The sequence below is a fragment of the Nicoliella sp. ESL1106 genome, assembly GCF_058509965.1.
On record NZ_CP196340.1, the window covers coordinates 1441786 to 1499456 of the forward strand.

Genomic DNA, 57671 nt, shown 5'->3' on the forward strand with positions numbered 1-57671 from the left:
TGGTTTGGGTTTCTAGCAGTCGCAGGATTAGTCAACATGGCTCAATACCCAGCAATTATTAAGGCCATAAATCCATACTATGCTTTCGAAGTCCTTTTCAGTCCTGGTAATAAGGCTGGAATCTTTATTTTAGGAAGTATCTTCTTGGCTACGACCGGGGCTGAAGCACTCTATTCAGACATGGGCCACGTTGGGAAGAAAAACATCTACTTTACTTGGCCATTAGTTTATTTATCATTGATTTTGAACTACTTTGGCCAAGGAGCATGGGTAATTACCCATGCTAAGGATCCCGTATTCAGTGCCATGGGCAGTATCAACCCATTTTATTCAATGTTATCTAGTGAAGTGCGTCCATTTGCGATCATCATCGCTACGTTAGCTGCGATCATTGCTTCACAAGCGTTGATTACTGGATCATACACGTTAGTCGATGAAGCCATTGGGTTGCGCTTCCTTCCCCGTTTTATCATCAAACACCCTAGTAATGTGAGAAGTCAGATCTACATTTCCACTATTAACTGGATCTTATGTGGAATCACGCTCTTTGTCGTTTGGTTCTTCGGTAGTTCTGAAAAAATGGAAGCTGCCTATGGTCTAGCAATTACGATCACGATGCTATCGACGACCATCTTGTTGTTCGAGTTCTTGTCTAGTCACATGAATCGGGTCCTCGCATATAGCATTGCATCGTTCTTTGCAATCATCGAATCGATCTTCTTCCTAGCAAGTCTAGTTAAGTTCGTTAAGGGTGGTTACGTTACCTTCTTCATCATGATGGGAATCCTATATGTAATGATCATCTGGTTCTTTGGTAACAAGCGGCGTGACCACTATGAAAGAGAAAGTGAATACGTTTCACTTGAAGACTATAAGCATCAGTTAAGCGCCCTCAGTAAGGATAGCTCAATTCCTTACTTCACCTCTAATTTAGTTTACATGACTAAAATTAAAAAAGATTATCAAATCAAACGAAACACCATGTACTCGATCTTGGATAAGGAACCCAAGCGGGCTAAAGTGTACTGGTTCGTGACCGTGAACGAAACTAGTTCGCCATACGAAAGTAACTACACCGTTGACCTATTAGACACTGATAACGTGGTTGACGTGCAGCTCTATCTAGGGTTCAGAAAACCACAAACGGTTAGTGTCTACTTGCACCAAATCGTTAATAACTTGATCGAACAAGGGGTTATCGAAAAGCAAGTCCAACACTACTCAACGATTAAAAATCGGACCGTCGGGGACTTCAAATTCATTTTGATCAACGAACGGCCATCCGATTTAGCCTTAAATACAGAGGTTAGTCAATTGGACAAACAATTGATTTCAGGACGGATTTTTCTACAAAATATCACTGCTTCTCCAGTTAGTTGGTATGGATTGGAATTTAGCAATACCGTTCAAGAAATTTCACCACTATTCTTTAATATGCAACATGATCAATACCTAGTTCAAAAACGGATTCTCCACCCAATCCACTCCAGGGAAACAAGAAATCCTAAGAACTAATAAAAAGCCCTCGCTGAGGGCTTTTTTATTTGGCTATTTTATTAATTTAAAGCTCAGTTTTAAAATAAATGGAGAAATAATGGTCGAGGCAATTATCGCTCCAATAATCGTAGAATACTGATCAACTGATAGTAAATGATTTACATATACAATCTGCGCAATGATCAACGCGACCTCACCACGTGAAACCATCCCCGCACCCACCACGAAACTACTCGACCACTTAAATCCCATTAAATGACTCCCGAGCCCAGCTCCGATTAACTTCGTGATAGCTGCTAGAAAAGTAAGGGCAATAAATAAGGCCCATTGATCAATAATCCCAGACCACTTCATTTCCAATCCAATGCTAACAAAAAACGTCGGTATCAACAGTAAATACCCCAATGAACTAATTTGATTATCAACTAATCTTTTAACGGGGTGTTGTCCAATTATCAAACCAGCAAAAAATGAGCCAGTAATTGCGCTCAAACCAATCAATTCCGCCCCTTCGGCGAATAATAAACCAATTATTAAAGCCATGATTGAAACAGCATGTGGAAATGATATCCGTTGAAAGATTTTTAAAAGCGGCTTAATGCAATACTTTGCAATTATAAAAATCACAACAAAAAACAGGATTTGAAGACCAATTATTAACCCACTGTTCATCCCAGCCGTAATTTGCCCTCTTAACCGCTCTCCAGTGAACGCTACTGTGATTCCGAGTAGAACCACCGTTAATACATCATCTGCCACAGCAGCCCCTAAAATCGTGATTCCTTCACGACTATTCAGCTTACGCATTTCGCGAAGCACCTCAACAGTAATTGAGACAGATGTCGCACTAAAAATAACCCCTAAGAACAAAGCATCCTTAGTTGGCCAACTAATTAAAATCCCAAAAATGCTTGTAATGATCATTGGAAATAAAATACCCACCAATGCCACAATTAAGCTAGGCTTAAGATACTTTTTCAATAATTGAACGTCACTATTTAAGCCTGCTAAAAACATTAATATAATTACTCCTAAATCGGCTAAATTTTTTAACGATCCGTTTAGCTGAATCAAATTCAATAATCCAGGGCCGATAATTAAACCTGCCAGCAATTGTCCTACTACAATCGGGATTTTAAGCCATTCGGCAATTTTCCCCATTGCAAAAGCACTAACTAATATCAAAATTATATTGAATAAAAACGCCATTAAAAAACCTCCTAAAAACAAAAAACGCCCGCTTTAAAGAATTCTGCCAACCCAAAACAGAAGAATTCTTGAAAGCGTGCGCTCCAACCAATTAATATTTATTTATATTAATTATATCTTGATAATTTTATGAAAGTCAAATTAACTTTTTTTATTATCAAAAAAATATTAGCCATTTTTACATTATTATCATTGCTATTTATGGGACAATTTGTTAATATATATTTTGTAAAGAATAAGTTTATGTTAAGAACTTTAATTTTATTAAATAATACATAATTCCGATTCCCTGATGATTGGTATATCTATTTCTCTTTCGCACCTACTAATTTATCAGACACATATCCAAAAAACAGCCTACTTAAATGGCTGTTTTTTTTGACTAAAAAATCAGGCCCCCTTAAGCAAGAAGAGCCTGATTTTTATTTTAACCAACATGATTTTCTTTTAAGATGGCTTCAATTTCTGATTGCATCGCAGGGGTCTTCTTCCACTCATCAAAGTGGTCAAACTGTTCCCCTGGCATCGTGTAATTCTGATTAATATATTTTTCATAATTAATAACGTGAATTGAATGGGGAATGTTTAATTGAATAATTCTTACTTCCTTAATCAAACCACGCTCAGCTGCCAATTCAGCACGTCCATTCTGGACCATATCGCTAATTTCAATATACTTAGAACCATCTAAACGGGTAATTTCCTCGATTAAAGTCAGTGTTTCGTGACTTTTATATTCATCAGCCATATGCTCGCTCCCCTATTAATTATTTTTTGTGATGCGTCTTTTTATAAACAATTTTAGTGGTATGTGTCCGATTATTAGGGACCTCTAAGACCTTAGTAGGCTTTAATAGGCTAGCTGGCTTAGCCATCACATGACTAATCCGATGACCAGAAACATTAACTAAACAAAAGAAGATAACACCCACTGCAACCAAAAACGTAGCCAATTTAGATGTAAATGACATCTTTTCACTAATTACTGACCCGTAAAAGCGGTGATTAATTTCGCTTGAAACGTTTTTAGCGCTAGGATCTGCGGCCTCTGTTTCATTAATAACTTCTTTTTCGTAGGCATTGATATCGAAGTTCTTTTGTATGTCCTTTTGTTGCTTTTCAAATTGCTTCTTTTCTTTTTTAGAAAGCTTTTTAAACCAAGCGGTGAACTTACGATATTCAGCAATTACTTCAGCAGTTGGTCCAATTTGTTTTAACTTTCCATAATTAATCCAAGCAACCCGATCACAAAGTAATTCAACCTGCTTCAAAGCATGACTAACGAAAACGATCGTCTTCCCCTCTTTACGAAAGTCAGAAATCTTATCCACACACTTTTGATAGAAGGTATCATCACCCACTGATAGGGCTTCATCAATGATCAAAATATCGGGCTTAATATGAACAGCGATTGCAAATCCAAGACGCGATTTCATCCCACTTGAATAACTTTTAACTGGTTGATCAACAAAATCACCAATATCTGCAAATGAAATAATATCATCCATCATTTCATCGATTTCTTGATTGGTTAATCCCTGCATCAATGACTTTAACCGAATATTTTCTCGACCGGTCAAATTCTTTTTCAATCCTGAGTTAATTGCAACGATTGAAGTATCACCCTTAACATCGACTTGGCCAGTTGTTTGTGGAATAATTCCAGAAATAATGTTAGAAATTGTAGATTTTCCTGACCCATTTACCCCAATGATTCCAAGTGCTTCCCCTGGCTTAACGGTAAATGAAACCCCCATTAGTGACCAGAAGTGCGGAATATTTTTATTATTAATTGAGAAGAATGATTTTAACTTATCAGTTTGGGTCTTAAATAAGTCATACTCCTTAGTTACATTTTGTACTTTAATTTTGTATTGTTCTTCTGCCATTTTTAATACTTCCTAAATTTGATTTCGTTAACTAGATATACAACAAAATAACATTATAACAAACATAATAATAATCCGAAAGGAAAATTAGTACAAAGCTGAATTGTTGATCCAATACTTTTGGTTGCCAATTTTAATTTGAGCCCAAATTAATTTAGAATTAGTATCGACTGATAGCGAATCGACCTTAACGTTTGAGATTGATGATTCTGAAACGGTATTCCAGCTCTGCTCTTGGGCCTTTCCAGTCCCTGGAACAATGTTATAAAGGGCATACTTACCATATTGAGAACTCAGCCGCTTAGTAAGGCTGACTGGTAAGTATTGAATTCCATTCACATGTTTAATTTGAATCCAGGCGTTATTGCCGTTGCTCATCTTATAACGAATCCAAATCTGCGCATTCCCCTTACTACCTGAAATTCCAATCATATTCGCATTATACTTAACCCGATTAGCGATTTCTGAATCTGTAATTTTGCTGGCGAGCGTATCAGAACCATAAATATGACTATAAGCAATTTTACTAGTAATTAAATTCGAGCTAACACTGGTTGATAACTTAAAATACTTAACCGATGGAAAGTTTAAAGCTTGGGCCTTTACCCAGTACTTCTTAGAATTAGTATTCTTTGTAAGCCGAATTCGATACCAAGTTTGATTCCCAGAAGTTCCCGTAGCATAGCCAACGTTGTCAGCATAAACTAGCGATCCTGACTTTAGACTCGCCTTCCACTTATAACTCTTAACATTACTGCTAGTGCCCTCGATTTTATTATAAAGCGCTTGTTTTTTAAATTGACTAGATAGTGGAACCGATTCATTAGAATCACCAAGTGAATAACTAACCTTTACATCACTAGTATTCGTTGAATTATTAGTATTGCTGGTTGATGTAGTAGCATTGGTTGATGCAGTAGTCGAGCTACTGTTGTCAGCAACCGAATTACTTTGTTCAGTAATTCCGCCATCTAACGTAGTTAAATTATATTGATTAATAATACTAATTAACTTATTAGCATAGTTTGGATCGGTAGCGTACTTACCAACCAAAGCGGTCGCAGCATCATTAACAGACTTGGCGTTTTCCTTCCAGGTGCCAGAATAAAAGCTAGAAGCCCCCACTAAACCATTTCGAATCATTTGAGCGTAATCTTCTAATGAGCTTTGCGCATTGGGGTACTTTCTAAAACTAGAATTAACGTAGTAAATAGCACCACTACTATTATATTCAGCGGTCTTTAAAGTATCGGATTGTCCATTATAAGAACCCTTAATCCCAAAGTAATTATAATCTTTGGTAGCAAGCGTACTTTGTCCATAGCTACTTTCCAACGCAGCTTGAGCTAACATCAACGATGGATAAAGATTATATTTTGCGGCAACCGTTTTTACAACTGGTGACAACTTACTAATAAAATCAGAAGCTGTGTCAGCTTTAGCACTATGTACTCCAAGTAAACTAATACTAAGCATCATGGTCATTAGACCAATAAATGCAGTTCTGAACTTCCTATTCATTTTTAAATTCCCCTCTTTATTTTTATTATTGTTAGAATAACATAATCTTTTTAAGAAAATGTAAAAAAAATCCTTAAAATTAAGATTAATTTTAAGGATTTTAAATCTATTGATTTATTTTTGTTTAACGCCCCGACGATCGGCATTTAATTTATTTTGTTGATTTTTAAACTTTTCCCATGTCGCCTGTTTGCGCTGATCATTTTTACTAGCTTTTCGTTTTTTAGTAAATTTCATTATGCCACCACCTCTTTAATTGATGAATAATTAAGTCCAGTTTAGCACAAATCAAATCAAAAAACGCTAACTTTAATTATTCCACAGTAACACTCTTTGCTAAATTCCGTGGCCGATCAACATTCAAGCCCTTGTTCAAACTAGTGTAATAAGCAAGTAATTGGGCTGGAACAACGCTTAATAATGGAGTGAGCATTTCGTCAACATCTTGTAAAACAAGATCATCATCATCCTCAGCTAATGCTTCGGTTGAAATCGTAAAGGTCTTAGCACCCCGTGACTTAGTCTCTTCGAGGTTATTTCTAGTTAACCCAGCAGTCTTTGCTTGCGTAACGATTGCAATTACCGGAGTTCCCTCCTCAATCAAAGCGATGGTTCCATGCTTCAATTCACCAGAAGCAAACCCTTCAGCAATAATATAGGAAATTTCCTTTAACTTCAACGCTGCTTCCAATGAAACATAGTAATCAATTCCCCGTCCAATGTAGAACGCCTTGGTAGCTTCAACAAAGTAGTTCTTAGAAATGGAATCGATTTGTTCCTTTTCGTCGATTACCGCCTGCATCCCAGTAGCTACGACACCAAGTTGTTGTCTAAGGTTAAAGTCAATCGCCCGCTTTAAGCCGAGTGATTCGCCCAATGACTTCGCTAAAATGGCTTCTAGCGTAATTTGAGCTGTATAGGCCTTCGTAGAAGCAACTGAAATTTCTGGACCAGCATCAAGCAACAATGTAAAGTCTGCTTCACGTGAAAGGGTGGAATTTTCAACGTTAGTAATTGTTAAAGTTGGGAAGTTTTTCTTCGTAACGTTTTGTAATACGACCCGACTATCAGCAGTTTCACCACTTTGACTCAAGAAAATAAAGAATGGTTTTTCAGAATACAATGGATCATCATAGGCAAATTCTGAAGCAACTTCCACTTGGGTTGGAATCCCCACTAATTTTTCAAACAGATTTTTCCCAACTAACCCAGCGTGATAACTAGTCCCTGCTCCCACGATGTAGAGCCGATCGGCCGTTTTCATTGAATCTAAAATTTTAGGATCAATCTTAGAAGCGCCATCTTCTGAAAGATACTTTTGGGATAATTTTCTTAATACATTTGGTTGTTCGTTGATTTCCTTAAGCATGTAATAAGGGTAAATGCCCTTGTCTGCTTCTGAAGCATCAGTATCAACATGGAATGGTTCTCTTTCGATGTGATTACCTTGCCGATCTTGAATATCAACTGAATTTGGCTTAACAGTTACCACTTCACCATCTTTAAGTTCCAAGAATTCATGGGTAACATTTAACATTGCAACTGAATCAGAACAAACAACGTTAAAACCATCAGCAAGTCCAATTAATAATGGGCTCTTGTTCTTAGCAACATACAAAGTATCTGGTTGTTCACGATCCATTAATAAGAATGCGTATGAAGCTCCATCCTTAAGTAATGAGATTGTCTTTAAGAATGCCTCTTTCGTAGTCATTCCTTCCTTAACTGCAAAATGATCAACTAATTGAACAACCACTTCAGTATCGGTTTGACTAGTGAAATCAACATCTGAAAGGTATTGCTTCTTTAATTCCTTGTAATTTTCGATCACACCGTTGTGAACAAGGTAAAAACGGTCATCTTGCGAAAATTGTGGATGTGCATTTTCAACCGTTACTCCACCATGAGTGGCCCAACGAGTATGCCCAATTCCAGTACTACCATGTACTTCGGGTGTAATCGCCGCCTTTAATTCGGCAATTGCTCCCTTCCGCTTTACAAGATAGTCCTTTCCATCTTGATCATTAACATAAATTCCGGCAGAATCATAACCCCGATATTCTAGTTTTTCAAGTCCATGAATTAGAAGCTTTACGGCATTATCATTACCGGTTACTCCAACAATTCCACACATATTTTTAATCCCCTTTTGTTTTTAATCATATTATTTTTAAATTGGTATAGACAATAATTAAGCTCATATTTAATCGTTCAAGTAGATACTTTACAACGGTCTGTGCAATATGTCAACTATTAAAATATTAAATTGGTATATCTAAATTAGAGAAAAATGGCAAAATAAAAAGGCCTAACTAACCGACCTCTTAATTTATATTTTTATTCAATTCCACATTCTTTTTCAACCACTTTGGCAATTTTTTCAGCATTTTCTTGACACGTATCTTGATCTGGGGCTTCAACCATTACTCTTAATAATGGTTCAGTTCCACTTGGTCTTACCAATACCCGACCATCACCATTCATTTCGTGTTCAACATTTTCAATTACATTCTTAACAGAAGGGTTATCTAATGCTGAATTTTTGTCAGCTACCTTAACGTTGATCAAGCTCTGTGGGTACGTCTTCATTTCAGCCGCTAATTCTGATAGTTTCTTACCAGTATCCTTCATTACGTGGAGAAGCTGAAGACTAGTTAACATTCCATCACCAGTCGTATTGAAATCTAAAAATACGATATGGCCAGATTGTTCACCACCAAGGTTATAACCACCAGCGTTCATTTCTTCAACGACATACCGATCGCCAACCTTAGTCTGCTTACTATTCATCCCATTTGCTTCCATGGCCTTATACATCCCTAAATTACTCATAACCGTGGTAACAATGGTATCTTGTTTCAAGCGACCATGCTCTGCCATGTATTTGCCGCAGATAAACATAATCTTATCACCATTGACTAAGTTTCCTTCTTCATCAACGGCCAAGCAACGATCTCCGTCACCATCGAACGCAAATCCGACCTCTGCACCCTTTTCAACGACCATTTTTTGAAGTTGTTCTGGATGGGTCGAACCAACGTTATCATTAATATTAAGCCCGTTTGGTTGGGTAGCCATCGTGTCAAATTCCACTCCAGCATCAGCATAAAGACGCGAAACCAAGTTACTAGTGGCACCATTAGCAGCATCGACACAAATATGCATTCCAGCAATATCATCAGAAACAGTCTGATTCAAGAATCGAATGTATTTTTGAGCACCTTCAGAAAAATCATCTTCAGTTCCCAATCCTTCTGCTGATGGACGTGGTAATTCATCCTTATCAGCTTCTAGAATTGCTTCGATTTCTTCTTCCATTTCATCAGAAAGTTTGTAACCATCTGAACCAAAAAACTTAATTCCATTATATTCTGCTGGATTATGAGAAGCGGTAATCATTACCCCAGCAGCTGCATCCTGAGTTCGGACTAAATATGCAACACCAGGAGTCGTAATGACTCCCAATCTTAAAACCTCAATTCCAGTTGATAACAATCCAGCAATCAGTGCTTCTTCAAGCATTTGACCAGAAATTCGGGTATCACGAGCAACTAGTACTTGGGGGATTTTACTATCAGAGTGCTTGGTCAGAATATAACCACCAGCACGACCACATTTAAAAGCCAGCTCTGGGCTTAAATCACGATTTGCAACTCCTCTAACTCCATCGGTTCCGAAATATTTCATTATTAACTCCTCATTTCTTACTTATCTTTAACTTTTATATTCACTTTAATTTTTTCTGGATCAAAGCCACTAACCTTGTTGAGTGACTTATCAAGCTGAATCGTTTTGGTTTCATTAGCAGTAATTCGACTAACATCAATATTAACAGTAACGTTTTTCAAATTGTCCAACTCACTAGAAGTACCAAATGCCTTAACCTTTTCAGTGTTAGAAGTCACTGAATAGGTCTTATTAGATGCCTTATTATCAATCTGATATTTAATTGGTAACTCCTTGAAATTACCACTGCTAATTGGCAAATAAACATTCGTAGTTGAAGGGGTTAAAATTACGTTCACGGTGTTGCCCTTCCGATCAACAGCTTCTAATATCGCCTGTGAATTAACGGTCTTATTAGTATTTTGAGATAGGTTCAACTTGGCAATCACCCGCACAGCCTTACTAATTTCACTAGAAGCCCCAGTGGCCTTAACTTTAGCATCAGACACAACCGCACTTCCAACATGGTAACCAGATGAAATCATGCTCTTATCATAGCTTGCGGTTACTGGAAGCGTTACCGTCTGACGAGGCTGAATATTAACGGTGATATAAGATGGATTAATTTTATATTTTAACTCTGAATTTAAACCATCCTGAGATAATCTAACCCGATGCTTTCCAACCCCTAATTTACTTAAATCAGCATAGATATGGAAATTTTGGGTATTAGTCGTTGTGGTAACCAATGCGGTTGGCCCACTTAGCGATACGCTAACTTTATCAGGATATCCAGTAACAAAATACTTACTACTATTAACGTTTAACTGTAAATTAGCGGAAACGCTAGCATTTTTAGTAGATGCTAATTGCGTGATATTGCTATTCTTATTACTAGTAAAGTTAAGTTTATCCTGATTAGCGTATGCATATAGTAATATCGAAAATATTAAAGATAGAATTAGGTAGAAAAAAGTGCTGTTGAAGAATTTACGCATGTCTAATTCCCCTTTCCACTTTTACTAAGATTACTGATCCAACTCCCAATCATCGTAAAGATATTATGGCTAATTTGTTGTTTTTTGATCAGTTGATCCCGTAAAAATTTAAGGTAATCTTGTTGGGTCATCCCGCGCAGCAATTCATTATCCTTTGTAATTGAAACTTCACCAGTTTCTTCTGAAATCACGATCGTAAGGGCATCGGTAACTTCAGAAATCCCAACCGCAGCACGATGCCTAGTCCCTAACTCTTTTGGAATCATCGTACTTTGTGAAAGGGGCAGATATGCTGCCGCAACAGCAATTCGATGGTTTCTAATAATTACTGCTCCATCATGAAGTGGAGTATTCGGAATGAACGTATTAATTAACAATGCCCCTGTGATATGAGCATCTAATTCAATTCCTGTTTCAATATAATCCTCAAGGCCAGTTTCCATTTGAATCGTGATCAAGGCCCCAATTCTTCGTTTGGACATGTACTGAATTGCGCTATCAAGTCCCTCAATCATCTGTTCAGTTTCTTCATTCTGATTTTTAGTATGCCACAACAAAGAACCGCGTCCTAAATGTTCAAGGCCCCGTCTAATTTCTGGTTGAAAAATAACGATAATTGCAATAAATCCCCAGTTAATGACCTGATCAACCATCCAAGAAACAGTTCCCAGCCCGAACAAAACACTAAGGATTTTAATTATCGCAATTACGATAATTCCTCTAAACAATTGAACTGCTTTAGTTCCACGTAGCAAAATAATCAATTCGTATGTAATGAACCAAACCACTAGAATATCAATTAAGCTACTAAAATGGCTAAGAGTAAACAGATTACTCCAAAAGTTACTCATCATATAACCTCCAAATATTAACGCTAGCTTTATTATATCACGATATTAAGAACTTATTTTTAAACAGCGTTCTAAAATTAACACATTTTTGTTAGAATTAATTAAAATAGACTTTAATTAAAATAAGGGGAGGTTTTCTAGTGCATCTTTCAAAAAGTTGGCAGGTTCGCATTTTTTTTGCGATTTGGTTTATAATTACCGGTTTTTTTGTCAAACAACCCTTCAATTTCTTATTACTAAATACGTTTTTAGCCTATATTCCAATTGAAATTAGTTTCCACTTGAACCATGAAATAATTAATGCAAGTATCCTTTACTGGCCGCTACTAATCATCTGGATACTATTTTATCCAAATGCACCCTACATTCTTACGGATTTATTTCATTTATCGCTATTAAACCCTTATGATAATTTAACCGGCCTTTTGAAACTATCTGATCAAATTTGGATTAATTTTATGATGCTAGTCATCAGTGCCATTGTTTGTGCGTTTGTTGGCACTTGGTCATTAGCACTTACAGTTAAATCACTGATGAATAAATTCAGATTAAAATCACAAGTCATTTACTGGATAATCGTTCTTATTTTTACATTTACCTCTTCAGTGGGGGTTTTTATCGGACGGTTTTTAAGGTTGCATACGCTTTACTTATTTTTAAGCCCCAGGTTATTTATTATGCCACTGATTAAAATGTGGACACCAGATATGATGATATTCACAGCCACCATGATGGCAATCCAAATTACGATTTATTGGGTCATTTCAATTAATCAAAACCAGCATAAATAAAAATGTGTCCATAATTAAAAATTACGGACACATTTTTTAGTTATTCACTTTCGTTTAATGGACTCATCATCACATTTTCCAAATAATTGATGTGTTGTCTAAGCTCATTGGAAGTTTCCCAGTCAATTTGATTAGTATCTAATAAACGTTGAATTTCGAGGCGTTGGGCTCCAAAACCACGAACCTGCAAATTATTTAATTGTTGTTGATAATCATCTTGATGGACTGAATTAATGCGGTTGATTCGATTTCGATAAAAAACAATGATGTGATCAACCATTTGATTTTCAAAGGAACTAGAATCAATATCCGGCCTGTTAAGGTAGTTTTTAACCTCTTGAATGGCAGCCTGACTTAATGTTTCAATTATCAAGCCCCAATGTTTTCTCAACATTTCGTCACGGTGATTAAAACGACGTCCCGCAATGAAAAAACTACGAATTCCAGACAGGAAAGTGGAAATATCACTTATAAAACTAGAACGAGAGGTATTCATTCCGACTGAATCTAACATTGCCGTTTCGCGTCGATTAATCATTTTAACCGTTGCAAAATACTCATCCCGTTTAATCACACCATCATCGTATAACCCTTGAGCGGCTTTCCGCTCACCACTAAACGCGATCCTACGCAGTGCTAATTCATTATTGAAACTAAAATCATTAAATTGATTAGATCTTAAATCATGTTTTAACTTTCTAAGCATTAATTGATATTGAAATATTAAATCGAACGCTGCTTGTTGATTGTATTCATTTTGGCTTTTTTGGACCTTATTAATTGCAGATTGCACTAATTTAATCTGTGCCTTATCGTTAGAAATATAATTATTGTCATCAATCTGTTCTTGTTGATTTTCAGTCAATAATGGAATGAAGATAATGGCACTAAGTAAGCTTAAAATAATTACACTAGCAGATATAAACAACACCATGGGCCGTTCTGGGAAATTTCTCCCCGTAGCAGTGAGCACTGGAATCGATAGGACCCCCACCATCGTAACTGCTCCCCGCACTCCGGATAGCCCAGATAGCAATGCCACCCTTAAATTGACCTTTTTATAATTCCAACGATTAGCCACGAATTGATATCCTACGATCCAGACGAACCGAATCGCAAGTAGTAATAGCCACGTAACCACAGCATAAATGATCGGATCAATCGTTCCCAACTGAATCGTTTGAATACTCTTGCCCATTGCTTGCGGTAATGAAAAACCAAGCAGTAAGAAAATAATTCCGTTTAAAATATAGATGACCACGTTCCAGGTCTTCTCAGTAACTAACGTTAATTCAGGATTAACATTTGCAATCTTACGATCCTTAACATGCATGGTGATTCCAGCACTAACTACCGCAATCACTCCAGAAGCATGAAACCATTCTTCACTGATAAAGTAAATCACAAACGGCGTGACTAAGTAAGCGACCGTATAAAAAATAATGTTGTTAATCCCACTATCATATAAATAATCACGTGCCTTTAACAGCAAATACATAATTACGATTCCAATAATTAATCCCACAATACTGATGTAGAAAAAATCACCAACTGCACTGGTTAACAAAAATTTTCCAGTCATTGCAGCTGCTAGCGCATACTTAAAGCAAATTAGCCCGCTAGCGTCATTGATCAAGCTTTCACCACTAACCAAGTGTAAAATGCCACTCGGTAAATTAGAACGTTTCGCAATTGATTGAACAGCAACTGGATCCGTAGGAGAAAGAATTGCTGCTAACGCAAAACAAACTGCAAACGGCATCTCTGGAATCATCCAATTGATTATTACGCCCCCAACTAACATTGTAATCACAACTAAAGCGATGGCATTAATAAAAATTGGTAATTTTAACTGCCAAAGCTCTCGTTTGGGAAACCGTTTCCCGTCATTAAAAAGCAAGGGGGCAATAAATAGTAATAAAAACCATTCAGTTTCAAAATTAATTTGAAATTTTGTAAAAACAGATAACAACAGCCCTAGTCCAATCTGAATCAAGCTACCTGGAATCATGGGTAGGTAGTGACTAATGACTGTCGAGATTAATAGTAATACAACTAGTAAAATAATTAACTCAATAATCACCATTTATATCATCTCAACTCCAATTCCATTTTTTATAATTACCGATCACCAATAATTCTAACCTCAGTTTCTAAGTGAATCCCACTATTTTGATAAACCGCATCTTGGACGTGGTGGATCACCGTGATGTAATCAGTTGCAGTGGCTCCGCCAACGTTAACGATAAATCCGGCGTGCTTAGTAGATACTTGCGCTCCGCCGAATCGGTAGCCCTGCAATCCAGAATCATGAATTAGCTTACCAGCAAAATGATTCTTAGGCCTTTTAAAGACACTCCCACATGATGGCAGGTCAAGTGGCTGCTTTGATGCCCGTAAAGCATTAAAATGGTCCATTTTAGCTAAAATTTGACTTTGATTACCAGGTTGCAACTCAAATTCAGCAGCTATAATTGCATTATGACCATTTTGAATAATACTATGGCGATAATCAAACTCTAATTCGGCATTATTTAATTTACGCACACTACCATCAAATCCAACGATTGTTGCGTAATTAACTACATCAGCGGTTTGACCACCATACGCTCCGGCATTCATATAAACAGCACCACCAACGCTACCAGGAATCCCAGCAGCAAATTCCATTCCTGATAATCCATGCTTTTGAGCAGCAATTGCGACATCGATTAGTGCAGCACCAGCTTCAGCAACGATTTTATTTCCATTGACGCTAATCTTGGTCAAATGAGTTAAAATGATTGTAATCCCACGAATTCCATTATCGCTTACAATTAAGTTACTAGAATTACCCAATACTGTAATTGGTAGGCCAAATTCATTCGCACTCTTTAATAGTTGACTTAACTGCTCTTCATTATCTGGTAACGCCAAATAATCTGCATTCCCACCAGTTTTAGTAAAAGTATATTTTGATAGCGGTTCATTAGTTTTAATTTTTAAATTTTTTATTTTTGGATTAAAATTATGCATACAAATCGTCCCTCTTAAATCGATATACTATAATTTTACCATGAATTAACGCCCCAATTATGAATAAACTAATTATTAAAAAGGATAGAAAGGAAAATAATTACATGAATTTTATTGCAATTGATTTTGAAACGGCAGCTCTTAAACGTGCTAGCGCTTGTTCACTAGCATTAACAGTGGTTAGAAATAACGAGATTGCAAGTGAATTTTACACGTTAATTAACCCAGAGGTGCCATTCTTTTGGCGAAACGTTGAAGTGCACGGTATCCATGAATCAGACGTAATTAATGCGCCAACATTTCCTGAGGTATGGGAAAAAATTAAAATGTTTTTTAGCCCTAATCATTTGGTTATTGCTCATAACGCTAACTTTGATAATAGCGTTTTAAAAAAGAGTTTAGAACGCTATCAATTGGTCCAACCACAATACTTAACCTTAGATACAGTGGCCGTGACCCGAAAGCTATTCCCTAATTTCACGAACTTCAAACTAAACACCGTTTGTGAAAATTTGAACATCGAGTTAAATCATCATCACAATGCCTTAGATGACAGTCTTGCATGTGCCAACATCTTAAGGTATGAACAACAACAATTTGGCGATGAAGCAATCAAACAATTTGTAAAAATCATCAAATAAAAAGATGTTAATGGTAATCTCCATTAACATCTTTTTATTTTAAATGACAAATCATTTCAGTAGTCGATTTTTCATTGCCAGGCACATTAATCACTCGTGAGCCAAAATTATCGATGAAACCTAGTTTATGGTAAACATGAATTGCAGCTTGATTTTGATTTTCAACCGTCAAGACAAACCGCTGTAAATTACTAAACGAACTGCCCCAATTCAAGGCTTCATCCACCAGCGCACTGCCAATCCCATTATTCCAAAATCGCTTCAACACGGCCACGCCTAGTTCACCATCTTTTGAATCAAGCAGTTGTTGCACTGTAACGATTCCAATAATCAAGTCGCCAAAATGAGCCACTAAAATAACGTTACTCCTGGTCTGATTAATTAGCATGATTTGACGTTGCTCTTGCTCAATTGATAAATCAGCTAGTCCCGGATCAACTGTGAAAGTATCAGATTCAGTGACTAATTGTTTCATTAATTTTAAAATTGCGTTAGCATCATTCCAATCTGCTAATTCAATTGAAATCTGATTATCATTGCTTGCCATCTTTATCCAAGCTTTCTTTTAAAATGGTTTGAAAATGACTTCCGTGGGGCTCAAAAGAAAGGGTCCTAGATTCAGGGCCTAATTCATCATTACGTCTGAAAATAATTTTTAAATAATTATCAGGTAGCTCATCAGCAACGAAATTAGCCCACTCCACAACGTTTATTCCATCACCATTAAAATATTCTTCTAATCCTAATTCATCCCCACTACCATCATCCAAACGATAGGCATCCATATGATAAAGTGGTAAGCGACCATCTTGATACTCACGAATGATGGTAAAAGTCGGGCTTTTAACATTTCTTTTAATTCCTAATCCTGCAGCAAGCCCCTTGGTAAAAGTTGTTTTCCCTGCACCGAGGTCGCCATCTAATAGCAGTAAATCCTCTGCTTGTAAGAAAGGAGCAATTTTTTTACCAATTTGCATGGTTGCTTCAGGGGTATTAACGGTTATTTTTTTCAAGCTATTAACCCCTTATAATTAATCGATTGATTGAAGTGCATTAATGATGGCAACCTTGTAAACATCCTCAGCATTACAGCCCCTAGATAAATCAGAGACCGGCTTGTTGAGTCCTTGTAAGATTGGTCCGAGGGCCTCAAAGCCACCCAAACGTTGTGCAATCTTATATCCAATGTTCCCAGATTGTAATTCAGGAAATACAAAGACGTTTGCGCGACCCGCTACTTTAGATCCTGGAGCCTTCTTAGCACCGACTTCAGGAACAAACGCAGCATCAAATTGTAATTCACCATCAACTGCTAAATCAGGTTGCTTTTCATGAACCAATTCAGTCGCTTCTTGGACCTTCTTAACCATTGGACCACGTGCGGACCCCTTAGTTGAAAAGCTCAACATCGCAACAGCAGGATCAATTCCAAATTGTTTTGCAGTCGCAGCACTAGCAATCGCTACGTCAGCCATTCCATTCGCATCTAACTCTAAGTTGATCGCACAATCAGCAAATACATAACGTTGATCACCCTTGAGCATGATAAAACTACCACTTACCAACTTAATTCCTGGCTTGGTCTTAATAATTTGTAAGGCGGGACGAACGGTATCACCAGTTGGATGTGCAGCTCCAGAAACCATTCCATCGGCTTTATCTAAATAAACCATCATGGTCCCAAAGTAATTGGGATCAGTTAGCCATTGCTTAGCAGTTGCTTCATCGGTCTTCCCATTACGACGTTCAACCAGTGCAGTCACGTATTCCGCTAATTCATCCTCTGGTAAATTTAAATAATCAAAAATCGTCAATTGACTTAAATCAACTTCGTATTCATCAGCAACCCGCTTAATCGTTGATGGTTTCCCTAGTAGAATTGGCTTAACAACTCCATCTGTGGCTAATCGACTAGTCGCCTCAATAATTCGAATATCTTCACCTTCAGGGAAAACAATCGTTTTTTGAGCTTGGCTTACCTTGTTCTTTAAACTTTCAAATAGATCCATCTTGTAATCCTCCATTACTGTGCATTTAAATCCGCTAGTGCTTGTTGAAAATCAACATGTTCAGGAAGTTGCCAATCAATCGGCCGTTCACCCATTGCCACTAAGGCCTCATTGGTCTTAGAAAATGGACGCGAGCCAAAGAACCCCCGATTAGCAGAGAGCGGACTAGGGTGGGCAGACTCCAAAACAATATTACTTTGTGTATTGATAAATTTAACCTTATCGCGCGCTGCTCGACCCCATAATATAAAAATAACTGGTTGCGGCCGTTCAGACAGTTTCTGAATCGCAGCATCCGTGAGTTCTTCCCAGCCCTTCCCCTTGTGGGAAAAGGCAACCCCGTTTCTGACGGTTAGAACCGAGTTCAAAAGTAACACCCCTTGTTTGGCCCACTTTTCAAGAAAACCGTGGTTAACAGGCTTAATTCCCAAATCGCTATATAGTTCCTTATAAATGTTTCTAAGCGATGGTGGCACAGGTACCCCAGGCATTACAGAAAAACTCAACCCGACTGCTTGATTTGGTTCATGGTATGGGTCTTGGCCTAAGATGACGACTTTAACCTTACTAAAGGGGGTCCACTGAAACGCTTCAAAAATTTGGTTCATCGCTGGATGAATCTGATAGTGACTATATTCATCCACTAAAAAATGTCTTAAATTTTGATAATAGGTTTTTTCAAACTCTGGTTTTAAAACATCCCACCAATCATTATGAATAAACTGCTTCATTTACAAACACCCCTAATTAATTTTATCATCATTAAACATTCCAGTAACCACAAAAAGCGGTTCTCAAACAAATTAAGAATCGCTTTTAATAATGCTTCAAGACGCGATCAATTTGACGGTTTTGATCCCGTTTCTTTAATGTTTCACGCTTATCATATTCATGTTTCCCCTTAGCAACACCAATTAAAACCTTAGCAAAACCATTTTTAATATAAATTTTAAGTGGAACGATTGTAATTCCCTTTGCTTTAGTGTCATTTAATAAGCGGGTAATTTCTTTTTTATGGAGCAATAATTTCCGATTGCGCAACGGGTCATGATTAAATTGATTCCCCTCAGCGTACTCACTAATGTGTACGTTTTCCAAGTAGGCTTCATGATTCCTAATTCTTACGAAACCGTCCTTTAGATTCACCCGCCGATCGCGAATTGATTTAATCTCGGTTCCTCTTAAGACCATGCCTGCTTCCATCGTACTTTCAATCGTATAGTCATGACGCGCCTTTCGGTTTTGCGCCATCAAATTATCATCATTTGGTTGTCGCTTTTTTTTAGCCATAGAATTTCACCTCACCTTAAGTTAATTGATTAATGGGAGCGGTGATTATTATTGTTGTGACCATTACCATGATGGTTATTATTAGAGTGACTCCGTTTTTGACCGCCGCCATGATTACTATTACGATTGCCACCACCGTTGCGATGATTGCGATTACCGTTCCGATTGTTGTTAGAACGACGATTGCCGCCACCGTGACCGTGACTTTGTTTTGGCAACAAGTCGCTAGTTGGCGTTTTTTCTGGATTAACAATGTCAAAATCAACCGTACTTTGTGCAGGATCTGCACCTACTACCTTGACGCGTACGGTTTGGCCAATCTTATAGGTCCGCTTCGTCCGCCGTCCCACTAACGCTAGGAACTTTTCAACGTATTCGTAATAATCATCCTTCATCCGACTAATGTGAACAAGCCCTTCAACGGTGTTAGGTAGTTCAATGAACATCCCAAATTTAAGCACGGAACTAACCGTAGCATCAAATTCTTCGCCGATGTGATCAGCCATGTATTCAGCCTTCTTCATCGAATCGGTATCACGTTCAGCATCAACCGAACGCCGTTCACACTTAGATGAATGATCAGCAACTTCTTCTAATAAGCCGCCACCAAACTTGGCCTTACTTTCCTTATTAATTCCGTTATCTTCATAGTAATGAATCAAACGATGAACAGTAGTATCAGGGTAACGCCGAATTGGCGAAGTAAAGTGGGTGTAGAATTCAGCCCCTAACCCAAAGTGACCAAGTGATTGATCAGCATAACGAGCTTGTTTTAAACTTCTTAACATCATTACTGAAACAACGGCTTCTTCAGGCTTACCAGCAACCTTTTTGAGCACGTTTTGTAACATCTTTGGCTTTAATTTAGCGGGATCGCCCTTCACATCGATTCCAAACGCAGTTAAAAATTCAAAGAACTTTTTAACCCGTTCTGCATCAGGCGTTTCATGGACCCGATAAATAAATGGCGCATGCTTTTCACTATAGTGTTGGGCAACGGTTTCATTAGCTGCTAACATGAATGATTCAATCATCTTTTCAGCAGTGCCCCGCACCCGTAACTTAATGTCGATGGGGTGCCCTTTTTCATCCACGATGATTTCAGCTTCGCGATCATCAAAGTCAATTGCACCACGTTGTTTCCGATGCTTGTATAGGATTTTGTGTAATTCACCCATTGTTTCAAACATTGGCACTAGTTCAGAATACTCTTCCATCGTTTGGGGATCTTTAGATTCTAAGATCTTATTAACGGCAGTATACGTCATCCGTGCCTTAGAACGCATAAAACTAGGGTGGATTCGATGCTTAACAACGTTTCCAGCTGGGGTGATTTCCATCTCACAACTCATACATAACCGAATTACCCCTTCGTTCAATGAACAAATTCCATTGGATAATCGCCGTGGCAACATTGGAATTACCCGATCGGTCAAATAAACGGAAGTCCCCCGCTTATAGGCTTCTTCATCCAATAAACTTCCTGGCTTAACGTAGTGACTAACATCGGCAATATGAACTCCAAGGTGATAATTACCATTTGGTAGTTTCCAAGCGGTAACGGCATCATCTAAATCCTTTGAAGCTTCCCCATCGATCGTCACCAAGTTTTGGTCAGTAACGTCTTCACGACCAACTAACTCAGAATCTAATACGTGATCTGGGATTGCGTCAGCTTCTTGTAAAACATCTTCAGGAAATTGAGATGGGATATCATGAGCGTAAACAATTTGAAGAATATCGATTCCTGGATCGTCAACACTCCCAATTACTTGCTTGGCAATTCCCACCATCGCTTCTGGATGTTCATCATTTGGGTATTCAGTGATTTCAGCAGTCACCACTTCCCCTGCTGTTGGTTTCAAGCCCACTTCTGTAACAAAGAACTTAAATTTAAGTAGCTTCTTATCTTTTAATTCAATTTGGCCGTAATAACCATCATCATCACCAGTTTGAACAAAATTACCCACTACCTGGGTATAATTATGTTCTAAAATCTTAGTAACCTTAGCCTTTGGACCCCTGTCTGAGTCTGGTTCACCAGGTGCTACGATTTCAATTTCAACAGTATCACCATTCATTGCATGCATCGTAAATTCAGGAGCGATAAATGCATCGGATTCATTTTCATCAAAGTCCACAAACCCAAATCCCTTTTGATTTGAATGGAAAATCCCCTGTGGCTTCATTGCTTTAGGGTTTACTGTAAACTTGCCATCTTGGGTAACTAGGGCTTTTTCTTCGCGCTCTAAGCGTGCTAATTCTTGAACAATTAACTTAAAGGCTTCTGAACCATGGTAACCTAATTCATCAGATAGCTCGCTTACTTCAAAGCTAGTCTTTGCATTTTGCTTAAGAACAGCCTCAATTTCGTCTTTTAATTTATTATCTTCCAAAATAGTTTCCTCATTATTTCTAGATTTCGATTTTAATCGATTTTATTTTCGTAATTTAACTACTTATATTTTAACATTATTTAATTTTAAAGTAATTCAATAGCGCCAATAATATATAATAAAAAACCTTCCGCCGTAAAACAGAAGGTTTCTTAATTAATGTGATGAGATCCAAACTAGCGCAAGTGCATCCACAAAGAATAAAATCCCAAGAACCGTTGTTACTCTTTGCATAAATGCTTCAAATCCCCGTGGCTTAGACTTAGAGAATAAGTCGTCAGCACCACCGGTCAAAGATGACATTGCATCGTTAGTTTTAGCTGGTTGCATTAGTACTGCAATAATAATCAAAATACTAATGATCCAAAATATCGTCATTAAAAAGTTATACAAAATAATGCCTCCTATTTTCTTCAAGGCTCAATCTACTATTCAACATTTTACCATATCTAACTGGTGGTTTCCAATGTAGTAAAAATCAATCACGGCGCTTCAATAAATTGGTCAACATTTGGCTGTAAATCGGTTGCCCATGCAATAAGTCTACTACGGCGTATGCAACCAACGAAACGACCGCGAGCGACATCAAATGGGTCACGGTCCCGACCATTTCTGTAATTAACAGGACTGCTGTAAATGGTGATTTAGTAATGCAGGCAAAATACGCTGCCATCGAAATTATGATTAAATTAATTACTAATCCAGCAGCAATCAAGTGCCAACTAACTAGTACCTGACCATATAGTGCGCCTAAAATTGCCCCTAGCGTTAAGATCGGTAGAAAGATCCCCCCAGGAACCCCCGAGCCATATGAAAGGGTTGCAAAAACAAAACGAACTACTAAGTACACTAATAGCATTAAAATTCCGGGCACCGCATTCGCAATTGCTAAAATCAGTCCATTCCCACCCCCAAGCGTAATCGGGAGGAAGTAACCAATCGGAATCACCAGCACTAACGGAATCATTACGAAGTAGTTACTAGCCATAAATTGAAACGGACGGTAGAACCACTGGGCATTTAAAGTTACCTGTTGGTAAACAATGCCGCCCAGCCCCAATAAGATTCCTAAAATAATTAGCAACCAGTATTGATCAAGCGGGAATGAATGTGCATATTCAATATGAAGCACCGGCGTTTGGCCAAATACCTCCGTTGAAACAAAGTTGGCGGCAATGGAGGCACAAATGGTAGTCGGCCAGACCCTCATTGGAAATTCATGGTAAATTTCTTCCAGGACAAATAACGCACTGGCAATCGGGGCGTTAAAGGCAGCCGATAACCCCGCTGCCGCCCCAGCGGCAATTGCCACCCGTCGGGCACTGCCGGTTAACCCTTGCCACTTAGCAATGCCCTGGGCAGTCGTCGAACCCAGTTGAATCGATGGTCCCTCGCGACCTAAGAACAATCCACTCCCGATCGCAAGCACCCCGCCAACGAATTTTTTCCATAGGATCGGCCAAAAGGGATAATCAAGACGGTTGGCAAGCTGGCCCTCGACCTGTGGGATTCCAGAACCCTTGATGTCTGGCGATTTTTTAATGCACCACCCCACGAACAAACAGATTAAAATGTTGATCAACAGCATTAAAAGCAACCAGAGATGATTCACATGGGCCGCTTGATAAAGCTGCTTGACCCAGTCTAAGTCCATTTCAATCAACCACCGAAAGAGGCTCACCACCGCACCAACGGCAAGACCAACTAACGCTCCATCCCATAAATACGCAATTTGTTTCCAATTTAACTTCTGCATCCCTTAATTCAGCTCCCGAATCATATTAATTATTATCATAACACAACAAAAAAGCTTTGGAACCAAGTTCCAAAGCTTTTGAGCAGCAAATAAATTTAATTACTTGTTGATAATGTTTTCACGAGCTTGTTCACTCAAGTTGTAGAATGAGTGAATTCCCTTGTATTGAGAAACCTTGCCTAATTGGTCTTCGATTCTCATTAATTGGTTGTACTTAGCGATCCGTTCGCCACGACTCATTGAACCAGTCTTGATTTGACCAGCGTTAAGAGCAACAACTAAGTCTGAGATAGTAGTATCTTCAGTTTCACCAGAACGGTGTGAGATGATAGCAGTGTATCCAGCTTCCTTAGCCATTTCAACGGCACGAACAGTTTCAGTTAAGGTACCGATTTGGTTAAGCTTGATTAAGATTGAGTTAGCAACACCCATCTTAATTCCCTTAGCTAGGTAATCAGTGTTAGTAACGAATAAATCATCACCAACGATTTGAACCTTCTTACCTAAGCGACGGGTAGCCATTTGCCAGTCTTCCCATTCGTTTTCATCCAAAGGATCTTCGATTGAAACGATTGGGTACTTGTCTACTAAGCTTTCAAGTAAAGTAACGAATTCATCAGCTGAGTATGACTTACCATCACCAACTAAGTTGTACTTCTTAGTCTTTGGATCGTAGAATTCTGATGAAGCACAGTCAAAGGCAATTGAAATGTCCTTACCTGGCTTGTAACCAGCCTTAGTAATTGCTTCTACTAAGATTTCGAATGGTTCTTCGTTGTTTTGTAAGTCAGGAGCAAATCCACCTTCATCACCAACGGCAGTGGAGTAACCACGGTCGTTTAAGATGCTCTTTAAGTTATGGAAGGTTTCTGAACCCATCCGAATAGCTTCCTTAACACTCTTAGCACCAACGGGCATAATCATGAATTCTTGGAAGTCAACCTTGTTGTTAGCATGCTTACCACCATTGATAACGTTCATCATAGGTGTTGGAAGTAAGTGTGCATTGAAACCACCAAAGTAGTTGTATAATGGAACACCTAATTCGTCAGCAGCAGCACGAGCAGCAGCTAGAGAAACACCTAAAATAGCGTTAGCACCTAACTTACCCTTATTAGGAGTACCGTCAAGCTTGATCATAGCTTCGTCAATAGCTAATTGGTCAGTTACATCGTAACCAACGATTTCCTTTGCAATGATGTTGTTAACATTGTCAACGGCTTTAAGAACACCCTTACCCATGTAACGGTTCTTGTCGCCATCACGTAATTCAACAGCTTCATGTTCACCAGTTGAGGCACCAGATGGAACGATTCCACGGCCAAAAGCACCGGCTTCAGTATATAATTCTACTTCAACAGTAGGGTTACCACGTGAGTCTAGGACTTCGCGAGCAAAAATATCGGAAATAATTGACATTGTATTCTCTCCTTAAGTGAAAGTTAATTACCCATTGGGTACAAAACCAATGAGCCGTAGTATGAACAACCTTGCAAAACAAAGTTTACGACAAAATATGAAACATTTTATCAGGGACTGTCCAACACCCCTTTAAAACTGAATAAATATATCATTTATTCATCATCTACATTGTTATGATACCATTTTTTGATTTTTAAAACCAATAAATCAACTATAATTATCGGAAAAATTAATAATGAATTAAATTTAGGAATTCTTTGGGATCAAGACTTGCACTTCCGACTAAAACACCATCAATGTCAGGTTGTGCCATTAGTGCCTTTACATTTTTGGGATTAACACTTCCACCGTATAAAACTCGAATGGAATCGGCAATTTCTGATGAATAAAGCCGACTGATCGTTTGCCTGATCAATGCACACCCCTCTTCAGCTTCAGCTGAACTAGCGGTAATTCCAGTTCCAATTGCCCACCGCGGTTCATAGGCAATCATCATATGCAACGCATCTGATTCTGAAACGTTTTTAAATGCTGCGATCACCTGGCTAACCACCCAATGCACCCCGTCTGAAGTCTCGGTCCTAACTAACGTCTCATCACAACAAACAATCGGATTGATATGATTCCGCAGCAATGCATGAACCTTTTTATTAACGACTTCATCATCTTCATCAAAATAATGGCGGCGTTCAGAATGACCAGCAATCGAATAGGTAACACCAGCCTCAGCCAACGCCTTCGGGCTAACCTCACCAGTGTAAGCCCCGGTATCATGATAATCACAATTTTCAGCGCCAATAATGACATCGGTCCCACTAGCATGTTCTAATAGCGGCCATAGGTACAGTGGTGAAGCCGCAATCATCACCTGGACTTCAGCTGGCCGCGGAATTTGATTTTTAATCGTTTCGATGTATGGAATCACTTGATCTGGCATCAAGTACATCTTCCAGTTAGCTCCAATAAATGGAACCCGTTTTTGGGCACTCATTAATAAGCTCCCCCTTATCAGGATATTAGCACGATTGAGTGTCTTCGTACCCAATCATTTTACTATAAATATTTTTCCTTAAGCAATTCGGATTGGAAACTTAAGGAAAATATATGTAAACAAAAAAGCCGTGCAATCAGCACGACTTTTAATAAATAATCAAAATTATTTATCGGAAATTGCAGCAATTCCTGGAAGGGTCTTACCTTCAAGATAAGTAAGTGAAGCTCCACCACCAGTAGAAACGTGAGTTAACTTGTCAGCGATTCCTAATTGCTTAACAGCAGCAGTAGAGTCACCACCACCAACAATCGTAGTAGCATCTTGTAAGTTAGCTAAGAAATCACCAACTGCTAAAGTTCCCTTAGCGAAGTTGCTCATTTCGAACACACCCATAGGTCCGTTCCAAACAACAGTCTTAGCATCTCTTAAGACGTTTTCAAATTCTTGAATTGACTTAGGACCGATATCTAAAGCCATCATTCCATCAGGAATGTCACCTTCAACGATTTCAGTCTTAGCATCGTTAGCAAATTTATCAGCAACAACGTTGTCAACAGGTAATACTAACTTGTCGCCAGCCTTGTCTAAAATTTGCTTAGCTAAATCGATTTTGTCTTGTTCAACTAATGAATTACCAATCTTGATTCCCTTGGCAGCGTAGAAAGTATAAGTCATTCCACCACCAATGATAACCTTATCAGCTTTATCTAATAAGTTATCGATAACGGTAATCTTATCAGAAACCTTAGCACCACCTAAAATGGCAACAAATGGACGCTTAGGATCATTAACGGCATTGCCAAGATACTTGATTTCCTTTTCCATTAAGAAACCAACCGCAGCTGGCTTACCAGCAGCTTCCATTGCCTTAGCAATTCCAACGTTTGAGGCATGAGAACGGTGAGCAGTACCAAATGCATCGTTTACGAATACATCACCAAGTGAAGCCCAGTATTCACCAAGTTTTGGATCATTACCAGATTCGCGCTTTACATATTCACCGTTAACAACATCTTCGTAACGAGTGTTTTCAACTAATAAAACATCACCGTCGTTCATCTTATTGATAGCATCTTCTAATTGAGGACCTTCAGTAGTAGGAACGAAAGTTACTGGCTTATTTAATAAGTTTGAAAGCCGTTCAGCAACTGGGCGTAGTGATAATTCTTTTTTATCGTCTTCACTCTTGATTCTGCCAAGGTGAGAGAAGATAATTGCTTTACCACCATGATCAACAACATAGTTGATCGTAGGAAGTGCTGCTACGATACGGTTATCATCACCGATTACACCATTCTTAATTGGAACGTTGAAATCAAGACGCATTAATACTTTTTTATCTTTTAAATCTAAATCAGAAACAGTTAATTTAGCCAATTTAGATACCTCCTAAATAAATATTAACTTAACACTTTTAATAATACAGCATTTAGAACCTAATCTCAAAGCAAAAGGTCAGCCATATTAAAATGTTAAATATAATAAAAAGGTGGAAGAGTAACCTCCCCCACCTTTTTTAGATTTTAATTATTTAATTTAATTAAAACTGCTTTTTATAGTTGAGCAAACTTCAATAAAGTACGAACCATGTTACAAGTGAAGCCCCATTCGTTATCGTACCAAGTCCAAACCTTAACTAATTGGTCATCACCAACAGTAGTTACGTCAGTTTGGGTAGGATCAAATACTGATCCGTGGGTATCACCAATGATATCACTTGATACAATTGGATCTTCAGCGTAACCGAAAGCTTCGTTACCTTCAGTATGCTTCTTGATTGCTGCATTAACTTCGTCAGCAGTAACCTTCTTGTCCAAAATAGCAGTTAATTCAGTTAATGAACCGTCAACTAATGGAACACGTTGAGCAACACCGTTTAACTTACCTTGTAATTCTGGAACAACTAAACCAAGCGCCTTAGCAGCACCAGTTGAATGAGGAATCGTATTTGCGCTAGCAGTACGGTTATTTCTCATCTTCTTACCTCTAGGACCATCCAAGATAGCTTGAGTGGAAGTGAAGGCATGGATAGTAGTCATAGTACCAACCTTGATACCGAATTCCTTGTTCAAGAAGTAAGCTGATGGTGCAATACTACTAGTAGTACATGAACCAGCAGAAACGATCTTGTCGTCAGCGTTAAGAGTGTCCAAGTTAACACCAGGAACAACAGTCTTGATTTGACCAGCAGGTGCTGAGATCAAGACACGCTTTGCGCCAGCGTCCAAGTGAGCTTGTGACTTTTCAGCTGAAGTGTAGAAACCTGTACATTCAAGAACATAGTCAACACCATTGTTCTTTACCCAAGGAATTTGTGAAGCATCCTTTTCTGCGTATACAGGGTATTCCTTACCGTCAACCACGATACCAGTGTCAGTTGAAGAAACCTTACCTGGGAACTTACCGTGAGTTGAGTCGTACTTCAATAAGTAAGCTAACATTGATGGAGTAGTTAAATCGTTGATAGCTACCACTTCGATGTCGCTTGAGTTAAGTTCGTGGATCCGCTTGAAAGCTAAACGTCCAATGCGTCCAAAACCATTAATACCAATTTTTACAGTCATACTGAATTTTCCTCCTTTAGGAAATAATAAGATAAATATTATTTTAAAGCAGTACAACAGTATACTACCACTTTTTACTGCTAGTGTCAGCCCCATTGCTCAATAAAATTTTTGAACAAAAACAACTGTCAAAGCAATTTACTAGGTAATAATTATCTTTATATTGCAGTATATCAACCGCTTTCATAATTTGCAAAACATAGGCCTTACTGTTTAAATTTCTAATAACGCCCCTTGCAATTTCATCATTTTTACGATATAGTTTTATATTGTTCGATTGAAAAATATAATCATATGCGCCTGTAGTGTAATGGATAGCACGTAAGATTCCGGTTCTTGAGATGAGGGTTCGATTCCCCCCAGGCGCACTCAGATAAAAAACGTTAGCAGCTTTACTGCTAACGTTTTTTTTATTGATTCGTTTGTTGGCGCTTGATAACTGCCATTACTAAATTCTTGGGCAAAATCGGGAGAAATCGCACTAATGGTCGTTGCCACCATTGCAATCCAGCAAAAACATTTAGCTTCCCCTTCATCATTCCACGATAGCCCCGTTTAGCAACCTTACTAGCATTGGCACCGTGGGCAAATAGCTTGGTGCTAGTTAAGTTTCCAGCCGTAGCAAAGCCTGTTTCAGTTACGCTAGGCAACAGGGTGGTCACGGTTACTTGTGTATCTGATAATTCAGAGCTGACGGCGTTGCCAAGCGAAGCCAAGTATGCCTTAGTGGCAAAATATTCGGCCTGCATCGGACCAGGCACCAACGCTGCCACCGAAGCGACGTTCAACACCCGTCCAGCGTTGCGCTTAACAAACTGGGGGAGAAATAATTTTAATAACCGCGTGGGGGCTTCAGCATTAACATGTAGCATGTTAATATCTTGTGAACCCGTACGATCCATGAATGTCCCCTGGCCACCAAATCCCGCATTGTTGATCAAATAATCAACAGTCAGGCCAGCTGATTGAACCTGGTCAAAGATGGTTTGGGCAGCTGATAGATCTTTAAAATCAACGGTAATCGTGTTAATCGGCACGTTAAATCGTTGCGCTAATTTACTTTGCAGGTGGGTTAACTTATCAGCGTTACGGCCCACTAAAATCAGTTGATGGCCATCATTAGCAGCCAATTGAGCAAATTCAATTCCAAGTCCTCCAGTTGCCCCAGTAATCAATACGGTTTCCATGTTGTTTCCCCCACCAATCGTGATATCATTATTTAAAATAATAACATAGCCGATGTATAATGGTGTCAATCGGAGCAGATAATTCAATTATTTGCAGTGATTTTATACATCGCTTTGTGGGCAAATGTTTTGACCTTCATTGACTATTAAGATAGAATTTAAATAGTCTAATTTTCAAATTAAATCAAAATTTAGGGGGACATTTAAAATGAACTTAATCCCAACTGTAATCGAGCAATCCGCTAACGGCGAAAGAGCTTATGACATTTACTCTCGGTTATTAAAGGATCGGATTATCATGTTATCCGGCCCAATCGAAGACGATATGGCAAACTCAATTATTGCTCAATTATTATTCTTGGATGCACAAGATTCTGATAAAGATATTTACCTATACATTAACTCACCAGGTGGGGTCATCACTTCTGGAATGGCGATTTACGATACAATGAACTTCGTTAAGTCAGATATCCAAGTGATTGTAATGGGGATGGCTGCTTCAATGGCCAGTGTACTTGCTTCATCAGGTACTAAGGGCAAACGTTTCGCATTACCACACGCCCAAGTTATGATTCACCAACCATCTGGTGGTGCTCAAGGAAAGCAAAGCGATATTGAAATCGCAGCAGAATCCATCTTGAGCGCTAGAAAGATGTTAAACAAGATCTTATCCGAAAACTCTGGCCAAACGGTTGCTAAGGTTAACCGTGATACCGATCGTGATAACTACTTAACTGCTGAAGAAGCCGTTAAGTATGGATTACTAGATGGAATTATGACCAGCAAGAATGAACAAGATAAAGATACTAAAAAATAATTAATCCCTTATAATTGGGATAATTAATTTAAAAGCAGTAGTCAATTAATTGGCTACTGCTTTTTTGTTTATAAAAATTGGGGCTTAGAAAATAAGACACGTTAAAACATTGATTTGGCAAGCTTTCAATCGAATTTGTAACCATAAATCCGCCCAGTAATTCACCCTTAGAAATAGGGATAAGCTACCATTTTTATCAATGCTTTGATACTATACTCATAATAAATTGTACAATAACTAATTTAATATTTAACAAGGAGGAACAATGGAAAACATAATCGATAAAATCATCTTAAATCTAAGGGTGACTCGTTCTACAATTAAATGGTGGGCAATTATAGCCGTTCTATTATTTATAGCTAACCTAATCATCAGTGCTTTAAATGCTGATGATTTAAGCACCCTAATAGCAGTGCCAACCGTTTATACTTTAATAGCGGCTTTAACATATTTAATCAGGATTCTGATTATTTACGTAATCCTTTCATTAATCCCAATTGCTTGGATAACTAAAGCACTATGCTTCATTAGTACGGCGGTAGTTTTTGGTGGAATTGGTTCGATCATTAGCAACTTTTCATTAAACAATATTGGTGGATCACTAATCAAAATTATTTTCAATATCAGCTATATTGTTTTAATCTATATGTTTGCTACCGTTTCAATTCAAACCATTCATGGCATTAAATTCCAATCCGATCGTAATTATCTTGCAAAGTGGTCTAATGCTTTTAAAATTACGTTGCACGCCCATTGGCATCAATTAATAATTGCAATGATCATTTATTTTGTATTGCTGACTATCATCCAAGTTCCATTAACTAATTTTTAAATTAACATCTAATAAAAACACACCTTCAAACCGTCAATAAGACCGTTCTAAGGTGTGTTTTTAATTGATATTAAAAATTAATTTTTTCCCCTGACTTCTTTAAACGTAAATATAATTAAAACACCATAGTCAAGGACAATTGCCCTAAAAAGAGCACCGACATACGTAAAAGTAGCAATTTCAAATCCTAATCGAGCTAGCTTTTCGATTTGTAAGGTAAAAAATAGTGCTGTCATCACTAATAAAAATAACCATGAAAATGGCATTTTATTTCTAATTGTAACTTTATTATTAAAATAATAAACGTGGATTGAAAAGAATAGAATTATAGCAATTATTTCAACGAAAAAAGAAAAATCTAGAAATCCCGTAAATAAATTAAATAAATTCAGCCCCATTGCTAACAAATTAAAATACCAAGCTATTAAGGCATAATTAATTTGATGACCCTTGTTAGTACTGTGCTCCTTAGCTTTTGGATGATCCAAAACTGCAATCAAATCCGTATTATATAATTCTGAAAGCTGTTTAATCGTGTAAATATCAGGAACGCTCCTATCATTTTCCCATCCAGACACCGTTTTTCTAGAAACGTGCAGATGATCAGCAACGTCGTTTTGGGTTAAATTAACTTTATTCCTTGATTTTTTTAATTTTTGACCTAATTTCATTTCAATCCCTTTTATTAACTATTCGTTTTCCATTGCCGCAATCCGTTCCTCAGTTTGCATGCGCAGATTTTCAGCAAAGTCATTAATCTTTTTCAAGCGATGGTTAATTCCTGACTTAGAAATTACCCCACTGGGCACCAATTCACCAAGTTCCTTTAGGGTCACTTCTTTATTCTCTAAGCGAATCTCGGCTACTTCGCGTAACTTATCTGGAAGCTGGTCTAAACCAACCGTTTCGGCAATAAAGTTAATGCTTGCGATCTGCTTCGTTGCGGCATTGGCCACCTTATTCATGTTGGCGTTCTCACAATTGACCAAGCGATTGACGGAGTTACGCATATCACGGACAATTCGAATATCTTCAAAGTGTAACATCGAGTTGGTGGCGCCAATCAACTGCAAGAAATCAGCAATTTTTTCAGCACCCTTTAAATAGGTAATAAACCCACTGCGTCGACTAGTGGTCTTGGCTTCTAGGTGATAACGATTCATCATCTCAGTAATCATTTCGTTGTGGGTTTCGTATAACGAATAAATTTCCAAGTGATATCGCGATGTTTCTGGATTATTAACAGAGCCACCAGCTAAAAAAGCTCCCCGCAAATAAGAACGAACTTGGGAATCACTTTCCAGTAGTGCAAGCGGCACCGTTTCAACTAATTCATACCCCTTTAAAATCCCCAAATCATCTAAAATCTTTTTGGTATTGGTAGTAATTCGTACTACATATACATTATTTTTCTTCAATTTCATTCGTTTGCGAACGATTAAATTACTCTCAACATCATAAAATTCTAATAATAAACGATAGATTCGCCTAGCAATCGCAGGGTTTTCGGTTTGAACATTTAAAATTAATTCATGGTTAACGATCGTTAAAGAACCATTCATTCTAATCAATGCCATTAACTCTGGTTTAGCGTTCTCTCTATGAACCTTAAGCGTCGTTAGCTCCTTTTTGACTTGACTAGCATACGACATTTATCTCACTCCATTCCGTCACCCATTTATTTATTATCAATCAGCTTCAAAAGCTCATTTGATACCGCTTCACCGTTATGGTAAGCACCATGGTCATGAAGTTTTAAGAAATCAGAAGTAATTACCTTACAATTTTGATTTAAAAGCCCTGATTGATCATGGGTAACTTGAATTGAACTTTCATCTTCATTGCGGTGAATATAGTTTACTGGGACCTTTTTATTATTCACCATTACCGCATCAATAATATTATGGTTAAAATGACGATTCAAAACCGCAACGTGATCTGAATCAGTAAAGCCATTCGTTTCGCCACTTTGGGTCATAATATTACAGATATAAACAATTTCTGCACTTGTATGAAGGACCGCATCATGTACCTCTGGAATCATTAAATTCGGTAAAATACTAGTAAACAAACTACCTGGTCCTAAGACGATTTGATCAGCGTTTAAAATCGCATCAACTACCGGTTGAACAGCCTTAGGAGCCCCCATTTGATCATCACGATCGACCCAAACTCGTTCAATCATCTTATGGGCCTTAGTAATTTCGGATTCTCCAGCTAATTGCGTTCCATCAGTAAATTCAGCGTGCAAGGTAATTAGATCATCACTAGCTGGATAGATGTGTCCCTTAACCTGCATAATCCGAGTTAAATCTTGAACCCCTTGAAAAATATTACCCTTCATCTCAGATAAAGCGGTAATCAACAAATTACCAATTGCATGTCCAGCTAAAAATTTATCGCTTCCCTTGAAACGATATTGAAACAGCTTCAAAAATTCAGGATCAGCATCTGATAATGCCACGATTACGTTTCGAATATCACCAGGTGGCACCACGTTAATGTAGTTTCTAAGCACCCCGGATGATCCCCCATCATCAGCAACAGTAACAATTGCAGTGATGTCGACGTCTTTATCCTTAAGTGCCCGTAGAATCACTGGGACCCCGGTTCCACCGCCAATCACAACGATTCGAGGTTGATGTGATTTAATTTGTGGCATTCCGATTCCCCTCCTTATTATTGAAATGGTTTTAATGTAATTAATTTTATTTTTAGATGGCCTAAATCACCATAACTTTTAGTATAACATACCTGGTGTTTCTTTTTGATCATAAAACAAAAAAAGACGAACATTCGTCTTTTTCTTATCATTTATTTAATTTTTCAGTTCTTTCAGTATCAGTCTCCAAAACCGGTTTTAGATACTGGCCAGTATAACTAGCTTTAACCTGACAAACTTCTTCTGGGGTACCAGTCGCAACGATTTGGCCACCACCATCCCCACCTTCGGGACCTAAGTCAATCAAGTAATCAGCTGTTTTGATCACATCCAAGCTATGCTCAATGACCAATACCGTATTGCCCTTATCAACTAACTCGTGCAAAATTTTCAAGAGTCGTCCAATGTCATCGGTATGCAACCCAATCGTTGGTTCATCAAGGATGTAGAAATTCTTTCCGTTTGATTTTTTGTACAGTTCAGCTGACAGCTTCATCCGTTGGGCTTCCCCACCGGAAAGCGTGGTGGCGGATTGACCTAGTTTAACATAGCCAAGCCCGACTTCATCAATCGTCTTCAATTTCCGAGTGATTTTAGGAATTGCCTTAAAGAACTTCAGGGCTTCGCTAACCGTCATGTCTAAAACATCTGAAATATTCTTGCCCTTATATTCAACCTCCAAGGTTTCAGCGTTATAACGCTTTCCATGACAAACCTCACAGGGAACGTAGACATCGGGGAGGAAGTTCATTTCAATCTTTAAAATTCCATCCCCATGACAAGTCTCACATCGGCCACCCTTCACATTGAAACTGAAACGACCCTTCTTATACCCGCGTAGCTTAGCCTCGTTGGTTTCCGCAAAGAGATCGCGAATATCATCAAAAACACCGGTATAAGTGGCTGGATTACTCCTTGGGGTCCTGCCGATTGGGCTTTGATCGATACTAACTAGCTTTTCGATGTTCTTGTAGCCACGAATTGACTTGTATTTTCCGGGCCGTGCTGAATTATGATTCAGTTTCTGAGCGAGAGCCCGCTTTAAAATCGTGTTCACTAACGTTGATTTACCGGAACCAGATACGCCAGAAACAACTACAAATTCGCCAAGGGGGAAACTAACCGTTACATCCTTTAGGTTATTTTCCTGTGCTCCAGTAATTGTAATTTTTTTACCATTGCCATTTCGCCGTTTTAAAGGAACTGGAATAAACTTCTTACCAGAAAGATATTGACCCGTCAATGATTTAGGGTTCTTAGCGATCTGTGCTGGGGTCCCAGCAGCCATCACCTGCCCACCATTTTGCCCAGCTCCAGGGCCGATATCAACAATGTAATCCGCATCCTCCATGGTATCCTTATCGTGTTCAACCACGACCAACGTATTCCCCAAATCACGCATTGATTGCAGCGATTTGATCAAACGATTGTTGTCCCTTTGGTGCAACCCGATTGAAGGTTCATCTAGAACATAAAGCACTCCTGAAAGATTAGAACCGATTTGTGTTGCCAAGCGAATCCGTTGCGATTCGCCCCCAGAAAGGGTACCAGCAGTTCTGGCCAGGGTAAGATAATCCAACCCAACGTTTTTCAAAAAGGTTAAGCGGTCAATAATTTCTTTAATAATCGGTTTAGCGATCACGGAATCCTTTTCACCAAAATGAAGTTGGTGAAAGTAATTCAATTCTTTTTCAACGTCAATTGCTGATACTTGACTAATGTTTTGATCGGCCACTTTCACACACAATGCCCGTTCGTTCAACCGATAGCCATGACAAGTCTGACAGGTCAATTCAGTCATGTATTCACGCATTGTTTTGCGCGTGAACTCACTATTGGTGCTATGGAACCTTCGATCGATATTATTCATGACCCCTTCAAATGGCATATCGAGATCACGCGTCCCACCAAAATTGCTTTCAAAATTAAAATGGAACTGCTTCTTTCCTGAACCATAAAGCACTAGATCACGTTGCTTTTTCGGCAATTTATTGAACGGAGTATTCATATCGATACCGAATTGCTCACACGCCTGTTTTAACATGTTCGGGTAGTATTCTGAACTAATTGGGTTCCAAGGTGCTAATGCCCCCTGTGCCAAGGTCTTAGTCCGATCAGGAATCACTAAATCCTGATCTACTTCAAGTTTGACCCCTAACCCATCACAGTCAGGACAAGCCCCTAATGGTGAGTTAAAAGAGAACAAGCGGGGTTCTAACTTACCAACCGTAAAACCGCAAAATGGACATGAATAGTGTTCTGAAAAGACCATGTTATCACGTTTACCCATGAAATCGGCAATTGCATACCCATCACTTAACCGTAACGCCGCTTCCAATGAATCCGATAACCGCGATTTAATTCCATCTTTAATAATGATTCGATCGATCACGACATTGATGGTATGCCGTTTATTTTTATCTAATTCAATCGAATCATCCAAGTCCATTACTTCACCATCAACTTGAATGCGGACAAACCCTTCACGTTTAATTTTTTTGAGCAGTTCCTTATGTTGCCCCTTTTTATCACGAACAACGGGAGCTAAGATCTGGAGCCGTGTGCGTTCTGGCAAGTTGATTAACTCACCCATCATTTGATCGACCGATTGACTAGTAATCTTGGTTCCATCATTAGGGCAGATCGGCGTCCCGACCCGTGCCCATAACAATCTAAAGTAGTCATTAATTTCGGTAACGGTCCCCACTGTTGAACGGGGATTATGAGAGGTTGTTTTTTGATCGATCGAAATGGCTGGACTCAACCCTTCAATCGAATCAACATCGGGCTTATCCATCTGGCCTAAAAATTGCCGAGCGTAGGAAGACAGACTTTCTACGTAGCGACGTTGTCCCTCTGCATATAGCGTATCAAAGGCCAATGAACTTTTTCCAGAGCCCGATAAACCAGTCATCACCGTTAATTGATTCTTAGGAATTGTAACGTTAATGTCCTTGAGGTTATGTTCACGCGCCCCACGAATAATAATTTTATCGTTTAACACTTAGCACCATCCTTACATTTTTGCTTGTAGTTCAATAATCGTATCCCGAAGGTTCGCAGCATGTTCAAAATCAAGCCGCTTCGATGCATCTTGCATTTCATCTTCCAGCCGCCCAATCATTGCTTGTTTTTCTGGTTTCGTCATCTTCTTAAAATCAGTTTCAATAATTTCGTTATTCGACTCGGCATTTTCAGCCTCAATTTTATCCCCACTGACCGAGATAACTGGGGAGATCGCTTTTTTAATCGTGTGTGGCGTAATTCCATGTTCATGATTGTATTTTTCTTGAATTTCACGCCGCCGTTGCGTTTCATCAATTGCTTTTTTCATTGAATCGGTCATCGAATCAGCGTACATGATTACTTCACCGTTTTCATTTCTGGCTGCCCGTCCGATGGTTTGAATCAGTGAACGCTCATTTCTCAAGAAACCTTCCTTATCAGCATCTAGAATTGCTACTAATGAAACTTCAGGGACGTCAATTCCCTCCCGCAAGAGGTTAATGCCGACCAACACATCGAATTTACCAGCACGGAGGTCGTGGATGATTTTGGTCCGCTCTAAAGTCTTGATATCACTATGCAAGTAGCGTACCTTGATTCCTAGATCCTTGAGATAATCAGTCAAATCTTCTGACATCTTCTTGGTCAACGTTGTCACGAAAACCCGTTCGTTGCGTTCGATTCTTTGGTTGATTTCACCCACTAAATCATCCATCTGCCCCATAATTGGCCGCACCTTTACGATTGGATCCAATAATCCGGTTGGTCGAATAATTTGTTGAACCACCTGGTCAGCATGCTTTAATTCATAAGGTCCCGGAGTTGCAGACATGTAAATGACTTGGTTGATGTGATCCTCAAATTCAGGCATTTTTAATGGTCGGTTGTCAAGGGCACTCGGCAATCTAAACCCATATTCGATCAAACGCTCTTTTCTGGCCTTATCACCATTATACATCCCCCCAACCTGGGGAATCGTTTGGTGAGATTCATCAATGACCATTAAAAAGTCCTTCGGAAAGAAGTCCATCAACGTGTAAGGGGGTTCGCCTGGTTTACGGCCATCCATGAATCGAGAATAATTTTCAATCCCGTTGGTATAACCCATTTCACGCATCATTTCAATATCGTATGTGGTCCGCTGTTTCAGTCGTTGGGCCTCTAATAGTTTACCCTCTGACTCTAACTTAGCGTGTTGCGTCTTTAATTCCTTTTGAATCCCATCCAAAGCGTGATCCATAATCTGATCATCAGCTAAAAAGTGGGTTGCTGGGAAGATTACGATTTTATCTTTATCACTGATAATTTCGCCAGTTAAAGTATCAACTTCTCTGATTCGATCAATTTCATCGCCAAAGAATTCAATCCGATAGGCATACTTACTCCCAGAAGCGGGAAAGACTTCAACCACATCGCCACGGACTCTGAACCGGCCACGTTGAAAATCAATGTCATTACGGTCAAATTGAATGTTGACCAACTCCCGTAGCAACGTATTTCGATCAATTTGTTGCCCGACTTTTAGCGGAATCGTGTGGTCAAAGTACTCCTTAGGACTCCCTAACCCGAAAATTGCAGAAACAGATGCCACGACAATTACATCGTTACGTTCTAGCAACGCACTGGTAGCCGCATGCCGCAATTGATCAATTTCATCATTGATCGAAGAATCCTTTTCAATATAGGTATCACTGGAAGGCACATATGCTTCTGGTTGATAGTAATCATAATAACTAACGAAATATTCAACCGCATTATGGGGAAAAAAGCGCTTCAGTTCACTATAAAGCTGTCCTGCAAGCGTCTTATTATGGGACAGGACCAACGTGGGTTTGTTCAAATTCTTAATCACATTAGAAATAGTAAACGTCTTCCCGGTTCCAGTTGCTCCCAATAGGATTTGTTCCCTATCACCCTTTTTTACTCCATCAGTCAACTCTTGAATGGCTTTAGGTTGGTCCCCCGTTGGCTGGTAATCTGAAACCAAGTCGAATTTATTATCCGTAATTCGATTAATCTCTGCCATCTAATTTATCCCCCTTCAATTCTTTCAATATTAATTAATTAATATTTTAGCGTAATAAAAAGTGGGGAAGATTCCTCCCCCACTCGTTTACTTTATTTTAACACCGTTGTCTATTTTTGAAAGAATAAGCACCTTACATATTTTGAATGTAATGGAAAGCATTCTGTCCCGCGATACCACCGTCACCTACGGCCGTCACTACTTGTCTTAATTCCTTTGCTCGAACATCACCAATTGCAAAGATACCAGGCTTAGCAGTTTCCATCCGATCATTAGTCTTGATCCAACCATTATCATCAGTAATGTTTAGATCTTTGAAAGCCCCCGTAATTGGGAGGTTTCCAACGTAGATGAACACTCCACTTGCGAGCACTTCACCGGTTTCTTGAGTTTCGTTATTAACGGTTTTCACACCAGTCACCTTAGCGTCGTCACCAACCACTTCAGTCACGTTAGTATTCCAAATGAAGTTGATTTTATCATTTGCGAACGCTTGGTCTTGGAGCACCTTTTGGGCTCTTAGTTCACCACGTCGATGAATGATGGTAATCTTAGAAACTAGTTGGGCTAGGTAGAGGGCTTCTTGAATGGCAGAATCACCACCACCAACAACTACGACTTCCTTGTTCTTAAAGAACGCCCCATCACAGACCGCACAATAAGAAACTCCACGACCACCGTATTCATCTTCACCTGGCACCCCAAGCTTCCGATATTGTGACCCAGTTCCAATAATCACAGTCTTGGCTTCATAGTCACCATTATCGGTGTGAACGATCTTAGTCTTTCCCTGGTCTTCAATTGATTCTACCGTTCCATAACCATACTTAGCACCAAAGTTAATCGATCCCTCGTACATGTTCTTAGCCAAATCAGGCCCTAAGATTGATTTGAACCCAGGGTAATTTTCAATTTCAGCGGTATTATTCATTTGACCACCGTAAATTCCACGGTCAATCATTAACACTGATAAATTAGCTCTTGAAGCATATAGGGCACTTGTCATTCCACTAGGTCCTGCTCCAATCACAATTACATCATAACTTTCCATTGCACAACTCTCCTCACATAAATAATCAATGTACTCAGCTTACTATTAATAAGTATCTTTGTCTAATAGTTTGCACCCAACTGATTATTTTTGATCTTCTTCAGCTAATTGCTTGCCAAGATCTTTAATGTATTGACGAAGGTCATCCTTAACTTCTGGATGTTCCAAACCGTATTCGATATTGGTCTTTAACCATCCAAATTTATTTCCAGTATCATATCTGGAGCCAACTAGTTCATGAGCATAAACCTTATGGCTCTTATTCAAAGTATCAATCGCATCGGTCAATTGAATTTCGTTGCCCTTACCTGGTTTCGTCTTTTCCAAAATATCAAAAATATTTGGTGTTAATAAGTAACGACCAATGATTGCAAGATCACTAGGGGCATCATCTGGATCTGGCTTTTCAACAAAGCTGTCAACATCGTATAGACCAGGCATAATTTCCTTAGTCGGTGCAATTACTCCGTATTTAGCAGTATCTTCATGAGGGACACGCATTACAGCAAGAGTGGATTCACCAGTTTCTTCATAACAGTTGATCAACTGCTTTGTAAGTGGTTCTTCAGCCTTAGCAATGTCATCACCCAACATGATTACAAATGGTTCATCGCCAACAAAACTACGTGCAGTGGAAACAGCATCCCCTAAACCATCTGGATGGTTTTGACGAATGAAGTAGATATTCATCCCATTTGTTTCTTGAACTGCTTTTAACATCTTATCCTTGTGCTTGCGTGCTAAATTATCTTCTAATTCTGGATTAGAATCAAAATGATCTTCGATGTTACGCTTGTTACGCCCAATAATAATTAAAATATCAGTAATTCCAGAAGCCTTCGCTTCTTCAACGATTAATTGAATCGTAGGGGTATCAACAACTGGTAACATTTCCTTTGGCACTGCCTTTGTTTCTGGTAAAAATCTAGTTCCTAACCCTGCGGCGGGAATGATTGCTTTTCTAATTTTTTTCATTTTTATAACTCCTAATCGATGGATTTTTTAATTATTAAGCTAATTCAGAACGACCTTGGCGTTGCATTAACTTAGCGATAGATTCTTTAATGTCTGCATTATCATATAATACGTGATAAATTGCGGAAGTAATTGGCATTTCAACGCCTCTTTGCTTAGCTAATTCATAAGCAGCACGGGTGGTTGCAACCCCTTCAATTACCATTCCCATATTATCAATAACGTCCTTTAGGGTTTGGCACTTTCCTAATTGATTTCCGGCCCGCCAGTTTCTGGAATCAGAACTAGTCGCAGTTACAATCAAGTCACCAACCCCGGATAATCCGATAAACGTCAATGGATTAGCACCAAATGATGTCCCCAATCGAGAAATTTCAGCTAGGCCCCGAGTAATTAGTGATGCCTTGGCATTATCACCATAGCCAAGGCCAACTAGTGCCCCCGCTCCTAACGCAATAATGTTTTTAAGTGCAGCTCCAATTTCAACTCCGATGATATCATCATTTGTATAAACCCGAAAAGTATCATTCATGAACAATGATTGGATGTGTTCAGCATCTTGCATATTTTCGCTAGCAGTGGTTACCAACGTAATGTCACCACGAGCAACATCCTCAGCTTGACTCGGTCCTGAAATAACTGAAATTGAACGACGGTTATCTGGATCGATTTCATCAGCTAACACTTCTGACATTCGTTTATATGTTTTTTCTTCAATTCCCTTACTAGCATGAATTATGTTCGGTTGAATACCTAATTCAGTTAAAATTGGGTTCACCTGCTTAGCAACCGAACGAGTCACTTGAGCGGGAACAACGAATAAAACGTCATCAACCCCCTCTAAAGCAGCTTTCATATCTGAATAAGCTACTAAAGCATTTGAAAAGGTAAAATCTTTTAAATATTTAGAATTAGTATGCTGATTATTTAATTCATCAACTTGTGCAGGCTTGTAGGACCATAATCTTACATCATGCCCGTTTTGCGCTAAAATATTAGCCAACATACTACCCCATGAACCAGCACCTAATACTGCAATTTTTTCTGTCATTTTTAAATTCATCCTTTATCTTAATAGTTGTTTTGAGCCATCTAAGTACCAACTAGCATCTGGAATTTTACGTCTACGATAAACGATTAAACCAAGCGCAACTACGAATAAAACGATCGATAGATATTGTGAGACTCGAATACTACCGATCATTAAACTATCAGTGCGCATTCCTTCAATAAAAAAGCGTCCAAATGAGTACCAAAGGGCATAACTCAAAAACACCTCGCCACGCTTAAAGAAGTGCGGAACATGCCGTAGTGATAATAAGACCGCTACCCCCAAGAAGCTCCACAATGATTCATACAAAAACGTCGGTTGGCGATACATTCCACTAATGTACATCTGATTGATAATAAATGATGGTAGGTGAAGATGTTGAAGAAAAGAAAGGCTAGTAACTTGACCAAAGGCTTCTTGGTTCATAAAGTTACCCCAACGCCCAATTCCCTGACTTAAAAGTACGGTTGGCGAAATAACATCCAACATTAACCAGACTGGAATCAACCGACTGCGACAGAAAATAATAATTACAATTGCAGCTCCAATCAAGGAACCATAAATTGCAATTCCACCATCCCAGATTCGAATGATCTCGTCAATATGATTCTGATAATAACCCCATTGAAAAACTACGTAGTACAAACGAGCACTGATAATTGAAAATGGCAATGCCCACAATAACATGTCATAGATGTTATCAGGCTTAATGCCCCGCTTTTTACCCTCACGCACTGATAGGTATACTGCTAATATAACGGCACTCGCGATAAAAATACCATACCAATGCACCTGAATTGGGCCCAATTTAAATGCAATTGGATTTAATGCTAATATGATTAGAATTCATTCCCTTCAACTATTTATGTTTCTCATCATCCGATTTATGAATGGCTGCTTCGTTTTCTAATTCGATGTTCTTCTCTTGTGCTCGTGCCTTTGAATCCCGAATTGAGTTTTCCTTGATCAAACTCTTAAGGTTATCATCAAAAACTTTCGTTGCATCATAGCCCATCGAACGAGCTCTAAAGTTCATTGCGGCGGATTCAATTAGTACTGCTAGGTTCCGCCCAATTTTAACTGGAATATTGATTTTGGGAACGTCAACATCAAAAAAACGTTGTGATTCATTATTATTACCCAATCGATCAAAAGGCGTATCCTTGGACCAATTTGAAAGGTGAACGATCAAATCGACCCGAGTATCGCTTCTTACCGCTCCTGCTCCAAATAGATTCATTGCATCGATGATTCCGATTCCTCGGATTTCTAATAAATGCCGTAAGATGCGTGGTGCCTGTCCAATTAGAGTCTGCTCATCTTGTTGGTAGACTTCTACTCGATCATCTGCGATCAATCGATGGCCACGCTTAATCAGTTCCAAAGCCGTTTCGCTTTTTCCAACTCCAGAATCTCCGGTAATTAAAACCCCTAGCCCATAAATATCAACTAATTCTCCATGAATTGACATTCTTTCAGCTAGTTTAGCTTCTAAATAATTAGTCATATTACTAAGTACTCGTGAAGTCGTTAACTTAGAGCAAAGGACTGGAATATGCTTACTTTCAGCTGCTTCTAGTAGTTCTTCAGGTGGATCTAATTGGGTTGAAATTACAAAAGCAGGTGTTTCTGGCTGACACATCTTCACCATTACATCGTAAAGGTCAGAACTGGTCATTCCCTTTGCAAAGGATGTTTCTGTAATTCCCAAAAGTTGAATCCGTTTTGCAGGATAATAATTAAAATACCCCGTTAGTTCAAGCCCCGGACGCGATATATCACTAGTTGTAATTAATCGGTCCAAATACTCTGATCCATAAGCAACGCTTAACCGTGTATTATCAACAAGGTCTTTTACGGTTACTATTTCAGCCAATTAAATCCCTCCGATCGTTAAAAGAAACCTAAATTAATTTTATCATGATATGCACTTTCGATACACTTTATTTGCGAATTTGACGTGAATAATGGTCAGCAAAGATTGCGTTACAAATTGATAAAATAATTGCCACAATCATCGCACTGCCAAACGAGGAGAAGTAAAAACTATCCTTACCAACTAGTGCTGAGGTCATCTCTAACATTAATCCGTTAATAACAATGCTAAATAATCCTAACGTTAAAATATTGATCGGCAATGATAAAACTGTAATGAATGGTCTTACTAACGCATTTAAAATCGATAGAACGAACGCTGCACCTAGTGCGGCCATCAGCCCAGAAACATAAAACATTCCTGATTGCTGTAAGAAACCAGCTAATGCAACGAAAACTAGCATGTTCAATAATACTTGTTTAAAAAAACTCATTTAATTAACTCCCTTATTTTAAATCGTCCTTTTCTTCAACATCATGAAGAATTTTGCGATCCCTTGAGGATGAATCAGATTGTCGATTACCAAATGAGTTATTAAATTGACGACTATCTTTGCCATAATCATTTGGCATTAAGACCATCATTAAAAGATATAAAAACACTGGAATTAATGTCTTGATAAATAAAAATGTCAAAATTAAATATGCAATCCTTAGATAACGTGCGTTAATGCCAAAGTATTCGGCTAAGCCACCCAATACGCCAGTTAGGATTCGATTATTACGAGATTTCATTAATTTTTTCGTTTTCATGATTGATTTCCTTTCGAATATTAAAGTTCAAAATTAATATTATCACATTCAAAAAAAGTGTCTACATGTAAGCATAGACACTAATAATATCTTTAACTTTCCTGTTTAAATAACACTACTCCGATCTCATGGGGAGCATTGCTAAAAATAGCGGTTTCAGTAATTGCTAATTGACCCTTCCGATTTTTAACTTTTAATCGACAATAAGTGGACTGTTTTAAAAGGGCCCGATAAAATTCATTTTCATTTGTAACCGATTGATTATTCACTTCTAAGATGACATCTCCAATTGACAAATTCATCTTAGCAGCGGGGGTTTGCGGTTCAATCCCGACGATCCGCACACCATTAATCACCTCAGAGTACCAATCGCCACTCCCCTTATCAACTGACTTAGCATGAATGTTAATCCACCAAAAGATAAGTAACAACCCAACCAATGCGGGGACGACGACAATTGGAAAGAAGTAACTAACGATTGTCAACAATAATCCTAAAATAGCTAGCTTAGCAAATTGTCCCCCCATTTTCTTAAACACCGCTCGGGGGAACAGCTTAAAGATGGTCATTCTAAAGCCAAATAATATTGGTGCAAATAAAAATGCAAATGAATGACCATTAAGCATAAAAACAGGCCAAAACGGAATTGTGCTGTGAATAAAATCACCCGGAATAAACAAAAACAGTGGGACCACGTTAATACTCCTGAACGGATAACCTGCAATCCTTGTTTTCCGTTCGTTGTGTTCAATAATTGGTACGTTATACTTACCACCATCTTTGAAGACGATTATTGCTAATCCTAATAAAAACAGACTAGCTAAAAAAATATAATTAAAATCACCAGTGGCTGCTAAACTAATCCCGTATTTACGTAATGATTCAACATGAATAAATCGATTAATAACCCCACTTAAATTAATAACAATTGTAGTAATTAAAGCAATGGTTAAAATCTCGAACGAAAAAATCACCCTAGGGATCAGCAGTAAATTAATGATCGATAGTACTTGATAAATCACTAGCCAAACCATCGTCATTACGGGACCGACCGTAACGGTGAAGGCCGCACCCAAAATGCCCAGTAAAAATAGGTTAATAAAAAACTGAACAATTTCAAAGTGCCGAGGATAAATCGCGTTATGAAAAGTATTTCGCGTGTTTTTAATGCGTTTCTTGGATAATAAATAAGTGCGAATTAATCCAACCCAAAAAACAGGCTGAATAATAAAAATAATTAACGCTAACAGTATTTGTATTTGAATTTGCATATCAACATCCGTCCTTTATCGATTAATCAGGATTTCTCTGGCTTAGTTTCCATTGAAGGTAAGCATTAATAAATGGATCTAAATCCCCATCCATTACCGCTTGGCCATTTCCTGTTTCATAATTAGTTCGATGGTCTTTTACCATCGTGTAAGGATGGAAAACATAGGAACGAATTTGTGAACCCCAGCCAATCTCTTTTTGTTCACCTTCAATTTTGGCTTTTTGTTCGGCTTTCTTTTCCTCTTCCCGTTCATACAACTTTGATTTTAACATGTTCATTGCCGTTTCACGATTTTGTAGTTGTGAACGTTGCGCTTGGCTAGATACAACAATCCCAGTGGGTTCGTGGGTGATTCGAACCGCAGAAGATGTTTTATTAACGTGTTGACCCCCAGCCCCACTGGCACGGAAATAATCAATTCGTAAGTCAGCAGGGTTAATCTCAATATTAACGCTATCATCTAATTCAGGCATAACATCAACTGAGGCAAAGGAAGTGTGCCGCCGTCCAGCAGAATCAAATGGTGAAATTCTAACTAAGCGGTGAACTCCCTTTTCAGACTGCATCAATCCATAAGCGTTGGTCCCAATTACCATAAAGGTAACTGTATCGATCCCAGCAACATCACCAGCTTGGTAGTTTAAAGTCTCTAACTTAAAGTGGTGTTGCTCAGCCCAACGGGTATACATCCGAAATAACATTGATCCCCAATCTTGCGATTCAGTGCCACCAGCCCCCGGATGAATTTCAACAATTGCATTGTTATGATCATATGGTCCTGATAAAAGTAGATTCAATTGATAATCATTTAATTGTTTTTCTACTTTAGTTAAGTTGTTCTCAAACTCACTCATTAAGTCTGGATCATTTTCTTCTTCTAATAATTCTAAATTAATCGACAAATCGGTAGCGGCTTCGACAAGGTTATTATAACTATCGTATTTTTGCTTCATTTGATTCGTCTCATCAATTAGCTGCTTGGCCTTATTTTGATCATTCCAAAAGTCTGGTTCAGCCATCCGATGCTCATTTAAATGAATATTATCATTTAAAGCATCTAAGTCAAAGTGACCCCCTAAAGCCGTTAATGGCTTGTTGAATTTTTTCAATTTTATTTTTGGCTTCACTGAGTTCCATTTCAAATTCCTCCTTAGGATTAAACGCAAAAAAGCGAAGGAACTTTTCAGTCTCTTCGCTCTTAATTAGAATTATCTTTCTAGGTTTTGACGAATTTCTGCCTTCATAAATAATCTAGTGGTATCATAATCGATATCAGCAATCATTTCTTCAAACATCCGATAACCTTCACGTTGGTATTCAACCAATGGATTTAATTGTCCATATCCACGAAGCCCAATGGATTGTCGTAATTGATCCATGGCATCGATATGGTCAGTCCAGTGTGAATCCACAACCCTTAATAAAACAACCTTTTCAAATTCAAGTAATTGTGAAGGATCTGAAAGTTCAGATTCCTTTTCCTTGTAGTTTTGCTTTGCAATGTTGTTTAGGTAGTTTTTAATTTCGTCACGTGACTTGTTTTGTAAGTCGGATAAACTAATTTTATCGGGACTGATCAAAGCGCTAATTGCAAAATCCAAAATGGTTTGCAAATCCCAGTTTTCACTGCTCCCTTGAGCATGTAAATTAACAACGTGGTCAATCGTTCTTTCGAACATTGGTAGTAATACCCAACCAAGTGACTTATCTTCTTCGATAATTTCATAACGTTCGTTATACATAACATCCCGTTGTTGTCTCATAACATCATCGTATTGAAGGACGTTCTTCCGTGAATCGTAGTTATTCCCTTCAACTCGTTTTTGAGCAGATTCAACTTGTCTAGAAATCATATGACTCTTAATTGCGGCGTTGTCACCATCAATTTTAAGATGTTGAAGAAGGTTCTTGATCCGATCAGAACCGAATCGACGCATCAAATCATCTTCAAGTGAAAGGTAAAATTGTGATAAACCAGGGTCACCTTGCCGTCCAGAACGACCACGAAGTTGATTATCAATCCGCCGTGATTCATGCCGTTCGGTTCCGATTACTGCAAGTCCACCTAATCTAACCACCCCAGGTCCTAATTTAATATCAGTTCCCCGACCAGCCATATTAGTAGCAATCGTAACGGCACCCTTTTGTCCAGCATTCTTAACAATTTCAGCTTCTTTAGCATGGTTCTTAGCGTTCAAGACCACATGATCGATGCCTTCTTCGTCTAGGCGTTTAGAAAGGTACTCTGAAGTTTCAACAGCCACGGTCCCAACTAAGATTGGTTGCCCAGCATGGTGAAGTCTCTTGATTCTTTCAATTACGGCTTCGAACTTAGAATTTAAATCAGGATATAAAATATCAGGTTCATCTAAACGAACAACTGGTTTATTAGTTGGAATTGAAATAACTTCCATGTTATAAATTTCACGGAATTCTTCAATTTCAGTTCTGGCAGTTCCAGTCATCCCGGAAAGCTTCTTGTACATTCTGAAAAGGTTTTGGTAAGTGATGTTAGCCATCGTCTTACTTTCTTGTTGAATTTCAACGCCTTCCTTGGCTTCAATCGCTTGATGAAGACCATCTGAGAAACGACGTCCCTCCATGATCCGTCCAGTAAATGAATCAACAATTTGAACGGAATCATCTTGCACAACGTAGTCCTTATCGAGCAGCATAATGTAATTAGCCCGTAAAGCTTCATCAATATGGTGGGTAAGAGCAGTATTTTCAGTGTCAAATAAGTTCTTTAAATTAAAGAATTTATCAGCCTTACTAATTCCTTGATCAGTTAGGGCAATCGTCTTACTTTCCAAATCAATTTTGTAATCCTTATCCTTAGTCAAAGTCTTAGCAAATTGATCAGCTGAATTGTAAAGTTCAGAAGATGCAGTCGCTTGTCCTGAAATGATCAATGGGGTTCTAGCTTCATCAATTAAGATGGAGTCAACTTCATCGACCACAGCAAAGTTAAGTGGTCTTTGAACCATGTCTTCCTTATAAACCACCATGTTATCACGGAGGTAGTCAAATCCAATTTCACCGTTAGTGGAATAAGTGATATCAGCAGCGTATGCTTCACGCTTTTCTTCAGCAGACTTGTCTGAGGAGTTAACTCCGACAGTTAAGCCTAACCAGTTATATAGTTCACCCATTTCAGTAGCATCACGTTCTGAAAGATATTCATTCACAGTAATAACATGAACTCCATCACCAGAAATGGCATTTAAATAAACTGGCATCGTACAAGTAAGGGTCTTTCCTTCCCCAGTCTTCATTTCGGAAATATTCCCCTCATGAAGAACGATTCCACCCATAATTTGAACGTGGAATGGATTCAATCCAAGGACCCGCCGAGCAGCTTCTCTAGCTACCCCAAATGCTTCTGGTAATAGTTCATCTAAAGTTTCACCATTTTGGTAACGTTTTTTGAATTCAGGTGTTTTAGCTTGTAATTCTTCATCACTTAATTTGCGATATTTTTGAGACCATTCACCAACTTTATCGGCAATCTTACTAAGTCTTTTAATTTCGCGTTTGTCGCTTTCTACCCATTTTTTTAAAATATTAGGCATTAAATCAATTTCCTTTCTTAAAATAAGAATCAGTTTTATTAAAAGGGGAATCTTCCCCGATTTTATCTATTATTTATTTAATCTAATCCATTTTAACATTTTCAGCACCGTTTTAAAATAATAAACGTTAAATCTATTTGATTATCGCGCTAACGTAAGTCCACAAACGGATTTAGCACCATGTTCAAGCAACAACTGCGCCGCATAGTGAATCGTCGTTCCAGTGGTATAAACATCATCAACTATTAATATGTCTTGATCCTTAACTTTAATGATTTCTTGTGAAACCATCTTAAATGGCTGTTCCATTAATTTACGTTGATCACGACCTAGTTTAGACTGATCCATGCTCTTTTCTTTGGCCTTCGTTTCTAAACACTGCAACAATTGCATGTCCAAGAAACCAATCGTTTGATTAAAGGCCCGCGTCTTCATCGTTTGTGGATTTAATGGAATTGGTACGATCAGCCGCCGACTATTCTTTGCATAAGTACTCATTTCATCTAAAAAAATGTTCCTTAGCCGATAATCGCCAAGAAATTTATAACGGTGCATAAAGTTTTTCATTGCTAAATTATATTCATATAATGAGTGATTCTCAAATGTTAATTTTGAACGTGATTGCCACTCGATACAATCAATACAGTTCTTCCCAGCTTGTTTCGGCTTACTGCAAATTGGACACGCTTGTTCAAAATCAATTTTCATAAATTGTTTTCGGCAAGTATTACAAAGCCAGCTATTTTCGAATGAACGCAAGCTTAATAGCCAATCGATCGAAGGCGCCATTGATAAATAGCTACCACATAATAAACAATTATTCATTCTTTTTGGCAGCCCCCAATCGATTCATATAGGCAATCTGGCGATAAGCTCCTGAAACATTTTTAGCGTTACTGTGGACAAAAAAGTCTACATCCCCAAACGGACGATCATTGTTGCGCCCTACCCGACCAGCAATCTGAACTAAAGCTGAGGTGGAAAAAATATCCTCATCGGCTCCCAAAACAATTACATCAATTCCAGGAAACGTAACCCCCCGCTCTAAAATCGTGGTGGTAATTAAAAAATCTAGTTCGTTATTACGCATTGCGGCTACCTTTTCTAAGCGTTGCGCATCCTCAGAATGAACGGTTGCAAAACGGCTCTCGAGCTTCAATCGACTCTTTAAAACTTCACTGACCAAAGCTAAGTCACTAACGTGTGGCACGAACAGCAAAAATCGTTGCCTTGATTTGACCTTAAGGATTAACATTTGAATCAACCGATTAGGCAACTTTTGCTTTGCTAATTTGACCCGCCAATTAGGAACAAAGTGAACTTTAATTTGCGGCAATAGGTGGCGGTGATACCGTAATGGTAAATAACTGATTGAAAGCTGTTTTGTACGGACTGACCGTAGTATTTCTTCGCTTGGTGTTGCGGTTAAGAAAAGTTTGGTGCCCCCTTTCTTAATTGCATTTTCCACTGCATAATGCAACCCCGCATCCTGAGCATATGGAAACGAATCGACCTCATCAATAATCAAAATATCAAACGCATGGTAAAAACGCAATAGCTGATGGGTCGTACAAATCGTCAATTGCGAGTATTGATACTTTTCAGTTTGCCGTCCATGTAATAAAATCATAGGTATATGGGCAAATGCTTGTTGGATTCTGGGAAATAATTCAATACAAACATCGACTCTGGGTGAAGCAATTGCAATCCGTAAATTATTTTGCAATGCCCACTCAATTCCAGGAAATAGCATTTCTGTCTTACCAGCACCAGTGACTGCCCACAATAAGTGATCACGATGTTGTTGAAAATGATCGATAATCGATCTTGAACAAACTTTCTGAGCATCAGTTAAAGAGCCCTGCCAGGTTAGAACGTCCGTCCACCTCTGAAATTGATTTGGTTCATCAACAAACCCCAATTCACAAGTATCAATAATGCGTCCTAAATTAATGCATTTCGGACAATAAAAATGGTCCCCTGGTAATAAAGCATTTTGTAAATTACTGCGACTGCCACAACGTTGACACTCAATTTGGTTTCCCAGTCGCTTAATTGCAATTCGCCTTTTTAATAATGGATTATTTAATAGTTCGGCAGCGATTTCATTTAAGTTAATTTGTCTGCCATAAAGTTCAATTATCTCTTTAATCATAAACATCACCTAATCATTAAATACGCAAAAATTTAAAGGAGGTCTTCAATATGGAAAAAGAACAAACATATTTAACCGTTAAGGATAGCGGTGCAAATGAAATCATTATTAAAAAATCACGCTTTATCGGTAGCGTTAAACGTGTTAAAAGTGAGGATGAGGCTAAGGCGTTCGTTGATCAAATTATAGCGGAAAATAAAACCGCGACCCACAATTGTTATGCTTACATGGTGGGTCAAGATGACCACATTCAAAGAAAAAGTGATAATGGAGAACCGTCTGGAACTGCTGGTTTACCAATCTTAGATGCAATTAAATTAAAACAGCTCCATGACGTTGCAGTCGTAGTTACCCGTTACTTTGGGGGCATTAAATTAGGTGCTGGTGGCCTTATTCGTGCTTATAGTAACGCCACGACGGAAGCAATCAATAGCGTCGGCGTCGTAGAAAGAATCCTCCAAACTAAGATTAACATTCAAATTGAGTATTCACTTCTTGAACCACTTAAGTACCATTTAAACCAAGAGGATGTCTATATTGATGATATTCAATATGGTGCTGACGTTACCGTTACCGTTGCCATTCCAGCGGATGGGGTTAGCGCATTTGAAAAACAAATCGTTGAACTATTAAATAATCGTGCCAAAATTACAACTGGTGAACAAGAATACTTCGAAGTCGATTACCATCAAGGTAAGGATCGATACAAAAAAGGATCAATCGAGCTCAAATAAATGAGGCGAAAGATCCTTTTTTAATGATTACTTTTACTAGTGGTACTTTTAACTAATCGTTTAATCCATTTTAAAAGTGGTTGCCGATTCTTGCCAACTAATCCAATTGACTCCACAAACAATTCCAATCCAATCAAGGTTGCGATCGTAAGTAAGATAATGCCCCATAGGTTGGAAATGGGGTAGAGAAGTGAGATAAATGAAAAGATCATCGCAATTCCATAAATCACTAATACGGTTTGCCGATGGGTCAATCCCATTTGCATTAATCGATGATGCAAATGATGTTTGTCAGCATGTGAAATTGGTTGCCGATTCAATAATCGCCTTAAAATGGCATATACAGTATCAGTAATTGGCACCCCCAGAATGATTACTGGAATGATGACTGTAATGAACGTTGCATTCTTTAATCCGTTTAGTGAAAACACTGAAATCATAAAACCAATAAATAGCGATCCCGTGTCCCCTAGATAAATTCTGGCAGGAAAGAAATTATATGGTAAAAAGCCAACACATGCTACAACCAAAGTAAAAATCATGATTGATACGTATGTATTGCCCACATTCAAGAAGAACATTCCAGTAATCCCCATTGTCGATAATGCAATAATTGCGACTCCAGTAGCTAGTCCATCGAGTCCATCAATCAAATTCACTGCGTTAGTAATTGCCAAGATCCAAACCCAAGTAATCGGCAAACTTAACCAGCCTAAATGAAATGATCCCAGTAGCGGCAATGTTAGAACGGTCATTCGAACATGTCCAAAAAAGAACACGAATAACGATGCTAAGGTAATCCCAAAAACTTTTTGACGCGGTTTTAAGGTATAAATATCGTCTAACACCCCGGTTAAAACAATCAATATTTCACCACCCAGGACTCCCCACAACTGAGGTCCTGGAATTAAGTTCCGCATTAAGCCGACCGTTGCAAAAGTATAGGATGCAAATATTGATAACCCACCAAGCGTTGGCATCGGAACCTTATTGACGCGCCGTTTATTGGGATCGTCTTCAGCCCCAATTTTAAATGCCAATTTACGAACAAATGGCGTCAAAATTGCCGATATAAGCATTGTCGCAAATAAACAGACAATTATTTTTAACTTCACCATTCCACCTCCCTTGAAAAATAATTATTAAATTTAATTATACAAATCTCACAATCTAAAAACAACCCAATCAAAAAGAGTTATCACAATTGTAATATAGCGATAACTCCTGTTTAATTAATTATTTCAAATGGTAATTATAAGTGCTTACCACGATGTTTTGACGTGAGTTTAAAGCTGCACGCAACCGTAAACCACTTTGATTATGCAGAATTTGTTGCCAATGATGCTTAGGGACAAATTGCGGAACCAATACAGTGGTTGTATTCCCGTCGTGTTCGGCACGCTTGGCAATCACATCACAAAAGCGCAACGTTGGATTAACGATTGAGCGATATGATGAATGAATATCAACGAACCGAATTTCTGGGAACGCAACCTTAAAGTCGTTGGCCACCTTTTTTTCGCGTTCTGGATTAGAATCAAACGAAACATGCATCGCGATGATATCATCACTGATCGATTTAGCATAGGTAATCGCATTCATCGTCATGGTCGTAACGTCACTGATCAAAACAATTACAGTCGAACCACTAAATGATTCTGGAATTTCTTGCGCCTTATGGCTAACTTCCAGTTGGGTGCCGACCTTACGATAATGCTCATTGATGCGATAAAATAAAAGGATCAATAGTGGCATCACGATGAAGTATGGCCAGACGTTTACAAAGTGGAGTAGCAATAAGAAAACAACTAGGATTGCCGAGATCAACGCCCCGATGAAATTAATGGTCGCCTTTAAGACCCATGCTCCTTCACGGTGCTTGCGCCAATGTAAAATCATCCCAGACTGTGAAAGTGTAAATGGAATGAATACCCCGATGGAATACAGGGGTACTAAGAGGTTCGTTTCCCCATTGAACATAATGATTAGGATCAATGCCCCAATCGCAAGTGAAATAATCCCGTTGGAATATCCTAACCGATCACCCTTATCCAAGTAGGCGTGCGGTAAAAATTTATCGCGTGCTAAATTATAAGCTAGAATTGGAAATGCTGAAAAGCCAGTGTTTGCAGCCACTGCTAAAATCATTGCGGTGGAAAGTTGTAATACATAGAACATAATTCCACCATGGCCGAATACGCCTGCTCCAATTTGTGACAGCACCGTCACATGTGCATTCGGCTTAATTCCCATGTAATAACTCAAAAGTGTAATCCCACCAAAGAAGAACCCTAAGATCAAAGCCATGATAGCAAGCGTATGTGAAGCCATCTTTTCACGGGGTTTTTTAAAGTTAGGAACCGAGTTACTAATTGCTTCCACTCCAGTTAGCGATGAAGAACCAGAAGAAAAAGCCTTGAAGAATAATAGCAGTGTCATTCCCTGGACTGGGGTACCAACTGCGCTAGCAGCTTGGTATGTAATATGTCCAGTTAAAATATTATACCCACCCCAAATAATCATGATAAAAATCATAAAGATGAATAGGTAAACCGGCACCGTCAAAATCGATGCTGATTCACGCATCCCCCGTAAATTCAGTAACATAATTAATACTACGATCAAGCATGAAATCAGGATTCGATAATTATATAGTGCTGGAATTGCAGACGTAATTGCTTCGGTTCCAGAAGTGGTCGAAACCGCCACGGTCAGCATATAATCAACTAGTAAGGACCCACCAGCAACTAACCCAGTCGTCCGCCCCCAATTATCACTAGCAACTAGGTAGGCACCCCCACCAGATGGATAGGCGTAAATAATTTGTTGATAGGACAACGTGATTGCCAGCAAAAGAATCAAAACTAATGCTGAAATCCAAATTTGGTAAACTAAAGCAGCTACTGAAAGGGTCAACAATACCGCTGTAATCTGTTCGGTCCCATAAGCAACCGATGAAAGAGCATCAGAAGAGAGCAAAGCCAATCCCTTAAATTTATTCAAGGAATTACCACCCTCATCAGTTGATTTCAATGGCTTCCCAATTACTAATCGTTTTAAATAACGCCACATGAAAATGACCTCACTTTTTAAGTCTTCATTTTTTAAGATAATATAAATTTGTTTATGCAATTCTTAATTTTACTACAATTTGGTAAATATTTCATATTGAATTTTATTAACAAAAAAAGAACCGCTAAATAGCGATTCTTTTAAAGCAGAGCTTAATTTAAATTACATCATGCCGCCCATACCTGGTTGTGGAGGCATTGGGGTGTTATTATCATCCTTTGGTTCGTTTGCTACTACGGCTTCAGTAGTTAATAACAATGCTGAAACAGAAGCGGCGTTTTGAAGTGCTGAGCGACTAACCTTGGTTGGGTCAATGACTCCAGCCTTGATCATGTCTTCGTAAGTTCCATCAGCAGCATTGTAACCAATTCCAGGTTTTTGACCTCTAAGGTGGTCAACGATCACGGAACCATCAACCCCAGCATTGTGAGCAATTTGTCTAACTGGAGCTTCCAATGCACGGCGAACGATTTGAACCCCGGTGTTTTCATCGCCTTCAGCCTTAATGGCATCAATATCCTTTAAGATATTAATGTAAGCTGTTCCACCACCAGGAACGTAGCCTTCTTCAACGGCAGCCCGCGTAGCGTTCAAAGCATCTTCGATTCTGTACTTACGTTCCTTTAATTCGGTTTCGGTCGCAGCACCGACACGAACAACAGCAACTCCACCAGCTAACTTAGCAAGGCGTTCCTTTAACTTGTCACGGTCAAAGTCAGAAGTCGTCTTTTCAATTTGGGTCTTAATTTCGCTAACCCGATCAGCAATCTTAGCCTTGTCACCAGCACCTTGGACGATCGTAGTGTTATCCTTAGTAATGTTTGCCTTAGCAGATTGACCTAGTTGTTCTAAGGTCGCATCCTTTAGGTTTAATCCTAAGTCGTCAGTAATCACAGTTGCACCAGTTAAAGTAGCGATGTCTTGTAATTGATCCTTTCGACGATCACCGAATCCAGGAGCTTTGACAGCAACCACGTTGAAGGTCCCACGCATCTTATTCAAAACAAGGGTTGGTAATGCTTCACCACCAATATCATCAGCAATGATCAAGAGTGAACGCCCTTGTTCAACCACTGATTGAAGAACTGGTAAAATGTCTTGAATGTTATTAATCTTTTTGTCAGTAATTAGAATGTATGGATTATCCAAATTAGCTTCCATCTTATCGTTATCAGTCACCATGTATTGTGACATGTAACCACGATCGAATTGCATTCCTTCAACGACATCTAGGCTAGTTTCAACCCCACGGGAATCTTCAATGGTAATGACCCCATCGTTACCAACCTTTTCCATTGCATCGGCAATCAATTCACCAACTTGCTTGTTAGCAGAAGAAATGGCAGCGATTTGAGCAATGTCGTTTTTGTTCTTTACTTCGTGTGACATTTTGTGTAATGCCTTTACAGCTACTTCGGTAGCTTTTTCGATTCCGCGGCGAACGCCAACTGGGTTAGCACCAGCGGTAACGTTCTTCAAGCCTTCGTTGACGATTGCTTGGGTTAATACAGTGGCAGTCGTAGTCCCGTCACCAGCAATGTCATTAGTCTTGGAAGCCACTTCAGCAACTAATTTAGCTCCCATGTTTTCAAAATGATCTGGGAGTTGGATCGCCTTTGCAATCGTTACCCCATCATTTGTGATGTTTGGACCAGCACCTTCTTCTAGGACAACGTTACGTCCCTTTGGTCCTAAAGTAGTCTTAACCGTATTAGCTAATTTATCAACACCGTTAAGTAATGATTTTCTTGCATCTTCTGCAAATTTAACTTCCTTAGCCATCAATTATCACCTCATGAAATTATTTTTTGTTTTTTATGATTTTAATTTTAATTTATTAATTAGTCGACAACTGCAACTAAATCCTTTTCATGTAAAACTAAGTAGGATTGGCCTTCGTAGTCAACGGAAGTGCCAGAGTACTTGTCGAATAGAACGGTTTCGCCTTCCTTAACTGCTGGTGCAACTGTCTCTCCGTTATCCAAGATCCGTCCAGCACCGACAGCGACTACCTTTCCAGTTTGGGGCTTTTCCTTAGCATTACTTGCTAAGACAATCCCGCCGACTGTCTTTTCCTTTTCCTCTTCAACTTCAACGATCACACGATCACCTAATGGCTTT

At 38.7% G+C, this 57671-nt stretch carries 51 protein-coding genes and 1 tRNA gene (2 of these 52 only partly in view); 7 read left to right on the top strand and 45 right to left on the bottom strand.

The genetic code is table 11. The features are described 5' to 3' along the window. Positions 1-1515 carry the 3' portion of a KUP/HAK/KT family potassium transporter gene (locus ACSVI6_RS06250; protein ID WP_491716591.1) on the top strand. It extends 531 nt beyond the left edge of the window, so only the last 1515 of its 2046 coding nucleotides appear in the window; its start codon lies beyond the left edge, outside the window; it ends in the stop codon at positions 1513-1515. Between the two features lie 33 nt (positions 1516-1548). Here ACSVI6_RS06250 and ACSVI6_RS06255 read toward each other — a convergent pair whose 3' ends face one another. From ACSVI6_RS06255 to cdaA, 9 genes are all read right to left on the bottom strand, one after another. After that, on the bottom strand, positions 1549-2706 hold the full coding sequence (locus ACSVI6_RS06255; RefSeq protein WP_491720660.1) for a cation:proton antiporter: 1158 nt from the start codon (positions 2704-2706) through the stop codon (positions 1549-1551). Positions 2707-3133: 427 nt separating this feature from the next. Further along, positions 3134-3454 carry a hypothetical protein gene (locus tag ACSVI6_RS06260; protein WP_491716593.1) on the bottom strand — a complete coding sequence of 107 codons (321 nt, stop codon included), beginning with the start codon at positions 3452-3454 and terminating at the stop codon, positions 3134-3136. Positions 3455-3473: 19 nt separating this feature from the next. After that, complete coding sequence (locus ACSVI6_RS06265; protein ID WP_491716594.1) at positions 3474-4595, bottom strand: ABC transporter ATP-binding protein; 1122 nt, start codon at positions 4593-4595, stop codon at positions 3474-3476. An 87-nt stretch (positions 4596-4682) separates the two neighbouring features. Further along, positions 4683-6116: a glucosaminidase domain-containing protein gene (locus ACSVI6_RS06270; protein ID WP_491719697.1), complete on the bottom strand. Its 1434-nt coding sequence runs from the start codon at positions 6114-6116 to the stop codon at positions 4683-4685. A gap of 114 nt (positions 6117-6230) precedes the next feature. Continuing rightward, complete coding sequence (locus ACSVI6_RS06275; RefSeq protein ID WP_491716596.1) at positions 6231-6353, bottom strand: hypothetical protein; 123 nt, start codon at positions 6351-6353, stop codon at positions 6231-6233. A 76-nt stretch (positions 6354-6429) separates the two neighbouring features. Next, positions 6430-8250: a glutamine--fructose-6-phosphate transaminase (isomerizing) gene (glmS, locus tag ACSVI6_RS06280; protein WP_491720661.1), complete on the bottom strand. Its 1821-nt coding sequence runs from the start codon at positions 8248-8250 to the stop codon at positions 6430-6432. Between the two features lie 203 nt (positions 8251-8453). Then, entirely contained in the window at positions 8454-9803 is a 1350-nt protein-coding gene (gene glmM, locus ACSVI6_RS06285) for a phosphoglucosamine mutase (protein ID WP_491716598.1), read from the bottom strand. Between the two features lie 17 nt (positions 9804-9820). Next, a complete protein-coding gene (locus ACSVI6_RS06290) occupies positions 9821-10780 on the bottom strand; it encodes a CdaR family protein (RefSeq protein WP_491716599.1) in 960 nt (319 codons plus the stop codon). Between the two features lie 2 nt (positions 10781-10782). Further along, a complete protein-coding gene (cdaA, locus tag ACSVI6_RS06295) occupies positions 10783-11631 on the bottom strand; it encodes a diadenylate cyclase CdaA (protein ID WP_491716600.1) in 849 nt (282 codons plus the stop codon). 140 nt (positions 11632-11771) lie between these two features. On the opposite strand from cdaA, the gene ACSVI6_RS06300 reads away from it, so the two are divergent. Further along, entirely contained in the window at positions 11772-12422 is a 651-nt protein-coding gene (locus tag ACSVI6_RS06300; protein WP_491720662.1) for a DUF1361 domain-containing protein, read from the top strand. A 40-nt stretch (positions 12423-12462) separates the two neighbouring features. Here the strand turns inward: ACSVI6_RS06300 and ACSVI6_RS06305 are convergent, their stop codons facing one another. Together ACSVI6_RS06305 and murB are read right to left on the bottom strand one after the other, a co-directional pair. Then, positions 12463-14508 (bottom strand): cation:proton antiporter, encoded by a 2046-nt coding sequence (locus ACSVI6_RS06305; RefSeq protein WP_491720663.1) that lies wholly within the window; start codon positions 14506-14508, stop codon positions 12463-12465. 35 nt (positions 14509-14543) lie between these two features. Then, positions 14544-15437 carry a UDP-N-acetylmuramate dehydrogenase gene (murB, locus tag ACSVI6_RS06310; protein WP_491720664.1) on the bottom strand — a complete coding sequence of 298 codons (894 nt, stop codon included), beginning with the start codon at positions 15435-15437 and terminating at the stop codon, positions 14544-14546. Between the two features lie 104 nt (positions 15438-15541). Between murB and ACSVI6_RS06315 the strand changes: the two genes are divergently transcribed. Further along, the gene (locus ACSVI6_RS06315) at positions 15542-16078 is read left to right on the top strand and encodes a 3'-5' exonuclease (RefSeq protein ID WP_491720665.1); all 537 of its coding nucleotides are present in this window, start codon (positions 15542-15544) and stop codon (positions 16076-16078) included. A gap of 34 nt (positions 16079-16112) precedes the next feature. On the opposite strand, the gene ACSVI6_RS06320 is transcribed toward ACSVI6_RS06315, so the two are convergent. The 12 genes from ACSVI6_RS06320 to gap all read right to left on the bottom strand — a co-directional run bounded on the left by ACSVI6_RS06320 (position 16113) and on the right by gap (position 28509). Next, positions 16113-16625 (bottom strand): GNAT family N-acetyltransferase, encoded by a 513-nt coding sequence (locus ACSVI6_RS06320; protein ID WP_491720666.1) that lies wholly within the window; start codon positions 16623-16625, stop codon positions 16113-16115. Further along, the gene (gene tsaE, locus ACSVI6_RS06325) at positions 16612-17091 is read right to left on the bottom strand and encodes a tRNA (adenosine(37)-N6)-threonylcarbamoyltransferase complex ATPase subunit type 1 TsaE (RefSeq protein WP_491720667.1); all 480 of its coding nucleotides are present in this window, start codon (positions 17089-17091) and stop codon (positions 16612-16614) included. The genes ACSVI6_RS06320 and tsaE overlap by 14 nt, the downstream gene beginning before the upstream one ends. Positions 17092-17109: 18 nt before the next feature. Then, positions 17110-18087, bottom strand: coding sequence for a phosphate acetyltransferase (gene pta, locus ACSVI6_RS06330; protein ID WP_491720668.1), 978 nt, complete (start codon positions 18085-18087; stop codon positions 17110-17112). A gap of 14 nt (positions 18088-18101) precedes the next feature. Beyond that, positions 18102-18818 (bottom strand): uracil-DNA glycosylase, encoded by a 717-nt coding sequence (locus ACSVI6_RS06335; RefSeq protein ID WP_491716608.1) that lies wholly within the window; start codon positions 18816-18818, stop codon positions 18102-18104. An 85-nt stretch (positions 18819-18903) separates the two neighbouring features. Next, entirely contained in the window at positions 18904-19377 is a 474-nt protein-coding gene (smpB, locus tag ACSVI6_RS06340) for an SsrA-binding protein SmpB (protein ID WP_491716609.1), read from the bottom strand. A 29-nt stretch (positions 19378-19406) separates the two neighbouring features. Continuing rightward, complete coding sequence (rnr, locus tag ACSVI6_RS06345) at positions 19407-21773, bottom strand: ribonuclease R (protein WP_491720669.1); 2367 nt, start codon at positions 21771-21773, stop codon at positions 19407-19409. 156 nt (positions 21774-21929) lie between these two features. Next, positions 21930-22166 (bottom strand): preprotein translocase subunit SecG, encoded by a 237-nt coding sequence (gene secG / locus ACSVI6_RS06350; protein WP_491716611.1) that lies wholly within the window; start codon positions 22164-22166, stop codon positions 21930-21932. Between the two features lie 85 nt (positions 22167-22251). Continuing rightward, positions 22252-23529, bottom strand: coding sequence for a ClC family H(+)/Cl(-) exchange transporter (locus tag ACSVI6_RS06355; protein WP_491719708.1), 1278 nt, complete (start codon positions 23527-23529; stop codon positions 22252-22254). Positions 23530-23628: 99 nt separating this feature from the next. Further along, the gene (gene eno / locus ACSVI6_RS06360) at positions 23629-24948 is read right to left on the bottom strand and encodes a phosphopyruvate hydratase (RefSeq protein ID WP_491716613.1); all 1320 of its coding nucleotides are present in this window, start codon (positions 24946-24948) and stop codon (positions 23629-23631) included. Between the two features lie 232 nt (positions 24949-25180). Next, entirely contained in the window at positions 25181-25942 is a 762-nt protein-coding gene (gene tpiA / locus ACSVI6_RS06365; protein WP_491716614.1) for a triose-phosphate isomerase, read from the bottom strand. A 165-nt stretch (positions 25943-26107) separates the two neighbouring features. Next, positions 26108-27322 carry a phosphoglycerate kinase gene (locus tag ACSVI6_RS06370; RefSeq protein WP_491716615.1) on the bottom strand — a complete coding sequence of 405 codons (1215 nt, stop codon included), beginning with the start codon at positions 27320-27322 and terminating at the stop codon, positions 26108-26110. A gap of 176 nt (positions 27323-27498) precedes the next feature. Continuing rightward, a complete protein-coding gene (gap, locus tag ACSVI6_RS06375; protein ID WP_491719709.1) occupies positions 27499-28509 on the bottom strand; it encodes a type I glyceraldehyde-3-phosphate dehydrogenase in 1011 nt (336 codons plus the stop codon). A 296-nt stretch (positions 28510-28805) separates the two neighbouring features. On the opposite strand from gap, the gene ACSVI6_RS06380 reads away from it, so the two are divergent. Beyond that, positions 28806-28877 (top strand) — tRNA-Arg (locus ACSVI6_RS06380). A gap of 42 nt (positions 28878-28919) precedes the next feature. On the opposite strand, the gene ACSVI6_RS06385 is transcribed toward ACSVI6_RS06380, so the two are convergent. Then, positions 28920-29765, bottom strand: coding sequence for an SDR family NAD(P)-dependent oxidoreductase (locus ACSVI6_RS06385; RefSeq protein ID WP_491720670.1), 846 nt, complete (start codon positions 29763-29765; stop codon positions 28920-28922). Positions 29766-29904: 139 nt separating this feature from the next. Between ACSVI6_RS06385 and ACSVI6_RS06390 the strand changes: the two genes are divergently transcribed. Both ACSVI6_RS06390 and ACSVI6_RS06395 read left to right on the top strand, forming a co-directional pair. Then, positions 29905-30513: an ATP-dependent Clp protease proteolytic subunit gene (locus ACSVI6_RS06390; protein ID WP_491716618.1), complete on the top strand. Its 609-nt coding sequence runs from the start codon at positions 29905-29907 to the stop codon at positions 30511-30513. A 265-nt stretch (positions 30514-30778) separates the two neighbouring features. Further along, positions 30779-31345, top strand: a complete 567-nt coding sequence (locus ACSVI6_RS06395) for a hypothetical protein (RefSeq protein ID WP_491719711.1) — start codon at positions 30779-30781, stop codon at positions 31343-31345. A gap of 77 nt (positions 31346-31422) precedes the next feature. Here ACSVI6_RS06395 and ACSVI6_RS06400 read toward each other — a convergent pair whose 3' ends face one another. From ACSVI6_RS06400 to ACSVI6_RS06480, 17 genes are all read right to left on the bottom strand, one after another. Continuing rightward, entirely contained in the window at positions 31423-32016 is a 594-nt protein-coding gene (locus tag ACSVI6_RS06400) for a helix-turn-helix transcriptional regulator (protein WP_491719712.1), read from the bottom strand. A gap of 18 nt (positions 32017-32034) precedes the next feature. Continuing rightward, positions 32035-32997: a DNA-binding protein WhiA gene (gene whiA, locus ACSVI6_RS06405; RefSeq protein ID WP_491719713.1), complete on the bottom strand. Its 963-nt coding sequence runs from the start codon at positions 32995-32997 to the stop codon at positions 32035-32037. A 26-nt stretch (positions 32998-33023) separates the two neighbouring features. Then, a complete protein-coding gene (locus ACSVI6_RS06410) occupies positions 33024-34007 on the bottom strand; it encodes a gluconeogenesis factor YvcK family protein (protein WP_491716622.1) in 984 nt (327 codons plus the stop codon). A 148-nt stretch (positions 34008-34155) separates the two neighbouring features. Then, entirely contained in the window at positions 34156-37011 is a 2856-nt protein-coding gene (gene uvrA / locus ACSVI6_RS06415; protein ID WP_491720671.1) for an excinuclease ABC subunit UvrA, read from the bottom strand. 12 nt (positions 37012-37023) lie between these two features. Beyond that, positions 37024-39039, bottom strand: coding sequence for an excinuclease ABC subunit UvrB (gene uvrB, locus ACSVI6_RS06420; protein ID WP_491716624.1), 2016 nt, complete (start codon positions 39037-39039; stop codon positions 37024-37026). 133 nt (positions 39040-39172) lie between these two features. After that, the gene (gene trxB, locus ACSVI6_RS06425) at positions 39173-40090 is read right to left on the bottom strand and encodes a thioredoxin-disulfide reductase (RefSeq protein ID WP_491716625.1); all 918 of its coding nucleotides are present in this window, start codon (positions 40088-40090) and stop codon (positions 39173-39175) included. Positions 40091-40174: 84 nt separating this feature from the next. Then, positions 40175-41065 (bottom strand): UTP--glucose-1-phosphate uridylyltransferase GalU, encoded by an 891-nt coding sequence (gene galU, locus ACSVI6_RS06430; RefSeq protein WP_491716626.1) that lies wholly within the window; start codon positions 41063-41065, stop codon positions 40175-40177. Between the two features lie 34 nt (positions 41066-41099). Then, positions 41100-42116 (bottom strand): NAD(P)H-dependent glycerol-3-phosphate dehydrogenase, encoded by a 1017-nt coding sequence (locus tag ACSVI6_RS06435; RefSeq protein ID WP_491720672.1) that lies wholly within the window; start codon positions 42114-42116, stop codon positions 41100-41102. Positions 42117-42131: 15 nt separating this feature from the next. Beyond that, positions 42132-42962, bottom strand: coding sequence for a prolipoprotein diacylglyceryl transferase (gene lgt, locus ACSVI6_RS06440; protein ID WP_491720952.1), 831 nt, complete (start codon positions 42960-42962; stop codon positions 42132-42134). Positions 42963-42975: 13 nt separating this feature from the next. Continuing rightward, the gene (hprK, locus tag ACSVI6_RS06445; RefSeq protein WP_491716628.1) at positions 42976-43992 is read right to left on the bottom strand and encodes an HPr(Ser) kinase/phosphatase; all 1017 of its coding nucleotides are present in this window, start codon (positions 43990-43992) and stop codon (positions 42976-42978) included. Between the two features lie 67 nt (positions 43993-44059). Continuing rightward, a complete protein-coding gene (locus ACSVI6_RS06450) occupies positions 44060-44425 on the bottom strand; it encodes a phage holin family protein (protein WP_491716629.1) in 366 nt (121 codons plus the stop codon). A gap of 13 nt (positions 44426-44438) precedes the next feature. After that, positions 44439-44744, bottom strand: coding sequence for a PspC domain-containing protein (locus ACSVI6_RS06455; RefSeq protein ID WP_491720673.1), 306 nt, complete (start codon positions 44742-44744; stop codon positions 44439-44441). 92 nt (positions 44745-44836) lie between these two features. Beyond that, complete coding sequence (locus ACSVI6_RS06460) at positions 44837-46015, bottom strand: PDZ domain-containing protein (RefSeq protein WP_491720674.1); 1179 nt, start codon at positions 46013-46015, stop codon at positions 44837-44839. Between the two features lie 22 nt (positions 46016-46037). Then, positions 46038-47154 (bottom strand): peptide chain release factor 2 gene (gene prfB, locus ACSVI6_RS06465; protein WP_491720675.1). Its coding sequence is split into 2 segments (ribosomal slippage): positions 46038-47081 and positions 47083-47154, totalling 1116 coding nucleotides; the frame shifts between segments, so codons are not numbered across the junction. Between the two features lie 71 nt (positions 47155-47225). Further along, positions 47226-49589 carry a preprotein translocase subunit SecA gene (gene secA / locus ACSVI6_RS06470; protein WP_491716633.1) on the bottom strand — a complete coding sequence of 788 codons (2364 nt, stop codon included), beginning with the start codon at positions 49587-49589 and terminating at the stop codon, positions 47226-47228. 141 nt (positions 49590-49730) lie between these two features. Then, a complete protein-coding gene (locus ACSVI6_RS06475) occupies positions 49731-50297 on the bottom strand; it encodes a ComF family protein (RefSeq protein ID WP_491719432.1) in 567 nt (188 codons plus the stop codon). A gap of 109 nt (positions 50298-50406) precedes the next feature. Then, positions 50407-51744, bottom strand: a complete 1338-nt coding sequence (locus ACSVI6_RS06480; RefSeq protein WP_491716635.1) for an ATP-dependent helicase ComFA — start codon at positions 51742-51744, stop codon at positions 50407-50409. A gap of 50 nt (positions 51745-51794) precedes the next feature. On the opposite strand from ACSVI6_RS06480, the gene ACSVI6_RS06485 reads away from it, so the two are divergent. After that, positions 51795-52478 (top strand): YigZ family protein, encoded by a 684-nt coding sequence (locus ACSVI6_RS06485; RefSeq protein ID WP_491716636.1) that lies wholly within the window; start codon positions 51795-51797, stop codon positions 52476-52478. A gap of 20 nt (positions 52479-52498) precedes the next feature. Here the strand turns inward: ACSVI6_RS06485 and ACSVI6_RS06490 are convergent, their stop codons facing one another. From ACSVI6_RS06490 to groES, 4 genes are all read right to left on the bottom strand, one after another. Beyond that, positions 52499-53596, bottom strand: coding sequence for a glycosyltransferase family 4 protein (locus ACSVI6_RS06490; protein WP_491716637.1), 1098 nt, complete (start codon positions 53594-53596; stop codon positions 52499-52501). Between the two features lie 118 nt (positions 53597-53714). Beyond that, a complete protein-coding gene (locus ACSVI6_RS06495; protein WP_491716638.1) occupies positions 53715-55550 on the bottom strand; it encodes an APC family permease in 1836 nt (611 codons plus the stop codon). A gap of 162 nt (positions 55551-55712) precedes the next feature. After that, a complete protein-coding gene (groL, locus tag ACSVI6_RS06500; protein WP_491716639.1) occupies positions 55713-57332 on the bottom strand; it encodes a chaperonin GroEL in 1620 nt (539 codons plus the stop codon). A gap of 59 nt (positions 57333-57391) precedes the next feature. Further along, positions 57392-57671, bottom strand: the 3' portion of a protein-coding gene (gene groES / locus ACSVI6_RS06505) for a co-chaperone GroES (protein ID WP_491716640.1). Its footprint extends 5 nt past the window's final position; 280 of the gene's 285 nt are visible here — the last part of the coding sequence; its start codon lies off the right edge, out of view; its stop codon occupies positions 57392-57394.

What these genes read in the sequence shown, in the direction of transcription:
- cdaA (WP_491716600.1), bottom strand. Translation starts at nt 11,631, where the DNA reads ATGAGTAACTTTTGGAGTAATCTGTTTACTCTTAGCCATTTTAGTAGC.
- glmM (WP_491716598.1), bottom strand. Translation starts at nt 9,803, where the DNA reads ATGAAATATTTCGGAACCGATGGAGTTAGAGGAGTTGCAAATCGTGAT.
- ACSVI6_RS06315 (WP_491720665.1), top strand. Translation starts at nt 15,542, where the DNA reads ATGAATTTTATTGCAATTGATTTTGAAACGGCAGCTCTTAAACGTGCT.
- ACSVI6_RS06455 (WP_491720673.1), bottom strand. Translation starts at nt 44,744, where the DNA reads ATGAAAACGAAAAAATTAATGAAATCTCGTAATAATCGAATCCTAACT.
- ACSVI6_RS06475 (WP_491719432.1), bottom strand. Translation starts at nt 50,297, where the DNA reads ATGAAAATTGATTTTGAACAAGCGTGTCCAATTTGCAGTAAGCCGAAA.
- ACSVI6_RS06355 (WP_491719708.1), bottom strand. Translation starts at nt 23,529, where the DNA reads ATGCAGAAGTTAAATTGGAAACAAATTGCGTATTTATGGGATGGAGCG.
- smpB (WP_491716609.1), bottom strand. Translation starts at nt 19,377, where the DNA reads ATGGCTAAAAAAAAGCGACAACCAAATGATGATAATTTGATGGCGCAA.
- ACSVI6_RS06395 (WP_491719711.1), top strand. Translation starts at nt 30,779, where the DNA reads ATGGAAAACATAATCGATAAAATCATCTTAAATCTAAGGGTGACTCGT.
- ACSVI6_RS06400 (WP_491719712.1), bottom strand. Translation starts at nt 32,016, where the DNA reads ATGAAATTAGGTCAAAAATTAAAAAAATCAAGGAATAAAGTTAATTTA.
- ACSVI6_RS06270 (WP_491719697.1), bottom strand. Translation starts at nt 6,116, where the DNA reads ATGAATAGGAAGTTCAGAACTGCATTTATTGGTCTAATGACCATGATG.
- ACSVI6_RS06275 (WP_491716596.1), bottom strand. Translation starts at nt 6,353, where the DNA reads ATGAAATTTACTAAAAAACGAAAAGCTAGTAAAAATGATCAGCGCAAA.
- ACSVI6_RS06290 (WP_491716599.1), bottom strand. Translation starts at nt 10,780, where the DNA reads ATGCGTAAATTCTTCAACAGCACTTTTTTCTACCTAATTCTATCTTTA.
- ACSVI6_RS06255 (WP_491720660.1), bottom strand. Translation starts at nt 2,706, where the DNA reads ATGGCGTTTTTATTCAATATAATTTTGATATTAGTTAGTGCTTTTGCA.
- ACSVI6_RS06485 (WP_491716636.1), top strand. Translation starts at nt 51,795, where the DNA reads ATGGAAAAAGAACAAACATATTTAACCGTTAAGGATAGCGGTGCAAAT.
- trxB (WP_491716625.1), bottom strand. Translation starts at nt 40,090, where the DNA reads ATGGAAAGTTATGATGTAATTGTGATTGGAGCAGGACCTAGTGGAATG.
- pta (WP_491720668.1), bottom strand. Translation starts at nt 18,087, where the DNA reads ATGGATCTATTTGAAAGTTTAAAGAACAAGGTAAGCCAAGCTCAAAAA.
- ACSVI6_RS06335 (WP_491716608.1), bottom strand. Translation starts at nt 18,818, where the DNA reads ATGAAGCAGTTTATTCATAATGATTGGTGGGATGTTTTAAAACCAGAG.
- glmS (WP_491720661.1), bottom strand. Translation starts at nt 8,250, where the DNA reads ATGTGTGGAATTGTTGGAGTAACCGGTAATGATAATGCCGTAAAGCTT.
- gap (WP_491719709.1), bottom strand. Translation starts at nt 28,509, where the DNA reads ATGACTGTAAAAATTGGTATTAATGGTTTTGGACGCATTGGACGTTTA.
- groL (WP_491716639.1), bottom strand. Translation starts at nt 57,332, where the DNA reads ATGGCTAAGGAAGTTAAATTTGCAGAAGATGCAAGAAAATCATTACTT.
- ACSVI6_RS06265 (WP_491716594.1), bottom strand. Translation starts at nt 4,595, where the DNA reads ATGGCAGAAGAACAATACAAAATTAAAGTACAAAATGTAACTAAGGAG.
- secA (WP_491716633.1), bottom strand. Translation starts at nt 49,589, where the DNA reads ATGCCTAATATTTTAAAAAAATGGGTAGAAAGCGACAAACGCGAAATT.
- uvrB (WP_491716624.1), bottom strand. Translation starts at nt 39,039, where the DNA reads ATGGCAGAGATTAATCGAATTACGGATAATAAATTCGACTTGGTTTCA.
- ACSVI6_RS06480 (WP_491716635.1), bottom strand. Translation starts at nt 51,744, where the DNA reads ATGATTAAAGAGATAATTGAACTTTATGGCAGACAAATTAACTTAAAT.
- whiA (WP_491719713.1), bottom strand. Translation starts at nt 32,997, where the DNA reads ATGTCGTATGCTAGTCAAGTCAAAAAGGAGCTAACGACGCTTAAGGTT.
- ACSVI6_RS06490 (WP_491716637.1), bottom strand. Translation starts at nt 53,596, where the DNA reads ATGGTGAAGTTAAAAATAATTGTCTGTTTATTTGCGACAATGCTTATA.
- ACSVI6_RS06460 (WP_491720674.1), bottom strand. Translation starts at nt 46,015, where the DNA reads ATGCAAATTCAAATACAAATACTGTTAGCGTTAATTATTTTTATTATT.
- ACSVI6_RS06320 (WP_491720666.1), bottom strand. Translation starts at nt 16,625, where the DNA reads ATGGCAAGCAATGATAATCAGATTTCAATTGAATTAGCAGATTGGAAT.
- galU (WP_491716626.1), bottom strand. Translation starts at nt 41,065, where the DNA reads ATGAAAAAAATTAGAAAAGCAATCATTCCCGCCGCAGGGTTAGGAACT.
- ACSVI6_RS06305 (WP_491720663.1), bottom strand. Translation starts at nt 14,508, where the DNA reads ATGGTGATTATTGAGTTAATTATTTTACTAGTTGTATTACTATTAATC.
- murB (WP_491720664.1), bottom strand. Translation starts at nt 15,437, where the DNA reads ATGCATAATTTTAATCCAAAAATAAAAAATTTAAAAATTAAAACTAAT.
- ACSVI6_RS06390 (WP_491716618.1), top strand. Translation starts at nt 29,905, where the DNA reads ATGAACTTAATCCCAACTGTAATCGAGCAATCCGCTAACGGCGAAAGA.
- ACSVI6_RS06495 (WP_491716638.1), bottom strand. Translation starts at nt 55,550, where the DNA reads ATGTGGCGTTATTTAAAACGATTAGTAATTGGGAAGCCATTGAAATCA.
- ACSVI6_RS06435 (WP_491720672.1), bottom strand. Translation starts at nt 42,116, where the DNA reads ATGACAGAAAAAATTGCAGTATTAGGTGCTGGTTCATGGGGTAGTATG.
- eno (WP_491716613.1), bottom strand. Translation starts at nt 24,948, where the DNA reads ATGTCAATTATTTCCGATATTTTTGCTCGCGAAGTCCTAGACTCACGT.
- tpiA (WP_491716614.1), bottom strand. Translation starts at nt 25,942, where the DNA reads ATGAGTGCCCAAAAACGGGTTCCATTTATTGGAGCTAACTGGAAGATG.
- ACSVI6_RS06450 (WP_491716629.1), bottom strand. Translation starts at nt 44,425, where the DNA reads ATGAGTTTTTTTAAACAAGTATTATTGAACATGCTAGTTTTCGTTGCA.
- ACSVI6_RS06260 (WP_491716593.1), bottom strand. Translation starts at nt 3,454, where the DNA reads ATGGCTGATGAATATAAAAGTCACGAAACACTGACTTTAATCGAGGAA.
- ACSVI6_RS06410 (WP_491716622.1), bottom strand. Translation starts at nt 34,007, where the DNA reads ATGCCACAAATTAAATCACATCAACCTCGAATCGTTGTGATTGGCGGT.